56 protein-coding genes and 1 riboswitch (2 of these 57 running past the window's edge) are annotated in these 55,139 nt (G+C 74.4%); of the genes, 31 read left to right on the top strand and 25 right to left on the bottom strand.

Going from position 1 to position 55,139, the window contains the following annotated elements; translation table 11 throughout:
• Positions 1–1,075 carry the 5' portion of a septation protein SepH gene (sepH, locus tag K7640_RS07890; protein ID WP_222954048.1) on the bottom strand. The gene continues 20 nt to the left of window position 1, outside the view, so only the first 1,075 of its 1,095 coding nucleotides appear in the window; the start codon lies at positions 1,073–1,075; its stop codon lies beyond the left edge, outside the window.
• 188 nt (positions 1,076–1,263) lie between these two features.
• The gene (gene serC, locus K7640_RS07885; RefSeq protein ID WP_222954047.1) at positions 1,264–2,391 is read right to left on the bottom strand and encodes a phosphoserine transaminase; all 1,128 of its coding nucleotides are present in this window, start codon (positions 2,389–2,391) and stop codon (positions 1,264–1,266) included.
• Between the two features lie 314 nt (positions 2,392–2,705).
• On the opposite strand from serC, the gene K7640_RS07880 reads away from it, so the two are divergent.
• Positions 2,706–3,242 (top strand): DUF3592 domain-containing protein, encoded by a 537-nt coding sequence (locus tag K7640_RS07880; RefSeq protein WP_222954046.1) that lies wholly within the window; start codon positions 2,706–2,708, stop codon positions 3,240–3,242.
• A 78-nt stretch (positions 3,243–3,320) separates the two neighbouring features.
• Here the strand turns inward: K7640_RS07880 and K7640_RS07875 are convergent, their stop codons facing one another.
• Positions 3,321–4,427, bottom strand: coding sequence for a citrate synthase 2 (locus K7640_RS07875; RefSeq protein WP_222954045.1), 1,107 nt, complete (start codon positions 4,425–4,427; stop codon positions 3,321–3,323).
• A gap of 271 nt (positions 4,428–4,698) precedes the next feature.
• Between K7640_RS07875 and pdxH the strand changes: the two genes are divergently transcribed.
• The 7 genes from pdxH (at position 4,699) to K7640_RS07840 (ending at position 10,801) form a co-directional block, all read left to right on the top strand.
• Positions 4,699–5,322 carry a pyridoxamine 5'-phosphate oxidase gene (gene pdxH / locus K7640_RS07870; protein ID WP_222954340.1) on the top strand — a complete coding sequence of 208 codons (624 nt, stop codon included), beginning with the start codon at positions 4,699–4,701 and terminating at the stop codon, positions 5,320–5,322.
• The gene (locus tag K7640_RS07865; RefSeq protein WP_222954044.1) at positions 5,319–6,608 is read left to right on the top strand and encodes an MFS transporter; all 1,290 of its coding nucleotides are present in this window, start codon (positions 5,319–5,321) and stop codon (positions 6,606–6,608) included. The genes pdxH and K7640_RS07865 overlap by 4 nt, the downstream gene beginning before the upstream one ends.
• Before the next feature lie 72 nt (positions 6,609–6,680).
• The gene (locus K7640_RS07860; protein WP_222954043.1) at positions 6,681–7,610 is read left to right on the top strand and encodes an aldose 1-epimerase family protein; all 930 of its coding nucleotides are present in this window, start codon (positions 6,681–6,683) and stop codon (positions 7,608–7,610) included.
• Positions 7,611–7,613: 3 nt separating this feature from the next.
• A complete protein-coding gene (locus K7640_RS07855) occupies positions 7,614–8,216 on the top strand; it encodes a nitroreductase family protein (RefSeq protein ID WP_222954042.1) in 603 nt (200 codons plus the stop codon).
• A gap of 192 nt (positions 8,217–8,408) precedes the next feature.
• On the top strand, positions 8,409–8,714 hold the full coding sequence (locus tag K7640_RS07850) for a type II toxin-antitoxin system VapB family antitoxin (RefSeq protein WP_222954041.1): 306 nt from the start codon (positions 8,409–8,411) through the stop codon (positions 8,712–8,714).
• Positions 8,715–8,746: 32 nt separating this feature from the next.
• A complete protein-coding gene (locus K7640_RS07845) occupies positions 8,747–9,907 on the top strand; it encodes an acyl-CoA dehydrogenase family protein (protein WP_222954040.1) in 1,161 nt (386 codons plus the stop codon).
• Between the two features lie 99 nt (positions 9,908–10,006).
• A complete protein-coding gene (locus K7640_RS07840; RefSeq protein WP_222954039.1) occupies positions 10,007–10,801 on the top strand; it encodes a DUF4230 domain-containing protein in 795 nt (264 codons plus the stop codon).
• Positions 10,802–10,921: 120 nt separating this feature from the next.
• Here the strand turns inward: K7640_RS07840 and K7640_RS07835 are convergent, their stop codons facing one another.
• The gene (locus tag K7640_RS07835; RefSeq protein ID WP_222954038.1) at positions 10,922–11,125 is read right to left on the bottom strand and encodes a PspC domain-containing protein; all 204 of its coding nucleotides are present in this window, start codon (positions 11,123–11,125) and stop codon (positions 10,922–10,924) included.
• Positions 11,126–11,466: 341 nt separating this feature from the next.
• Between K7640_RS07835 and K7640_RS07830 the strand changes: the two genes are divergently transcribed.
• The 7 genes from K7640_RS07830 (at position 11,467) to K7640_RS07800 (ending at position 19,724) form a co-directional block, all read left to right on the top strand.
• On the top strand, positions 11,467–12,837 hold the full coding sequence (locus K7640_RS07830) for an L-serine ammonia-lyase (RefSeq protein ID WP_222954037.1): 1,371 nt from the start codon (positions 11,467–11,469) through the stop codon (positions 12,835–12,837).
• Positions 12,838–13,012: 175 nt separating this feature from the next.
• On the top strand, positions 13,013–14,317 hold the full coding sequence (locus tag K7640_RS07825) for an ABC transporter ATP-binding protein (protein WP_222954036.1): 1,305 nt from the start codon (positions 13,013–13,015) through the stop codon (positions 14,315–14,317).
• A gap of 218 nt (positions 14,318–14,535) precedes the next feature.
• Positions 14,536–15,318: a helix-turn-helix transcriptional regulator gene (locus K7640_RS07820; protein ID WP_255608367.1), complete on the top strand. Its 783-nt coding sequence runs from the start codon at positions 14,536–14,538 to the stop codon at positions 15,316–15,318.
• Complete coding sequence (locus tag K7640_RS07815; RefSeq protein WP_222954035.1) at positions 15,309–15,500, top strand: DUF397 domain-containing protein; 192 nt, start codon at positions 15,309–15,311, stop codon at positions 15,498–15,500. The genes K7640_RS07820 and K7640_RS07815 overlap by 10 nt, the downstream gene beginning before the upstream one ends.
• Positions 15,501–15,701: 201 nt before the next feature.
• Positions 15,702–16,169: a DUF4442 domain-containing protein gene (locus K7640_RS07810; protein WP_222954034.1), complete on the top strand. Its 468-nt coding sequence runs from the start codon at positions 15,702–15,704 to the stop codon at positions 16,167–16,169.
• A gap of 436 nt (positions 16,170–16,605) precedes the next feature.
• Positions 16,606–17,355: an HAD family phosphatase gene (locus K7640_RS07805; protein ID WP_222954033.1), complete on the top strand. Its 750-nt coding sequence runs from the start codon at positions 16,606–16,608 to the stop codon at positions 17,353–17,355.
• The gene (locus tag K7640_RS07800; protein WP_222954032.1) at positions 17,352–19,724 is read left to right on the top strand and encodes a glycoside hydrolase family 65 protein; all 2,373 of its coding nucleotides are present in this window, start codon (positions 17,352–17,354) and stop codon (positions 19,722–19,724) included. The genes K7640_RS07805 and K7640_RS07800 overlap by 4 nt, the downstream gene beginning before the upstream one ends.
• A gap of 58 nt (positions 19,725–19,782) precedes the next feature.
• On the opposite strand, the gene K7640_RS07795 is transcribed toward K7640_RS07800, so the two are convergent.
• From K7640_RS07795 to K7640_RS07785, 3 genes are all read right to left on the bottom strand, one after another.
• Positions 19,783–19,962, bottom strand: a complete 180-nt coding sequence (locus K7640_RS07795) for a hypothetical protein (protein ID WP_222954031.1) — start codon at positions 19,960–19,962, stop codon at positions 19,783–19,785.
• 85 nt (positions 19,963–20,047) lie between these two features.
• A complete protein-coding gene (gene trxA / locus K7640_RS07790) occupies positions 20,048–20,395 on the bottom strand; it encodes a thioredoxin (protein WP_305072203.1) in 348 nt (115 codons plus the stop codon).
• On the bottom strand, positions 20,365–20,757 hold the full coding sequence (locus tag K7640_RS07785) for a MerR family transcriptional regulator (RefSeq protein ID WP_222954030.1): 393 nt from the start codon (positions 20,755–20,757) through the stop codon (positions 20,365–20,367). The genes trxA and K7640_RS07785 overlap by 31 nt, the downstream gene beginning before the upstream one ends.
• A gap of 131 nt (positions 20,758–20,888) precedes the next feature.
• On the opposite strand from K7640_RS07785, the gene K7640_RS07780 reads away from it, so the two are divergent.
• Complete coding sequence (locus K7640_RS07780) at positions 20,889–21,536, top strand: dienelactone hydrolase family protein (protein WP_222954029.1); 648 nt, start codon at positions 20,889–20,891, stop codon at positions 21,534–21,536.
• Positions 21,537–21,706: 170 nt separating this feature from the next.
• Here the strand turns inward: K7640_RS07780 and K7640_RS07775 are convergent, their stop codons facing one another.
• Positions 21,707–22,822, bottom strand: coding sequence for an AI-2E family transporter (locus K7640_RS07775; protein ID WP_222954028.1), 1,116 nt, complete (start codon positions 22,820–22,822; stop codon positions 21,707–21,709).
• A 156-nt stretch (positions 22,823–22,978) separates the two neighbouring features.
• Here K7640_RS07775 and K7640_RS07770 point away from each other — a divergent pair, with 156 nt between their 5' ends.
• Positions 22,979–23,164 (top strand): antitoxin, encoded by a 186-nt coding sequence (locus K7640_RS07770; RefSeq protein ID WP_222954027.1) that lies wholly within the window; start codon positions 22,979–22,981, stop codon positions 23,162–23,164.
• A 67-nt stretch (positions 23,165–23,231) separates the two neighbouring features.
• Here the strand turns inward: K7640_RS07770 and K7640_RS07765 are convergent, their stop codons facing one another.
• Complete coding sequence (locus tag K7640_RS07765; protein WP_222954026.1) at positions 23,232–24,131, bottom strand: SMP-30/gluconolactonase/LRE family protein; 900 nt, start codon at positions 24,129–24,131, stop codon at positions 23,232–23,234.
• 99 nt (positions 24,132–24,230) lie between these two features.
• Here K7640_RS07765 and K7640_RS07760 point away from each other — a divergent pair, with 99 nt between their 5' ends.
• Complete coding sequence (locus K7640_RS07760; RefSeq protein WP_222954025.1) at positions 24,231–24,698, top strand: Lrp/AsnC family transcriptional regulator; 468 nt, start codon at positions 24,231–24,233, stop codon at positions 24,696–24,698.
• 27 nt (positions 24,699–24,725) lie between these two features.
• Here the strand turns inward: K7640_RS07760 and K7640_RS07755 are convergent, their stop codons facing one another.
• The 7 genes from K7640_RS07755 to eccB all read right to left on the bottom strand — a co-directional run bounded on the left by K7640_RS07755 (position 24,726) and on the right by eccB (position 30,762).
• Positions 24,726–25,148: a TIGR03618 family F420-dependent PPOX class oxidoreductase gene (locus K7640_RS07755; protein ID WP_222954024.1), complete on the bottom strand. Its 423-nt coding sequence runs from the start codon at positions 25,146–25,148 to the stop codon at positions 24,726–24,728.
• A gap of 43 nt (positions 25,149–25,191) precedes the next feature.
• On the bottom strand, positions 25,192–25,530 hold the full coding sequence (locus K7640_RS07750) for a YkvA family protein (RefSeq protein ID WP_222954023.1): 339 nt from the start codon (positions 25,528–25,530) through the stop codon (positions 25,192–25,194).
• A gap of 141 nt (positions 25,531–25,671) precedes the next feature.
• Positions 25,672–26,508 carry a hypothetical protein gene (locus K7640_RS07745; RefSeq protein ID WP_222954022.1) on the bottom strand — a complete coding sequence of 279 codons (837 nt, stop codon included), beginning with the start codon at positions 26,506–26,508 and terminating at the stop codon, positions 25,672–25,674.
• 145 nt (positions 26,509–26,653) lie between these two features.
• Positions 26,654–27,328, bottom strand: a complete 675-nt coding sequence (locus K7640_RS07740; RefSeq protein WP_222954021.1) for a hypothetical protein — start codon at positions 27,326–27,328, stop codon at positions 26,654–26,656.
• 139 nt (positions 27,329–27,467) lie between these two features.
• Positions 27,468–28,802 carry a WXG100 family type VII secretion target gene (locus tag K7640_RS07735; RefSeq protein WP_222954020.1) on the bottom strand — a complete coding sequence of 445 codons (1,335 nt, stop codon included), beginning with the start codon at positions 28,800–28,802 and terminating at the stop codon, positions 27,468–27,470.
• On the bottom strand, positions 28,795–29,163 hold the full coding sequence (locus tag K7640_RS07730; RefSeq protein WP_222954019.1) for a hypothetical protein: 369 nt from the start codon (positions 29,161–29,163) through the stop codon (positions 28,795–28,797). Before K7640_RS07730 ends, K7640_RS07735 begins: the two co-directional genes overlap by 8 nt.
• Before the next feature lie 117 nt (positions 29,164–29,280).
• Positions 29,281–30,762 (bottom strand): type VII secretion protein EccB, encoded by a 1,482-nt coding sequence (gene eccB / locus K7640_RS07725; protein WP_222954018.1) that lies wholly within the window; start codon positions 30,760–30,762, stop codon positions 29,281–29,283.
• 149 nt (positions 30,763–30,911) lie between these two features.
• Between eccB and K7640_RS07720 the strand changes: the two genes are divergently transcribed.
• Positions 30,912–32,090, top strand: a complete 1,179-nt coding sequence (locus K7640_RS07720; protein WP_222954017.1) for a type VII secretion protein EccE — start codon at positions 30,912–30,914, stop codon at positions 32,088–32,090.
• A 25-nt stretch (positions 32,091–32,115) separates the two neighbouring features.
• On the opposite strand, the gene eccD is transcribed toward K7640_RS07720, so the two are convergent.
• Complete coding sequence (gene eccD, locus K7640_RS07715) at positions 32,116–33,513, bottom strand: type VII secretion integral membrane protein EccD (RefSeq protein ID WP_222954016.1); 1,398 nt, start codon at positions 33,511–33,513, stop codon at positions 32,116–32,118.
• Positions 33,514–33,686: 173 nt separating this feature from the next.
• On the opposite strand from eccD, the gene eccCa reads away from it, so the two are divergent.
• The 6 genes from eccCa to K7640_RS07685 all read left to right on the top strand — a co-directional run bounded on the left by eccCa (position 33,687) and on the right by K7640_RS07685 (position 42,118).
• Positions 33,687–37,652 carry a type VII secretion protein EccCa gene (gene eccCa, locus K7640_RS07710; RefSeq protein ID WP_222954015.1) on the top strand — a complete coding sequence of 1,322 codons (3,966 nt, stop codon included), beginning with the start codon at positions 33,687–33,689 and terminating at the stop codon, positions 37,650–37,652.
• A gap of 211 nt (positions 37,653–37,863) precedes the next feature.
• Complete coding sequence (locus tag K7640_RS07705) at positions 37,864–38,172, top strand: WXG100 family type VII secretion target (protein ID WP_222954014.1); 309 nt, start codon at positions 37,864–37,866, stop codon at positions 38,170–38,172.
• A 31-nt stretch (positions 38,173–38,203) separates the two neighbouring features.
• Positions 38,204–38,479 carry a WXG100 family type VII secretion target gene (locus tag K7640_RS07700; protein WP_222954013.1) on the top strand — a complete coding sequence of 92 codons (276 nt, stop codon included), beginning with the start codon at positions 38,204–38,206 and terminating at the stop codon, positions 38,477–38,479.
• Positions 38,480–38,578: 99 nt separating this feature from the next.
• The gene (locus K7640_RS30545) at positions 38,579–40,111 is read left to right on the top strand and encodes a S8 family serine peptidase (RefSeq protein ID WP_222954012.1); all 1,533 of its coding nucleotides are present in this window, start codon (positions 38,579–38,581) and stop codon (positions 40,109–40,111) included.
• A gap of 37 nt (positions 40,112–40,148) precedes the next feature.
• On the top strand, positions 40,149–40,670 hold the full coding sequence (locus K7640_RS07690) for a hypothetical protein (RefSeq protein ID WP_222954011.1): 522 nt from the start codon (positions 40,149–40,151) through the stop codon (positions 40,668–40,670).
• 17 nt (positions 40,671–40,687) lie between these two features.
• Positions 40,688–42,118 carry a WXG100 family type VII secretion target gene (locus K7640_RS07685; RefSeq protein WP_222954010.1) on the top strand — a complete coding sequence of 477 codons (1,431 nt, stop codon included), beginning with the start codon at positions 40,688–40,690 and terminating at the stop codon, positions 42,116–42,118.
• 148 nt (positions 42,119–42,266) lie between these two features.
• Here the strand turns inward: K7640_RS07685 and mycP are convergent, their stop codons facing one another.
• Both mycP and K7640_RS07675 read right to left on the bottom strand, forming a co-directional pair.
• A complete protein-coding gene (gene mycP, locus K7640_RS07680) occupies positions 42,267–43,535 on the bottom strand; it encodes a type VII secretion-associated serine protease mycosin (RefSeq protein ID WP_308042485.1) in 1,269 nt (422 codons plus the stop codon).
• An 81-nt stretch (positions 43,536–43,616) separates the two neighbouring features.
• Positions 43,617–43,958 carry a helix-turn-helix transcriptional regulator gene (locus tag K7640_RS07675; RefSeq protein ID WP_374198065.1) on the bottom strand — a complete coding sequence of 114 codons (342 nt, stop codon included), beginning with the start codon at positions 43,956–43,958 and terminating at the stop codon, positions 43,617–43,619.
• Positions 43,959–44,140: 182 nt separating this feature from the next.
• On the opposite strand from K7640_RS07675, the gene K7640_RS07670 reads away from it, so the two are divergent.
• Entirely contained in the window at positions 44,141–44,812 is a 672-nt protein-coding gene (locus K7640_RS07670) for a carbonic anhydrase (RefSeq protein WP_222954008.1), read from the top strand.
• Between the two features lie 192 nt (positions 44,813–45,004).
• On the opposite strand, the gene K7640_RS07665 is transcribed toward K7640_RS07670, so the two are convergent.
• The 3 genes from K7640_RS07665 to K7640_RS07655 all read right to left on the bottom strand — a co-directional run bounded on the left by K7640_RS07665 (position 45,005) and on the right by K7640_RS07655 (position 48,103).
• Positions 45,005–46,024, bottom strand: coding sequence for a hypothetical protein (locus K7640_RS07665; RefSeq protein ID WP_222954007.1), 1,020 nt, complete (start codon positions 46,022–46,024; stop codon positions 45,005–45,007).
• 3 nt (positions 46,025–46,027) lie between these two features.
• Positions 46,028–46,159, bottom strand: a riboswitch (cyclic di-AMP (ydaO/yuaA leader).
• A 166-nt stretch (positions 46,160–46,325) separates the two neighbouring features.
• Positions 46,326–47,660: a YibE/F family protein gene (locus K7640_RS07660; protein ID WP_222954006.1), complete on the bottom strand. Its 1,335-nt coding sequence runs from the start codon at positions 47,658–47,660 to the stop codon at positions 46,326–46,328.
• A gap of 143 nt (positions 47,661–47,803) precedes the next feature.
• A complete protein-coding gene (locus tag K7640_RS07655) occupies positions 47,804–48,103 on the bottom strand; it encodes a metal-sensitive transcriptional regulator (RefSeq protein WP_222954005.1) in 300 nt (99 codons plus the stop codon).
• 152 nt (positions 48,104–48,255) lie between these two features.
• Between K7640_RS07655 and K7640_RS07650 the strand changes: the two genes are divergently transcribed.
• The 5 genes from K7640_RS07650 (at position 48,256) to K7640_RS07630 (ending at position 52,827) form a co-directional block, all read left to right on the top strand.
• Positions 48,256–48,465 (top strand): heavy-metal-associated domain-containing protein, encoded by a 210-nt coding sequence (locus K7640_RS07650; protein ID WP_222954004.1) that lies wholly within the window; start codon positions 48,256–48,258, stop codon positions 48,463–48,465.
• A gap of 34 nt (positions 48,466–48,499) precedes the next feature.
• Positions 48,500–49,471, top strand: coding sequence for a hypothetical protein (locus K7640_RS07645; protein ID WP_222954003.1), 972 nt, complete (start codon positions 48,500–48,502; stop codon positions 49,469–49,471).
• An 18-nt stretch (positions 49,472–49,489) separates the two neighbouring features.
• A complete protein-coding gene (locus tag K7640_RS07640) occupies positions 49,490–51,760 on the top strand; it encodes a cation-translocating P-type ATPase (RefSeq protein WP_222954002.1) in 2,271 nt (756 codons plus the stop codon).
• 84 nt (positions 51,761–51,844) lie between these two features.
• Positions 51,845–52,018 carry a CsbD family protein gene (locus tag K7640_RS07635; RefSeq protein WP_222954001.1) on the top strand — a complete coding sequence of 58 codons (174 nt, stop codon included), beginning with the start codon at positions 51,845–51,847 and terminating at the stop codon, positions 52,016–52,018.
• Positions 52,019–52,323: 305 nt separating this feature from the next.
• Positions 52,324–52,827 (top strand): hypothetical protein, encoded by a 504-nt coding sequence (locus K7640_RS07630; RefSeq protein WP_222954000.1) that lies wholly within the window; start codon positions 52,324–52,326, stop codon positions 52,825–52,827.
• A gap of 15 nt (positions 52,828–52,842) precedes the next feature.
• Here the strand turns inward: K7640_RS07630 and K7640_RS07625 are convergent, their stop codons facing one another.
• From K7640_RS07625 to K7640_RS30540, 3 genes are all read right to left on the bottom strand, one after another.
• Positions 52,843–54,090, bottom strand: a complete 1,248-nt coding sequence (locus tag K7640_RS07625; protein ID WP_222953999.1) for an RNA polymerase sigma factor — start codon at positions 54,088–54,090, stop codon at positions 52,843–52,845.
• Positions 54,087–54,446 (bottom strand): YciI family protein, encoded by a 360-nt coding sequence (locus tag K7640_RS07620; RefSeq protein WP_255608486.1) that lies wholly within the window; start codon positions 54,444–54,446, stop codon positions 54,087–54,089. The genes K7640_RS07625 and K7640_RS07620 overlap by 4 nt, the downstream gene beginning before the upstream one ends.
• Positions 54,447–54,576: 130 nt before the next feature.
• A protein-coding gene (locus K7640_RS30540) for a DUF2786 domain-containing protein (RefSeq protein WP_308042484.1) crosses the window boundary here: on the bottom strand, positions 54,577–55,139 show its end. The gene runs 643 nt beyond the window's last position; only the last 563 of its 1,206 coding nucleotides appear in the window; its start codon lies off the right edge, out of view — the gene reads right to left on this strand; its stop codon occupies positions 54,577–54,579.

Genomic DNA, 55,139 nt, shown 5'->3' with positions numbered 1-55,139 from the left:
CCGGACCGCTGCCGAAGAGCACGTCGTCCCAGCTCGGCAGCCGCTTGCGCGGCTTACCGGCGGCGTCCGTCGACTCGCTGCCGGTGCCACCGGCGGCGGCCGCCGCCCCCGGGCCCGTCCGGCGCGGCCGGAGCACGGCCAGCGACGGCACGGCCGGGACCTCCTTCGGCGCGTCCGAGTCGTCGTCGAACGCCGACCCGGGACCGCCGCCGAGCAGCGCCGCGGCGCCACCGCCGACGGCCCGCTGCCGGGGCGCGTCCGGGTTGCCGAGCGCGGCCGGGCTGCGGGTGTCGAGACCCCGACCGGACGAGCCGCCGAGCGGCCGGTCCAGCGAGGCGAGCAGGGCGTCCCGCCCGGCCCGGATCGGATCCCGGCCGGGACGCGGCTCGCCGCTCGCCGCGGGCAGGCCGTGCCCACCCCGGCTCGGCTCGCCCCGGGACGGGCCGGGCAGCGCGTGACCGCCCCGCTCCGGCGCCGGCTCCTGGCCGAGGATCGGCGTGGGCCGCTCGGCGCACAGGTATTGCGCCATGTCGTCGTGCGGGGTGACGTGCTGACGGCTCTTGTCCAGATCCCAGACCGCCTGCGCGGTGGCCTTGCCGGACGGCCAGGTGGCGATGATCCGCCAGGTCCCGTCGTCCCGCCGGTAGGCGTCCCAGGAGATCTTCTCGGTGTCGATGCCGTGCTGGGCCAGCCGGCCGTTGACCACCTCGGACAGCGGCGTCGGCTTCTCCGCGCCCTTGAGCCGGGAGCGGCGGGCGTGCTGGGCGAGCATGGCCCGCTCCTGGAGCACCGGGCCGGCGTAGCGGAGCACCCTGTCGACCGGCACGCCGGCGATCCGGGCCACGTCCTCGGCGGACTCGCCCGAGCGGATCTTGGCCTGGATGTCCCGGGGCGACAGCGACGGCGCCGGATCGGTGGCGGCGGGCACCACGGCCAGCGGCGGCGCGCCGGGCTCGGCGTGCATCGCCGAGGCGATCCGTTCGTCGATCGGGAGGGCGAGCAGGCGGCCGACCTCGTCGGCGAGCACCAGGGCCTGGCCGTCCTCGGAGAGGGCGACGAAGCGTACTGGGCGCATAACGTTGCCTCCGTCCCGCTTCGCTGGCCGTCACGCCACGAGCCGGCCACCCGGGCGTCTCGCACCACCGTACGCTCATCTTCGACAAGGTGGGGGATGTGACACCCGGCATGTCGGGACTGAGCTGCGGCGATGATCACGGTGGGTGGTCGCCGGCGCGCCGGCGACCACCCACCGTCACAAGGTGATCAGAGTCGCTCGACCACGTGGTCGATGGACGCGGTCAGCGCCTCCACGTCGGCCGGCTCGACCGCCGGGAAGAGCGCCACCCGCAGCTGGTTGCGGCCCAGCTTCCGGTACGGCTCGGTGTCGACGATGCCGTTGGCGCGCAGCACCTTGGCCACCGCCGCGGCGTCCACCCCCTCGGCGAAGTCGATGGTGGCGACCACGTTGGAGCGCAGCGCCGGGTCGGCCACGAACGGGGTGGCGAACGACGAGCGCTCCGCCCAGCCGTACACGATGCCGGCGCTCTCCGCGGTGCGCTTGGCCGCCCAGGCCAGGCCGCCCTGGGAGTTCATCCAGTCGGTCTGCTCCGCGGCCAGGAAGATGGTGGCCAGTGCCGGGGTGTTGTACGTCTGCTCCAGCCGCGAGTTGTCGATCGCGGTGACCAGGTCGAGGAAGGCCGGGATGTAGCGGCCGGACCCCTTGATCTCGGTGGCCCGCTCCAGCGCGGCCGGCGACATCAGGGCCAGCCAGAGGCCGCCGTCGGAGCCGAAGCACTTCTGCGGGGCGAAGTAGTAGACGTCGGTCTCGCCGACGTTGACGTCCAGCCCGCCGGCGCCGGAGGTGGCGTCGACCAGCAGCAGCGAGCCCTCGTCGGCGCCCGGCACCCGGCTGATCGGCACGGCCACGCCGGTGGAGGTCTCGTTGTGCGGGGTGGCGTAGACGTCCACGCCCGCCTCGGCGACCAGGGCCGGGGCGGTGCCCGGCTCGGACTTGCGGACGGTCGGCTCGCCGAGGAACGGGGCGTCCTTGACCGACTTGGCGAACTTCGCGCCGAACTCGCCGAAGCTGGCGAACTGGGCCCGGTCGCGGACCAGCCCGAAGGTGGCCACCTCCCAGAAGGCGGTGGTGCCGCCGTTGCCGATGACCACCTCGTAGCCCTCCGGGAGGGCGAAGAACTCCGCGATGCCCCGGCGCAGCCGGGCGACCTGGTCGCGGACCGTCTGCTGCCGGTGCGAGGTGCCCAGGTAGCTGGTGGCGACGTCGGCGAGCGCGGAGACCGCCGCCGGACGGACCTTGGACGGCCCGCAGCCGAAGCGCCCGTCGGCGGGCTTGATGTCGTCGGGAATCCGGATGGTCGGTGCGTCAGCCACGGTTGTCTCGATCCTCTCCGCAGGGGCGGGGACGGGCCCTGATGCGGGCACGGATCGACGGCGGGACGCGCGCACCGGGCGCACGGCGGCCGGGATCCGAGCCCGGTCCGGCGGCACTGCCGAGCCCCCATCCTCGCACCCACCACGCCCGCACCGGCCGCCAGCCCACCATCGCGCGATGAGGGATGCGCCACAGGTGGAAGGAGGGTGCCCTTGTTAACGCCTCCTGCATAGCAGGGGCCCCCTGTTAACGCTCGTCCTGCCGCCGCCCGGCATCATCGGGGGCCAGTGGGGGCGGCACCGGGGGAGGGGCCATGGCCGGTCGTGCGGGCGGGGCCGGCCGCCGGGCGCGCCGTAGCCGCCAGGCCCGCCGATCCGGCCCGGCCGCCGGCCCCACCCGCCGGGTACGCCCCCGCGACCTCCGCCGCGCGCGGGCGCGCCGGTTCCGGCTCGCCTGGGGTACGGCGGTCAGCCGCTGGCTCGCCCTGCTCCTCGGCGCCGGCTTCACCGTCGTACTCCTGGTCGTCGCCGCCGTGGAGGCGGACCGGGACCGGCATCTGCTCGCCGCCGACCGGACGGCGCGGGCGACCGTGCTGGCGCACGACGGCAAGGAGGACCGGGTGGCGTTCACCACCGACGGCGGCCGGCGGGTGGAGGCGGTGACCGGCACGTACAGCGGCACCCAGGTCGGGGACGTGATCACGGTGCGGTACCACCCGGCCGACCCGGCCAGCTACGTGATCGACACCCGGGTCCACTTCTGGCCGTTCGTGCTGCCGGTGATCGTGCTGATCGGCGCCGGTTGGCTGGCCGTGGTCAGCTGGCTCTCCTGGCGGGGCGGCTGGCCCTGACCGCGTACGCGGTCGGCGGGTGTTAACAGGGGCCCCCTGCTATGCAGAATGCGTTAACAGGGGGCCCCTCCTTACACCTCAGACGCCGTGGGGGACGGCGCCCCAGCCCTCGACCTCCTGCGGGCGGCGGGGGCCGGGGCCGACGTACCGGGCCGACGGGCGGACCAGCCGCTGGAGCTTCTTCTGCTCCAGGATGTGCGCCGACCAGCCGCCCATCCGGGCGCAGGTGAACATCGAGGTGAACATGTGCGCGGGCACCTCGGCGAAGTCCAGCACCACGGCCGACCAGAACTCGACGTTGGTGGCGAGCACCCGGTCGGGGCGGCGGGCCTGCAACTCGGCCAGGGCGGCCTTCTCCAGCGCCTCGGCGACCTCGAAGCGGGGCGCGCCCAGCTCCTTGGCGGTGCGCCGGAGCACCCGGGCGCGCGGGTCCTCGGCCCGGTAGACCCGGTGGCCGAAGCCCATCAGCCGCTCGCCCCGGTCGAGCACGCTGCGGACGTACCCCTCGGCGTCGCCGCTGCGCTCGACGGCCTCCAGCATGGTCAGCACCCGGGAGGGGGCGCCGCCGTGCAGCGGGCCGGAGAGCGCGCCGATGCCCGACGAGATGCAGGCCGCGGCGTCCGCGCCGGTGGAGGCGACGATCCGGGCGGTGAAGGTGGAGGCGTTCAGGCCGTGCTCGGCGGCCGAGATGAAGTATGCGTCGACGGCCTTGACGTGCCGCGGGTCCGGCTCGCCCCGCCAGCGCTTCATGAACCGCTCGACGATGGTGGTCGCCTTGTCGATCTCCTTCTGCGGTACGGCCGGCAGGCCGAGGCCACGGGCCGACTGGGCGACGAAGGAGAGCGCGGTGACCGATACCCGGGCCAGGTCCTCGCGGGCCTGCTCGTCGGAGATGTCGAGGAGCTGGTTGAGCCCCCAGTACGGGGCGAGCATGGCGACCGCCGACTGCACGTCGACCCGGATGTCACCGGAGTGCACGGGCACCGGGAACGGCTCGGCCGGCGGCAGGCCCGGGCCGAACCGGCCGTCGACCAGCAGCGCCCAGACGTTGCCGAAGGAGACCTGGCCGATCAGATCCTCGATGTCCACGCCCCGGTAGCGCAGCGAACCGCCCTCGCGATCCGGTTCGGCGATCTCGGTCTCGAAGGCGACCACGCCCTCCAGCCCCGGTTTGAAGTCGGCCATCTCGGTTCTCCTGGCTTCTGGCTCGGTGGGCCCGCCGTGCGCTCGTCCCCACCCGGCACCTTAAGCGACCCTCAGGGATGTGTTCGTGCCATCTTGCCTGCTGGGTAACCGAGCGCGCGACCCAGCGCGACTGTGCCGCACGCGACATCCGGTGGGACTGGACGGCGGGCGGCCCTGGGTGAGACTGGTCGGTGCGGCCTGGTCAGGACGGGGACGGCCGGTCGGCGAGAGGGAGCGAGTTGTGACAGGCGACACACCAGGGCCGGCGGGCATGCGCAACGAGTACGCCGACCAGGGTCTTTCCGAGGCCGACCTGGCCCCGGACTGGCCCACCCAGTTCGGCCGCTGGTTCAGCGACGCGGTGGCCGCCGGGCTGCCCGAGCCGAACGCGATGGTGCTCGGCACCGCCGACGCCGCCGGCCGGCCGAGCGGCCGCACCGTGCTGCTCAAGGGGTACGACGCGGCGGGCTTCGTGCTCTTCACCAACCACGGCTCGCGCAAGGGGGTCGAGGCGCTGGCCAACCCCTGGGCGAGCCTGGTCTTTCCGTGGTTCCCGATGCAGCGGCAGGTGGTGGTGGCCGGCCGGATCGCGCCGGTCGACCGGGCCGAGACCGAGGCGTACTTCGCCAGCCGGCCGCGCGGCTCGCAGCTCGGCGCGTGGGCCAGCGCCCAGTCCTCGGTGCTGCCGGACCGGGCCGCGCTGGACGAGGCGTACCGGGCGGTGGTGGAGCGGTTCGCCGGCGTCGACCCGCTGCCGGCCCCGCCGCACTGGGGCGGGTTCCGGGTGCGGCCGGAGACGGTGGAGTTCTGGCAGGGGCGGGCCAGCCGGCTGCACGACCGGCTGCGGTTCCGGCGGGACGGGGACGGCTGGGCCGTCGAGCGGCTGGCCCCGTGACGGCGGTCGAGAAGGCCCGGCCGCGTGGGGCGGGCCGCTGGGCGATCGACGTACGCCCGCTGCGGGTGCCCGCGTTCCGCCGGCTGTGGCTCGGCAACACGGTGGCCATGTTCGGCTTCCAGTTCACCACCGTGGCCGTACCGGTGGAGATGTACGAGCTGACCCGCGACTCGCTCTGGGTCGGCATGCTGGGTGTCGCCGCCTTCGTACCGTTGCTGGTCTTCGGGCTCTGGGGCGGCGCGGTGGCCGACGCCCGGGACCGGCGTCGGGTGCTGCTGGGCGGCTCGGCGCTGCTCTGGTTCTCGGTGCTGGCCCTGCTCGGCCAGGCGCTGCTCGGGGTGGGCAGCCCGGTGCTGCTGCTGGCGCTGGTCGCGGTGCACTCGGTGGCGTTCGCGGTCAGCTCGCCGGCCCGGTCGGCGATCCTGCCCCGGCTGCTCCCGGCCGAGTTGGTGCCGGCCGCCACCACGCTGAACTACACCACCTTCACCGCCGCATCGGTCTTCGGTCCGCTCGCCGCCGGCCTGGTCTTCGCCGTCGCCGGCACCGGGACCGGCCTGCCGCTGGCGTACGCGATGGACGCCGTGCTCTTCACCGGCCTGGTGGTGGCGACCGTCCGGCTGCCGGCGATGCCGCCGGCGCCGCCCGCCGAGGGCGAGCTGAGCCGGGGCGGGCTGGCCGGCATCGTGGACGGGTTCCGCTATCTGGTCACCACGCCGATCCTGATGCTCTCCTTCGTGATCGACCTGATCGCGATGATCCTGGCCATGCCCCGCGCGCTCTTCCCGGAGATCGCCGACGAGCGATTCGGCGGTGGGGCGGCGGTCGGCTGGCTGTTCAGCGCGATCGCCATCGGGGCGATGCTCGGCGGGCTGACCAGCGGCTGGATCGGCCGGCTGCGCCGGCAGGGGCTGGCCCTGGTGGTGGCCGTGCTGGGCTGGAGCGCGGCGATCGCGGTGGCCGGGCTGGCGCACCGGCTCTGGCTGATGGTGGTGCTGCTCGCGGTGGCGGGCGCCGCCGACCTGGTCAGCGCGGTGCTGCGGCAGTCGATCCTGCTGGTGCACGCGCCGGACCGGATGCGCGGCCGGCTCCAGGGGGTGAACACGGTGGTGGTGGCGGGCGGGCCACGCCTGGGCGATCTGCGCGCCGGCACCGCGGCGGCGTTCGGCGGGGCCGGGTTCGCCTGGGTCAGCGGCGGGCTGATCGCCGGGGCGTTGACGCTGCTGCTCGCGGCGGCCTTCCCGACCCTGCGCCGCTACCGGTCCGTCCGGGCCGCCGACCGCGACTGAGCCGCCGACGTTAGGAGGGGGCCCTTGTTAACGTGCCCGCGTTAACAAGGGCCCCCTCCTTACACTGAGCGCATGGACAATTCGCCGCGCCCGCCGTCCGGGACACAGTGGACCATCTCCGCCGCCGGGCACGAGGCGGTCATCGTCGAGGTGGGCGGCGGGGTCCGCACGTACCAGTACGACGGCGTCGACCGCCTCGACGGGTACGACATCGACGAGATCTCCCCCGGCTTCGCCGGTCACCCGCTGGCCCCCTGGCCGAACCGGATCCGGGACGGGGCGTACACCTTCGGCGGGCGGTCGTTGCAGCTCGACCTGACCGAGCCGCCCCGGCACAACGCCATCCACGGGCTGGTCGCCTGGGTGCCCTGGCGGGCCGTCGAGGAGGCCGCCGACGCGGTGACCGTGGAGTACGAGCTGCCGCCGACCCCGGGCTACCCGTGGGCGCTGCGGCTGCGTACCCGGTGGAGCGTGGGCGCGGACGGGCTGCGGGCCGACCACGAGGCGACGAACCTCTCCGCCGAGCCGGCGCCGTTCGGCTTCTCCGTGCACCCGTACCTGCGGGTGCCCGAGGTGCCGGTGGAGGAGATCTCGATGCGGGTGCCGGGGCGGACCCGGCTGCTGCTGGACTCCCGGCTGCTGCCGATCGGCGCCACCGAGGTGGCCGGCACCGAGTACGACTACACCGAGCCCCGCCGGATCGGCGACGCGGTGCTGGACATGGCCTTCGGCCAGGTGGAGCGGGACGACGACGGCGGCTCGGCGGTGCAGTTGGCCGGGCCGGGCGGCGCCGGCGCGGTGGAGATCTGGGCGGACCGGGAGTTCGGCTGGTGGCAGGTCTTCACCGGGGACACGCTGACCGGCCCGCGCTACCGCCGGTCGATCGCGGTGGAGCCGATGACCTGCCCGGCGGACGCGTTCCGCTCCGGCAAGGACCTGATCGTGCTGGCCCCCGAGCAGACCTGGCGGGGCAGCTGGGGCGTGCGGCCGATGGCGGCCTGAGGCGTGGAGTTCGCCGAGGTGGTCCGGCGGCGCCGGATGGTGCGCAACTACGACCCGGACCGCCCGGTCCCGCCGGAGGTGGTGGACCGGTTGCTGGCGCACGCGGTCCGGGCGCCGTCGGCCGGCTTCGCGCAGGGCTGGGGCTTCCTGGTGCTGGAGGAGCCGGCGGACCGGGACCGGTTCTGGGCCGCCGCGACGCCGGAGGGCGGGGGCCGGGAGCGCTGGCTGGCCGGGATGCGCCGGGCCCCGCTGATCGTGGTGCCGCACGCCAACCGCGCCGCCTACCTGGAGCGGTACGCCGAGCCGGACAAGGGCTGGGCGGACCGCTCGACCGAGCGCTGGCCGGTGCCCTACTGGTTTGTCGACACCGGCTTCGCCGCCCTGCTGATGCTGCTCACCGCCGTGGACGAGGGGCTGGGGGCGTGCTTCTTCGGCGTTCCGCCGCAGCGGATCGAGGCGTACCGGGAGGCGTTCGGCGTGCCGGCGGAATATCAGCCGATCGGCGCGGTCACCGTCGGCTACCGTGCACCGGACCACCGGTCACCGTCGCTGCGGCGGGGGCGCCGCCCGGTGGACGAGGTGGTCCACCGGGGGCGGTGGAGCTGACCCGTCCCGCTCGGCGGATTCGAACGGCGTCCGGTGGGGTACCGACGGTGACGAAAGCGACATGAGGGAGCAAAAAACGGTGTGGCGAGGGCGGTTACGCTGGCACGGTCATCGGTGCCGCGCCGTGCGGCACCACGGCGCGACCCGGCTCCGCGCCGTGGGTCGGTCCGTACGCGGGGAGGGGAGCGTGCCGTGATTTTCCGAGCGGTCCGGGACGGGCGTCCCTACCCGGAGCACAACTACACCCTCAAGCAGTGGGCGGAGATCCCGCCGCGCCCGCTGCGGCTGGATCAGCTGATCACCACCAAGCGGGAGTTGGCGCTGGACAAGCTGCTCGCCGAGGACTCGACCTTCTACGGCGACCTCTTCCCGCACGTGGTGCAGTGGAACGGCGGCCTCTACCTGGAGGACGGCCTGCACCGGGCGCTGCGGGCGGCGTTGCAGCAGCGCAACCAGATCCACGCCCGGGTGCTGGTGCTCGGCGCGGCGGCGGAGTGACCCCGCGCTGAGGCTTCGTTAAGGTGAGCCGCATGAGCCCTCTGGACCTGCTGGACATCGACGCGTCGCTGGGCGAGGAGGAGCGCCAGATCCGGTCCGTCGTGCGCCGGCTGGTCGACGACCGGGTACGCCCGCACGTCGCCGGCTGGTACGAGAGCGGCCAGGTCCCGGCGCGCGAACTGGCCGTGGAGTTCGGCAAGCTCGGCCTGCTCGGCATGCACCTGACCGGATACGGCTGCGCCGGCGCGTCCGCCGTCGCCTACGGGCTGGCCTGCCTGGAGCTGGAGGCCGGCGACTCCGGCGTCCGCTCGCTGGTCTCGGTGCAGGGCTCGCTGGCCATGTACGCGATCTGGCGGTACGGCAGCGAGGAGCAGAAGCAGCGCTGGCTGCCCGCCATGGCGGCCGGCGAGGCGATCGGCTGCTTCGGGCTGACCGAGCCGGACCACGGCTCCGACCCGGCCTCGATGGCCACCCGGGCCCGCCGGGACGGCGACGACTGGATCCTCACCGGCGGCAAGATGTGGATCACCAACGCGCCGATCGCCGACGTCGCGGTGATCTGGGCCCGCACCGACGAGGGGGTACGCGGCTTCGCCGTACCCATGGACACGCCGGGGGTGGCGGCGCGCGAGATCCGGCACAAGATGTCCCTGCGCGCGTCGGTGACCGGCGAGATCACCCTGGACGACGTGCGGCTGCCGGCCGACGCCCGGCTGCCCGAGGCGGTCGGCCTGAAGGCGCCGCTGGGCTGCCTCACCGAGGCCCGGCACGGCATCGTCTGGGGCGCGCTCGGCGCGGCCCGCGACTGCCTGGAGACCGCTTTGTCGTACGCGGGCACCCGCACCCAGTTCGGCCGGCCGATCGCCGGCTTCCAGCTCACCCAGGCGAAGTTCGCCGACATGGCGGTGGAGTGGAACAAGGGCCTGCTGCTGGCGCTGCACCTGGGCCGGCTGGCCGACGCCGGCACGCTGCGCCCGGCGCAGGTCAGCGTGGGCAAGCTGAACAACGTCCGGGAGGCCCTGGAGATCGCCCGGCAGTGCCGGACGATCCTCGGCGCGAACGGCGTCTCCGCCGAATACCCGGTCATGCGGCACGCCAACAACCTGGAGAGCGTGCTCACCTACGAGGGCACCTCCGAGATCCACCAGCTGGTCATCGGGCAGACCCTCACCGGCCTGTCCGCGTTCGCCTGACCTGCGGATTCACCCGTTCGGGTCGCTCGCCGCGCGGGTGTCGCACGGTGGCCTTACCGTCATCTTCAGTCGATGTGTCTGACGAGGACGGTGAGGGCGATGGCCCGCGACGGTGAGATCAACGAGCCGACCAGGGAGTTTCCGGAATATCCGACCGGCACCGCCCTGACCGGCCGGCTGGACGGTCCGGGTGAGCCCCCGGCCGGTGGGCCCGGCGGTCCGGACGCGCCGCCGCCGGGCCCGCGCGGCCCGGGGGCGCCCACCCGGGGGCTGCTCTGGGTGCTCGGCGCGGCGGCGCTGGTGATGGTGGCGCTGATCGCCACCCAGGCGACCGGCCTCTTCCCGAGCTTCCGTAACCCGTTCGCCGAGCAGCAGACCGACCGCAGCCAACCGCCGCTGCTGAAGTCGATCCAGGACCTGAGCCGCTACGTCGCGGCGGAGGGCAACTTCCAGGTGGTGGTGGACACCCAGAAGGACCGGGCCAACGTGCCCGACTTCCTGCTCAACGAGCGCACCCTCTTCGTCGGGGCCGGCAGCGTCGAGGCGTACGTCGACTTCGCCAAGATCTCCGAGGGGGCGATCACCGAGTCGGCCGACAAGAAGTCGGTGGAGATCAAGCTGCCCGCGCCGCAGCTCGGCGAGACCAACCTCGACCTGGACAAGAGCTACGTCTTCGCCGAGCAGCGCGGCCTGCTCAACCGCCTCGGCGACCTGGTCGGCAACGACCCCAACCGGCAGCAGCAGGTCTACAAGCTCGCCGAGGACCGGATCTCCAAGGCGGCGCGGGACAGCGGGCTGGCCCAACGCGCCGAGGAGAACACCCGCAAGATGCTCGAGGGGCTGCTGCGCTCCCTCGGCTACGAGAAGGTCACCGTCACCTACACCGCCCCCTGACGGCCGGCCGGAACGGCACCGCCCGCCCCCGAAAGCTGCGGGGCGGGCGGCGCGGGCGGGACGACGCCGCCCGTCCGATGGCCCGTGGGGGCCTGCGGGGCGGGCGGCGCGGCACGCAGGTCAGTAGCGGGCGGCGTAGCGCTCCTCGTTGGGCATCAGCACCCAGAGCACCAGGTAGACGATGACCTGCGTGCCGGGCAGCAGCAGGGACAGCACGAACAGCAGCCGGATCAGGTTGGCCGACATGCCGAAGCGGAGGGCCAGGCCGGCGCAGACACCGGCAAGCACGCGCCCCTGGCGGGGCCGGAACAGTTTGCGACTCATCGTCGTACTCCCACTCTGCGGCGATCCGCCGCGCTGAGCTCAACGGTAGGCAGCGGCGGCCACCTCGCCCTCCGTCTCCGGGCGGATCCGGTGGCCCCGTACCCGTAGGGAAGTACCCGGGCGGGCCCGATCCGACGCCTGCCGCCCGCTCGCCCGTCGCGGCCGGGCCGTCGGCCGCGGCGGGGCGTGCCGGGCGGCCCGGGCGGGTACCGGGACCGGGGAGGTAGGCTCGCCGGTCGGGCCGGCCACACCCCGGACGGCTCCGACACCGCCCCGACCAGGGCGGTCGTGACCCGGGCCGGTTTCCGCACGACGGGGACGGCGGCGAGGAAAGTGCACCCATGATCAGTGTTTTCGACCTCTTCAGCGTCGGCATCGGGCCGTCGAGCTCACACACCGTGGGCCCGATGCGCGCCGCCCGGACCTTCGTGGCCGGCCTCAAGGCCGACGGGCTGCTCAGCGGCACCGCGCGGGTCCGCGCCGAGCTGTTCGGCTCGCTGGGCGCCACCGGGCACGGCCACGGCAGCGACCGGGCGGTGCTGCTCGGGCTGGAGGGCGAGGCGCCGGAGACCGTCGACACCGACTCCGTCGGCCCGCGGGTGGCCCGGATCCGCGCCGAGCGGCGGTTGGTTCTGCTCGGCGCGGAGGAGATCGACTTCGACCCGGACCGGGACCTGGTGCTGCACCGCCGCCGCTCGCTGCCGTACCACCCGAACGGGATGACCTTCGCGGCGTACGACGGGACCGGCGCCGAGCTGCGCGTCCGGACGTACTACTCGGTGGGTGGCGGTTTCGTGGTCGACGAGGCGGCGGCCGGCGCGGACCGGATCAAGCCGGACACCACTGCGGTCCGGCACCCGTTCTACACCGGCGCCGAGCTGCTCGACGTGACCTCCGCGACCGGGCTGTCGATCAGCGAGGTGATGCTGGCCAACGAGCGGTCCTGGCGGACCGAGGGCGAGATCCGGGCCGGCCTGCTGGAGATCTGGCGGGTGATGCGGGAGTGCGTCGCGCAGGGCTGCGCGCGCGACGGGGTGCTCCCCGGCGGGCTGAAGGTCCGCCGGCGCGCCGCCGAGCTGCACCGGAGCCTGACGGCGGAGGTCGACTCGACCGACCCGCTGCGGGCGATGGACTGGGTGACGCTGTTCGCCCTGGCGGTCAACGAGGAGAACGCGGCCGGCGGGCGGGTGGTCACCGCGCCGACCAACGGCGCGGCCGGGATCATTCCGGCGGTCCTGCACTACTACACCCGGTTCGTCCCGGGCGCCTCCGACGACGGGGTGGTGCGCTTCCTGCTGGCCGCCGGCGCGATCGGCGTGCTGTTCAAGGAGAACGCCTCGATCTCCGGCGCCGAGGTCGGCTGCCAGGGCGAGGTCGGCTCGGCCTGCTCGATGGCCGCCGCAGGGCTGGCCGAGGCGCTGGGCGGCACGCCGGAGCAGGTGGAGAACGCCGCCGAGATCGGCATGGAGCACAACCTCGGGCTGACCTGCGACCCGGTCGGCGGGCTGGTGCAGATCCCGTGCATCGAGCGCAACGCGGTGGCGAGCATCAAGGCGATCACCGCCGCCCGGCTGGCGCTGCGCGGCGACGGGGTGCACCACGTGTCGCTGGACAAGGTCATCAAGACCATGCGGGAGACCGGCGCCGACATGAAGATCAAATACAAGGAGACCGCGCGGGGCGGCCTCGCGGTTAACGTGATCGAGTGCTGACCCTCCGTAGATAGAACGCCCTGATCAGCCCGCTTGTCGTACGCTCACGCCGCGCGTTCAGGTAACAACTCCGTCACCTGTGGAACATGGCACGTTTACCCGATGTGCGGATCCAATGATCCTGGTCACAGTCAATCGCGGGTTCGGTCGACAAGGTGCGGGGAGGGGCAGCGGCGTGACCACCGTGGCGCTCAAGGATGTCACCAAGGTGTTCCAGGACGGAACGCTGGCGGTTGACACCGTCAATCTCGACGTCAACGACGGCGAGTTCATGGTGCTGCTCGGCCCTTCGGGCTGCGGCAAGTCGACAGTGCTGCGGATGGTCGCCGGGCTGGAGGATCCGACGGCCGGGGCGGTCATGCTCAACGGCGAGGTCGCCAACGACCTGCCGCCGCGGGACCGCGGCATCGCCATGGTCTTCCAGGACTTCGCCCTCTATCCACACATGACGGTGGGGGACAACATCGGCTTCCCGTTGCGGCTGGCCGGAGTCGAGCCCAACCCGCGCGGCGAGCGGATCCAGGACGTGGCCGCCGCGCTCGGCATCGGGGACGTGCTCGGCCGCAAGCCCAGCCAGCTCTCCGGCGGGCAGCGCCAGCGGGTCGCGATGGGCCGGGCGATCGTGCGGCGCCCCGGCCTGTTCCTGATGGACGAGCCGCTGTCCAACCTGGACAGCGGGCTCCGCGCCGAGCTGCGGGCGGAGATCTCCGGCCTGACCCGCGAGCTGGGGGTGACCACCATCTACGTCACCCACGACCAGGCCGAGGCGCTGACCATGGCCGACCGGGTCGCCATCATGCGCAAGGGCGTGCTCCAGGACGTCGGCACCCCCACCCAGGTCTACGGCCGGCCGGCCACCCTCTACGTCGCCGCCTTCCTCGGCAGCCCCCGGATGAACCTGCTGGAGGCGTCCGTCTACGTGCACCTGGACCGGTACGTCACGCTCACCCTCGGCGAGCAGGCGCTCTACCTGCCCTGGGACGACATCCGCAGCCGCGCCGTGGCGCATTACCACGGCGAGCGGATCGTGGTCGGGATGCGGGCCGAGGCGCTCACCCCGGTCGCCCCGGACGCCCCGGGCGACGTGCTCCAGGGCCGGATCCGCTACCTGGAGCACCACGGTCACGAGTCGCTGGCCTTCCTCGACATCGGCGCCACCGCGGTGATGGTCGACGAGATGGCCGGCACGGCGGAGGAGGGCGCGCCCGGCCAGCGTGGCCTGCGCCGCTTCGGGCAGGTGATGCAGCGGCTCGCCGGCCGGCCGGTGGAACCCGGGACGGAGGCGGCGCCGGTGACCGGCGGCCGGACCAGCGTGCTGCCCGACCCGGGGCGGCACCACCGCCGCCCGGCCGAACTGGCGGTCCGGCTGGCCCCGTACCCGGCGGTGTCGGCGGGGCACTCGCTGGCCATCCAGGTCCGGATGGACGCGCTGCACTTCTTCGACGAGCGCGGCGACCGCATCGACGTCGGCTGGCGCTGAGGTGCAAGGAGGGTGCCCTTATTAACGCCTCCGGTATAGGAAGGGCCCCCTGTTAACACCCGTCGGTTGGCGCGGGTGGCGGGCGGCGGTGCGCGCCCCAGGCGACGAAGCGCGCGAACATGTCGGTGGGCGACGGCGCGTCGGCGGCGTTGAGCCGGTAGAGGTCGCGCGTGGCCTCGTAGAGCAGCCCGCACAGATAGATCGACAGGCCGATCCGGTTGTCCGCGTACTCCGGTGAGCTGCGCCGGCTGCGTGCCGAGGCCGGGCTGACCCAGGAGGCGCTGGGCGAGCGGGTGAGCTATTCGGCCTCGCTGGTGGCGGCCGTCGAGCAGTGCCGCCGCCCGCCGCGCGCCGAGTTCACCGAGCGCTGCGACGAGGTGCTGAACGGCGGCGGCCTGCTGGTCCGCATCCGGGACGCGCTGGTGCAGGAGGCGCTGATGCCGTGGTTCCGCGAGTGGGTGTCCATCGAGCAGGAGGCAACCGCGCTGCGTAGTTTCGAGCCGCTGGTCGTCCCGGGCCTGTTGCAGACCGAGGCGTACGCCCGCGCGCTGTATGAGGGCGCCGCGCAGCTCGTCGGCGAGGCGATCGAGCAGCCGCTGGCGGCCCGGCTGGCCCGGCAGGCGGTGCTGGACCGGCCCGCGCCGCCGCAGTTCGTGGTGGTGCTCGACCACTCGGTGCTGGCCCGCCCGGTCGGCGGCCCGAAGGTGATGCGCGAGCAGTTGGAACACCTCATCGAGATCGGCCGCCGGCCCCGGGTGCACCTGCACCTGGTGCCGGAGACGGTCGGCGCCTATCCGGGGCTCAACGGCGCATTCGTGCTCGCCACCCCGCCCGACGGCGACGACCTGGGCTACCTGGATAACCAGTTGCACGGCTCCATCGTGGAGCGGACGGTGGACATAAACTCGCTGCGGCAGACCTGGGAGTCCGTCCGCGCGGAGGCGATGCCGCACGGGGCGACCCTGGCGGCGATCTCGGAGGCGGCGAAACGATGGAGCTGACCGGCGCGACCTGGCGCACGAGCACCCGCAGCAGCGGCAATCAGGGCAACTGTGTCGAGGTGGCGGACAACCTGCCCGACGTGGTGGGGGTCCGCGACAGCAAGGACCGGCAGGGGCCGGTGCTGACCTTCACGCCGGCGAGCTGGGCGGCGTTCGTCGCGCACACCAAGCGCGCCGGGTAGGACATGGGGCGCTGCGTCCCGAACGGTAAGTGCGGATCACCGGCATGTCCCAATGTCTCTTACTTGGGGTCACGCCTGCCGAATTTCGGGCTCAATGTCTCTTATCAAGAGACATTGAGACACCGGATCGCCGCCGACGTGGCCCGTGACCGCAGACTGCTTCGCCTTGCCCACTAGGTTACCGCCGAGTAGCGTTCGGTCATGACCATCGACTCTCGCCAGGTGGCGGCCGGTCTCCTCGAAGCGGTGCCGTTCGCCCGTACGCTCGGAATCGAATTCGTCGAGGTCGCGCCCGAAGCCGACGGCGGCGTCCGGGCCGTGGTCCGGCTCCCCGACGACTCGGCGCACCACAACCACGTGGGCGGCCCGCACGCCGGGGCCATGTTCACGCTGGGGGAGACCGCCTCCGGCGCGGTGGTGCTGGCCGCCTTCGGGCAGGTGCTCGACCGGGCCGTACCGCTGGCCGTGACCGCGACCATCAGCTACCGCAAGGTGGCGATGGGGCCGGTGCTGGCCACCGCCCGGCTCGGCCGCGCCCCCGCCGAGGTGCTGGCCGAGCTGGACGCCGGGCAGCGGCCCGAGTTCCCGGTCGAGGTGGAGATCGGCACCGAGGACGGCACCGTCACCTCGGCGCTCACCGTCACCTGGACGCTACGCCCGAACCGCTGACCGGCCTCGCCGGCCCATCCGGCTCGCGCGATCGGCCCACTTGCGGCACATGGGGCCATCCCAGCCGCCCGATGGGCCAACTTGCGGCACGTGGGGCCGTCCTGGCCGCCTGCCGGGCCGGCCTGCGGTACGTGGGGCCGTCGCGGCGCCCGAGGGGCCTCTTGCGGCACGTGGGGCCGTCCTGGCCGCCTGACGGGCCGGCTTGCGGCACGTGGGGCCGTCGCGGCACCCGACGGGCCCTCTTGCGGCACGTGGGGCCGTCCCGGCCGCCCGAGGGGCCGGCTTGCGGCATGTGGGGCGGTCCAGGCCGCCGGTGGGGCCGTCCCGGCCGCCCGAGGGGCCGGCTTGCGGTACGTCGGCCTGTCCCGGGCACGCGGCTGCCTGACACGCCGGCGATTCGCGTTTGCCTGGTGATCCGCCTGGATAGATTCAGGCAATGCTGGGCCTACCCGCGCACGTGACCGCCTGTCTCTTCGACCTGGACGGTGTGCTGACGCAGACCGCCAAGGTGCACAACGCCGCCTGGGCCGAGACGTTCGACGCGTTCCTGCGGCAACGGTCGGCGGAAACCGGCGAGCCGTTCCGCCCGTTCGACCCCGGGCCCGACTACAACCATTACGTGGACGGCAGACCGCGCGCCGACGGGGTGCGCTCATTCCTGGCCTCACGTGGCATCACGCTGCCCGAGGGCTCGCCGGACGACCCGCCGGAGGCGGACACCGTCAACGGCCTCGGCAACCGCAAGAACGTCGTCCTGCTCCAGCGGATCGAGCACGACGGGGTCGAGGCGTACGCCGGCTCGGTGCGCTACCTGGAGGCGGCGACCCGGGCCGGGTTGCGCCGGGCGGTCGTTTCGGCCAGCGCCAACTGCGCCGCCGTGGTGCACGCCGCGGGGCTGGACCACTGGCTGGAGGCGCGGGTCGACGGGGTGGTCGCCCGCGAGCGCGGGCTGCGCGGCAAGCCGCACCCGGACACCTTCCTTGCCGGCGCGCAGCTGCTCGGCGTCGACCCGGCGCACGCCGCCGTCTTCGAGGACGCCCTGGCCGGGGTGGCGGCCGGCCGCGCCGGCGACTTCGGGTACGTGGTCGGGGTGGACCGGGTCGGCCAGGCGGAGGCGCTGCGCGAGCACGGCGCGGACGTGGTGGTCACCGACCTCGCCGAGCTGCTAAACGGGGCGGCGCGGTGATCCGGGAACGGGCCTATCCCGTCGAGCCGTGGCACGTCCGGGAGACCCGGCTCGACATGGACGTGCTGGCCCAGTCCGAGTCGGTCTTCGCGCTCTCCAACGGGCACGTCGGGCTGCGCGGCAACCTCGACGAGGGCGAGCCGCACGGCCTGCCCGGCACCTACCTGAACTCCTTCTACGAGCTGCGCCCGCTGCCGTACGCCGAGGCGGGCTTCGGCTTCCCCGAGTCCGGCCAGACCATCGTCAACGTCACCAACGGCAAGCTGATCCGGCTGCTGGTCGACGACGAGCCGCTCGACGTCCGGTACGGCGAACTCGTCTCCCACGAGCGGATCCTCGACCTGCGCGCCGGCACCCTGCACCGGGAGCTGCACTGGCGCTCCCCGGCGGGCCGGGACGTCAAGGTACGCAGCACCCGGCTGGTGTCGTTCACCCAGCGCTCGGTGGCCGCCATCCACTACGAGGTGGAGGCGGTCGACGGCCCGCTGCGGCTGATCCTCCAGTCCGAACTGGTGGCCAACGAGACCCTGCCGGCGCAGAGCCGGGACCCGCGGGTCGCGGCGGTGCTGGAGTCGCCGTTGCAGGCCGAGGAGGAGCTGACCACCGACGACGGTGGGCTGCTGATCCACCACACCAAGGTCAGCGGCCTGCGGGTGGCCGCCGCGATGGCGCACGACGTGCACGGCCCGGAGCGCACCACCATCGAGTCCGAGGGGTACGAGGACTGGGTGCGGACCACCGTCGGCTGCGTGCTCAAGCCCGGCGAGAAGCTGCGGGTGGTCAAATACCTCACGTACGGCTGGTCCAGCCGGCGGTCGCTGCCGGCGCTGCGCGACCAGGTCGGCGCGGCGCTGGCCGCGGCCCGGCTGGACGGCTGGGACGGGCTGCGCCGGGCCCAGCGGGAATACCTGGACACCTTCTGGGACGCCGCCGACGTGCGGGTGGAGGGCGACCCGGAGGTGCAGCAGGCCGTCCGGTTCGGGCTGTTCCACGTGCTCCAGGCCGGCGCCCGGGCGGAGCGCCGGCCGATCTCCGCCAAGGGCCTGACCGGGCCCGGGTACGACGGTCACGCGTTCTGGGACACCGAGATGTTCGTGCTGCCGGTGCTCACCTACACCCAGCCCACGGCGGCCCGGGACGCGCTGTACTGGCGATATTCGATCCTCGACCAGGCGCAGGAACGGGCCCGGACGTTGAACCTGCACGGCGCGGCGTTCCCCTGGCGGACCATCGAGGGGCCGGAGTCCTCGGCATACTGGCCGGCCGGCACCGCCGCGTTCCACGTGGCCGCCGACGTCGCCGACGCCCTGCGGCGATACCTGCTGGTCACCGCCGACGAGGGGCTGGAACGGGAGATCGGCCTGGAGCTGCTGGTGGAGACCGCCCGGCTGTGGCGGTCGCTGGGCCACCACGACCGGTGGGGCCGGTTCCACATCGACGGGGTGACCGGGCCGGACGAATACACCGCCGTGAAGAACGACAACATCTACACCAACCTGATGGCCCAGCGGAACCTGCTCACCGCCGCCGACCTGGCCATGCGTCACCGGGACCAGGCGCTCGACCTGGGGGTGAGCGAGGAGGAGGCCGCCGCGTGGCGGGACGCGGCGCACTCCATGCACATCCCGTACGACGAGGGCCTCGACGTGCACCAGCAGGTGGAGGGCTTCACCCGGTTGCAGGAGTGGGACTTCGAGGGCACGCCGGCCGAGAAATACCCACTGCTGCTGCACTACCCGTACTTCGACCTCTACCGCAAGCAGGTGGTCAAGCAGGCCGACCTGGTGCTGGCCATGCACTGGCGGGGGGACGCCTTCACCCCCGAGCAGAAGGTCCGCAACTTCAACTACTACGAGCGCCGGACGGTCCGTGACTCGTCGCTGTCCGCCTGCACTCAGGCGGTGATGGCGGCCGAGGTGGGCCACCCGGAGCTGGCCCACCGCTATCTGCGCGAGGCCGCGCTGATGGACCTGCACGACCTCAACGAAAACACCCGCGACGGGGTGCACATGGCGTCTCTGGCCGGGGCGTGGATCGCCCTGGTGGCGGGCTTCGGCGGGCTGCGCGACCACGACGGCACCCTGTCGTTCTCACCCCGGCTCTCCAGCCGGCTGAGCCGGTTGGAGTTCTCGTTGCAGTGGCGGTCCATGCGGCTGCGGGTCGACGTGCGGCCGCACCAGACGACGTACGCGCTGCGCAACGGCGGGCCGGACACGGTCATCGAACTGCGCCACCACGGCGAGACCATCCGGGTCACCAGCGCCCAGCCGGTCACCGTGCCCGTGCCGCCGGCCGCGCCGTCCGGCCCGTCGCCGGAACAGCCACCCGGCCGGGAACCGCTGCTGCGGCTCCCGGAGAACCGGGTCTGACGGCGGGCCACCGTCCGGCCCACCCCGACGTGCAGTTCGGGCCGGCGGCGCCGGCCGGTCAGAACTGGCGGCCGTTGGACGGGCGGCCCGCGGCGTCGCGCGGGGCCGTCGTCCGCGGATCGTCGGCGGTACGCGCCTGCGCCGCCTCGTCCGCCCAGTCGCGGCTGCGTTCGGCGTCCTGTTCGCGGCGTTCCGGCTCGGCGGTCTGGCGTCGGGACCTGTCGTGCTGCTGAGCCATGGCGATCCTCGCGATCGTCTCGGGGCGCGGCTGCGCCGTTCGGTACCGTCGCCTTCCCGATCGGCCCCCCGACAAACGACCGGCGTCAGCCGGCGAGGTGCCGGCGCAGCACCTCCCGGAACTGGTTCTTCGGGCGGGCGCCGACGACCCGGTCGACCACCTCACCGGCCCGGAACACCAGCAGCGTCGGTATCGAAAGCACGGCGTACGCCCGGGTGGTGCCCGGGTTCTCGTCGGTGTTGAGGGCGGTGAAGCGCATCGCCCCGTCGAACTCCACCGCCAGTTCGGTGAGCGTCCGGGAGATCGCGCGGCAGGGTGGGCACCACTCCGCCCAGAAGTCGACAAGCACCGGCCGGTCGGCGGCCAGCACGGTGGCCGCGAAGGTGTCGTCGGTGACCGTGGTCAGTCCGGTCGTCGCCGAGTTCTGAGGCATCGTTCCTCCCGATAGGTGATGGCGCGGGCGAGCTGTTCCCGCAACTGCTGGCGGACGCCGCCGAGGCGGTCGAGGTAGGCGTCCACCTCGGCGAGCTTGCGCCGCAGCACGGCCACCGAGTCCGGGCAGACGTCCCCGGAGCTGTGCCCGGCCCGCAGGCAGGCCACGAACGGGCGGATGTCGGCCAGGTCGAAGCCGACCGCGAGCAGGGCCCGGATCTCGTGCACCACCCGCAGCTCGGCCTCGTCGTACACCCGGTAGCCGTTGGCGGAGCGACGCGGCCGGACCAGCCCGTGCGTCTCGTAGTAGCGCAGCGTCCGGGTGCTGGTGCCGGCCCGCGCCGCCAGTTCGCCGATCAGCATCGGACCTCCTCGTGGCGTTCCGGAGCCGACGGTAGACCTTGCCGCCGGTGTCAAGGCAACAGGTGAGCCGGGCGGTCCCCGGGGTATGCGGTGCGGGTCGGGCGTACGCCCGAAAGTTGCGGAGGTCGGAGATGGAGACGCGGGAGGCGCTGATCCCGGTGGCCGGGGACGGGCTCCCCGCGGACCTGGTGATCCCGGACGACCCGGTGGGCGTGGTGCTCTTCGCGCACGGCAGCGGCAGCTCCCGGCACAGCCCGCGCAACACGGCGGTGGCCCGGACGCTGCACGAGCGGGCCCTGGCCACCGTGCTGGTGGACCTGTTGACCGAGGAGGAGGACCGGGTGGACGCCCGGACCGCCGAGCTGCGGTTCGACATCCCGATGCTCGGCGACCGGCTCTCCGCGATCATCGACTGGATGTGCGGCGCGTCGGAGGTCGCGCCACTGCCGGTGGGTCTCTTCGGCGCCAGCACCGGAGCCGCCGCCGCGCTGGTGGCCGCGGCCGCCCGTCCGGACCGGGTGGGCGCGGTGGTGTCCCGGGGCGGCCGGCCGGATCTCGCCGGCGCCGCCCTGCCCCGGGTGAAGGCGCCGACGCTGCTGCTGGTCGGCGGGTTGGACGAGCAGGTGATCACGCTCAACGAGCAGGCGATGACCCAGCTGAGCGACGCCGCGGAGCTGCGGATCATCGCTGGCGCGACGCACCTCTTCGAAGAGCCGGGCACCCTGGAGCGGGTGGCCGCCGACGCGGCCGCCTGGTTCGCCCTGCACCTGCCGCGCTGACGCCCGCCGCCCGGCCGGCGCCCCCGCCGCGGCAGCGCCCGCCGCAGCCGTCCCCGTCCCCGCCGCCCCCGCTGCAGCCGCGCTCGCCGCAGGTCCGTCGCCGCAGGTGCGCCCGCCGCAGCCGCGCCCGCCGCAGGTGTTAAGCGGGGGCCCCTGCTATGCAGATTGCGTTAATAGGGTGCCCCTGCTTCGCGGTGGCGCTGGACGGTGTCGACGATGCGGTAGGCGACGGCGGCGATCGGCACCGAGACGAAGGCACCGGCGATGCCGGCGATCAGCGTGCCGGCGGTGACCACCACGAGGACGACCGCCGGGTGCAACTGCACCTGCCGCTTCATGATCAGCGGCTCCAGCAGGTTGCCCTCGATCTGCTGTACGGCGATGACCGCGGCCAGCACCAGCAGCGCGGTGGTGGGGCCCTTGGCAGCGAGGGCGACCAGCACCGCCACCGCGCCGGCCACCGTCGCACCGATGATCGGCACGAAACCGCCGAGGAAGGTGATCAGCGCCAGCGGCAGGGCCAGCGGCACACCGAGCAGCACCAGGGCCAGGCCGATCCCGATCGCGTCGATCGCCGCGATGATCATCGTGCCCCGGCTGTACGAGCCGAGCGTCCGCCAGCCCACCCGGCCCGCCTCAGCCGCCGTCGACCGGTTCGGGCCGGTCATCCGGCGCAGCACCCAGTGCCACATCGACCGGCCGTCCTTGAGCATGAAGAAGAGCAGCACCAGAGCGAGCAGCACGGAACCGACCACCTCGGCGGCGGTCCGCGCCCCGCCCACCGGGTCCGGCGCGCTGCCGCTCAACCCGTCGCGGACCTGCCGCACCAGCTTGTCCAGCTGGGCGTCGGTGACCGGCAGCGTCGAGGTGACGAACTCCCGGCTGCGCTGCAATCCCTCGTCGAGCTGCTGGGTCAGCTCGCCGAACTGGCTGGCGGTCAGGTTCCACACCAGCACGCCCACCCCGACCAGGATGCCCAGCAGCAGCAGGACGGTGAGCAGCGCGGCGAGGGCCGCCGGCACGCGCCACCGGCGCAGCCGGACCAGCACCGGGTCGAGCAGGGCGGCGAGGAAGAGCGTCACCGCCACCGCCACCGCCAGCGGGGCCAGCAGCACGGCGACCCGGCCCAGCACCCAGAGGGCGAACACCACCACCAGGACGCAGGCGCCCCACGTCACCGCCGTCCGGACCAGCCAGGGCAGTCCCGCCCAGGCCTGCCGGGGGCCCGCCGGACGCTCAGCGCCCGCCGTCGTCGCGGGCGATCGCCCGTCACCGTCATCGACCACGTCGACCCTCCTAGGTGTCGGCGGGCTCCGTACCCCATGCCGACGCCCGCGACACCCGCCCGGCGCACGGTCCGTCGTGGCGGCGGCCCGGCGAGGGCGTTTGCCGGGTGGGGGCGGGGGAACGCAGCAACCAGGACCGAATGAGGGAGATGCGACATGAGTGACTTCATGGACCGGGCCAAGGACTTCGCCGACCAGCACGACAAGCAGGTCGACCAGGGCATCGAGAAGGCCGGCGAGCAGGCCGACCGGCGCACCGGCGGCAAGTACGACCAGCAGATCGACAAGGGCGTGGACATGGCCCAGCGACGCACCGGCGAGGGCGACACCGGTAACCGGTGACGCGTACGTGAGGGGTCCCGGGCCGTTCCCATGGCCCGGGACCGTCCGTCCGCGCCCCCGTTGCCGCTCAGCCGGGGTAGCGCGCCCCGTTGACGTTGACGCGCAGCGAGTAGAGCGAACTGGAAGCGCAGATGTAGAGGTGGTTGCGCTTCGGGCCGCCGAAGGTGAAGTTGGCGACCACCTCCGGCAGGTGCAGCTTGCCGAGCAGTGTCCCGTCCGGGTCGAAGCAGTGCAGGCCGTCGTGCGCGGCGACCCAGACCCGCCCGGCGTCGTCGAGGCGTACGCCGTCGAATGAGCCGGCGTCGCAGGTGGCGAAGACCTCCCCGTCGCGCAGTGTGCCGCCCTCGGTCACGGCGAAGCGGCGTAGGTGCTTGGCCCGGGTGTCCACCACGTACAACCGCGACTCGTCCGGGCTGAAGGCGAGCCCGTTGGGCTGCCCGAAGTCGTCGGCGACCAGCCGTACCTCCCCGTCGTGCGGGTCGACCCGGTAGACGTGGTTGCCGCCGATCTCGCTCTCGGCGCGGTGCCCCTCGTAGTCGCTGTCGATGCCGTAGCTGGGGTCGGTGAACCAGATCGACCCGTCGGAGTGCTCGACCACGTCGTTCGGGCTGTTCAGCCGGCGACCCCGACAGCGCTCGGCCAGCACCGTGTCGCGGCCGTCGGGCTCGGTGCGGGTGACCCGCCGGTTGCCCTGCTCGCAACTGACCAGCCGGCCGCGCCGGTCCACGGTGTGCCCGTTGGCGTAGCCGGCGGGCTGGCGGAACACGCCGACCGCCCCGGTCGTCTCGTCCCAGCGCAGCAGGCGGTCGTTGGGGATGTCGCTGAAGACGAGGTGCCGCCCGGCCGGGAACCAGGCCGGCCCCTCCAGCCAGCGTCCGCCGGTCCACAGGCGCTCCACCCACTCGTCGCCGTTCACCCGCCGGAACCGCTCGTCCGCCACTTCGAACCTGGTCCTGAACCGATCCATGCTGACCGCCCTCACCGCTGATTGTGGTTCGGAGATAAGCTAACATTGCCAAACAAGAATCAGTCGTTGGGGTTGTTGGCCGAATCGGAGGGGGCGACCATGGATGACCTGGACCGGGGGTTGCTGGCCGCGCTGCAACGGGACGCGACCCAGTCGTACGCGGCCCTCGCCGCCGCCGTGGGGCTCTCGACCGCGGCCGCCCACGACCGCGTACGCAAGCTGCGCGAACAGGGGATCATCCGGCGGACCACGGTCGACGTGGACCCGGCCGCCGTCGGTCGCGGCGTGCTCGCGTTCGTGCTGGTGGAGGCGAACGCCTGGATGGGGGACCGGCCCACTCGGGAAGCCCTCGTCGCGCTGGACGAGGTCGAGGAGGCGCACGTGATCGCCGGCCCCGCCTCGCTCCTGGTGAAGATCCGGGTGGGCACCACCGAGCAGCTACAAGCCAGCCTGCGCCGGCTGTTCGAGGTGGACGGCGTCACCGGCACGCAGACCGTGGTGGTGCTGGAGTCGTTCTTCGAACGGCCCCCGCATCCGTACCCGGCAGGTGAGCCGGCCACCCGGTGAGCGACGACGCCCGCCCCGGGCCAATCGTCACCCGTCGGCGGCGGGGAGGCTGCCCAGCAGGCGGGTCACCGCGATCTCGATGACCACCCGGTGCGGGTTGGGCCGTGGCTGCCGGTACCGCTCGGCGTACCGGCGTTCGGCCTCGGCCACCGCCGCCGGATCCGTGCCCAGCGCCGCCCGCCCCTCCACGGTCAGCCACCACCGCCCGTCGACCTGGCAGACCGCGACCGGTGCCCCGTCGCCGCCGGCCGCCGCCACGTGCCGCGCCTTGGCCGAGCCGGCCGACGTGATCACCCGGGCCAGCCCGGCGGCGGCGTCGAAGGTGACCCCGACCGGCACCACGTGCGGGGTGCCGTCCGCCCGTAGCGTGGTCAGCGTGCCGAGGTGCCGCGCCCGGAAGAACGCGGTGACCCGGGGGTCGTCTGCCGCCAGCCGGTGATCGCCCGCCATGTCCCGTCCCCCGTCCGTCCGCCGGATCTCCGAATCGGACCGATCATGGCACGGGCCGCCGGAGCCGGCCCGGTTCCGGCGGGGACCCGGGGCGCTCGGGCAGGCCACGATCGGCGCGGCGTTGACGGGCCAGCCGGGTCAGATAGATCAGGGCGGCGGCGAGCACGCCCAGGTCGTCCAGGTAGATCGGGTCCGGCAGCACGTCCACCGGGAAGATGGCGTAGATCAGCGCGCCGTAGAAGGCGACCTTGCCGCCGACCCCCAGTGTGCCGAGCATCCGCCGGGTGCGGACCACCCGGATCGCCAGCAGCACCGCGCCCACCAGGGCCGCGACCAGCACGATCCCGGCGAGTACGAGCAGCGGCCAGGTCGGGCGGTCCATGTCCGCCACGGTAACCGAGCCACGACCCGCCCGCCGGGTCCACCCGCATCGCGCGGTCCGGTGGCCGGCTTCGGCCATCCGCAGGCGAGGGGAACCCGACCAGGGCCGCCGGCCGGGCCGCACGCGCCGAGGCCCGGCGGTTCAGAAGGCCGGGACGGCCGCCCGACCGGTGGCCACCGGGGGCAGCTCCCGGGTGTTGTCCACGCCGGCCCGCCGGGCCGCCGGCGCGGCGTCACCGCTGGTCTCGGCCGTCGGCCGGAGGTCGGCGAGGAGCGACACCGACTCGACCTCCGGGGTACGCCCGGCCGCTCGCCGTGCCTCCTCGCGGAGGCTGCGCGCTGCGGTCGCGGCCAGCTCGGCCGCCCGCCAGGCCCGCTGCTCCCGCTCGTGCGCCGCCCGGTGCCGGTCGAGCAGGTTGTCCCGGACGGCCCGCCGCAGCACCAGTTCCTGCTCCACCGGGTGCAGCCGCGGGTCCCAGCCGTTGCGGTGCGCCAGGGCGTCGTCGAGCTGCGCCGCCGAGAGCTCCCCGCGCTCGAACGTCGCCCGGGCGGTGCGGTGCAGGAAGCGCTCACGGTCGGCGTACTCCGCGGGAGTGCGGACGGTACGCGGCAGCGGCATGCCCGCCGCAGCGTCGAGCCGGCGCACGACCGCCTCCGCCTCCTGGTAGGCCTGCCAGGCCGACTCGACCTCGTCCTGGGCGGTCACCCACTCGGCCCGCCGGCGCTCGGCGGTGCCGGTCGCCCCCTCCGCCGCCACCGCGATCTCCTCGGCGTAGCGGTTCTGTTCCCGCTGCTCCTCGGCGAACTCCAGGTCGGTCGGCAGCACGGCCTGCCGGATCCGGCCACCGACGGCCGAGCGGAAGCGGGACGGTCGGACGACCAGCCCGGCCACGGCGACCGCGGGGATCACGAGCAGGGCCAACCAGATGACGGCGGCCTGGGGGACGTCGAGCAGGACGGAGGAGAGCACGTTCTGCATCAGCAGCACCTCACGGTGAAGAAGTTCTGACGGACGGTCGGATACCCGCCGGGCGGGCGCGGAACACGCGGCGGCGCGGCGGGTTCCGGCCCGGGTGGGTCCGCCCGATGCGGTTCGGGGCGTGTCCCGGCTGGCTGGCCGCCGCTCAGCGGCGGGGCGGGCCTCGCCGGCCGACAGCGCCGCGGGCGGGGTCGACCGGCGACACCACCGTCGCCGACGCGGGCGCCATCCCGGCCGGCGCGGGCACGCCAGCCGCCGGGGCAGCGGTCGGCGCCACGACGAGGTGCCACGACCCCGCGGTCGGGTCGCCGGTGGCCGGTCCCCGGTGCGCGCCGGCCCGGCCGGGTGCGGTCGGCCCGAGGAGTGCGCCGGCCGGGTCGCCGGTGACGCGGTCTGCGCCGGCCCGGTGGGGCACGGCGGTCGGCATGAGGTGCCCGCCCACCGGGTCGCCGGTGGCCGCCGCGACGGCTGCGGACGGGGCGAACGCCGGCCCGGGAACCGCCGGGATCGCGAACCCGTCGCCGACCCGGCCGCCCGGCGCGGCGGCGGGACCGTGGCTGGCGACCGGGGCGCCCACCGGCGTGGCGAGGGCAGCGGGCCGGGCGGGGGCGACGATCGGGGCGGCCATCGACGTGGCGAGGGCATCGGCCCGGACGGGGGCGACGATCGGCGTGGCCGGGGCATCGGTCGGGGCGGCGGCGTGCGCCGGGGCGCCGAGGCCGGCGGCGAGGACCAGCGCGGCGACCGCGAGCCGGGTGAGGCTGCGCAACGAGCGGAGCGTCGCCGGCCAGCTGGGGCGGGCGATCGCTACGGGCAGCACCGTTCCAAACTAGCCTCCACCCCGGTGGTCCGCAGCTCCACGCGGCCGGCGGATAGCGTGACCGCCCTCACCACGTGCGATGTGGACGGCCCGCCCCCGACGTCGGGGACGGGCCGTCGATCGCCGTTCTCGCGGCGGGTCAGCGCTCCGTGCCGAGCACCGGCGGCGTGCCGCCGTCGCCGTCCTGCCAGACCATCTCGTCCTCGGTCAGCCAGGTGAGCCGCTCGTCGGACTCGTGCTCGTCGTGCTGGCCGCGGCCGCCGAGCACGCCCGGCCGGGTCGAACCGGAGCGGCTGCCGCCGGCCATGCCGGAGCGGTTGCCGCCGGCCGCGCCCGAGCGGTTGGCCTCACCGGGGGCGCCGCCCGCCGTCCGGCCGGACGCCAGGCGACCGGTGCCGGCGGCGGAACGGTTGTCGGCGCCGACCCCGCCGGCGCCGGACCGGATGGCCCCCGTCGCCGCGGCGCGGCCCGAGCTGGCCAGCGCGCCGGTGCCGACCGCGCCCCCGACCGCCGTGGCCCCCGCCCCGAGCAGCAGGCCGCTGCTGCTGCCGCCACCGCCCCCGGTCGAGCCGGCTCCGGCGGGCGGGCCGCCGGCCAGCAGACCGGAACCGTCGGTGGGCTGGGCGCCGGCGAGCGAGGTGCCGGTCGGCACGCCGCCGACCGCGCCGACCGCGCCGGCCGGGTCGAGCGGGTCGACGCGCGAGCCGATCACGCCGGGCGTGGCCGTGCCGCCGGAGCCGGCCCCGGCACCGTCACCGGCGCCGCCGGTGGCGGAGAGCTTGCTGACCGAGCCGCTCGGGGAGGTGCCGGCGGAGCGCTTCGCGCCGGAGCCGCTGCCGAGGCGAGGCCCACCGGAGACCGAGCCGACGCCACCGACGCTCGCCGACCCGGCGTCGGACCGGACGAGGTTGCCCGGCATCTCCGGGTGCGGCGGCGGGGGCGGAAGCATCCGGCCGAAGGCGGAGGTGTCGTAGCTGGCGGCCAGGTTGGCCACCACCTGCACCATCCGCTGCCGGGCCCGCTCCTGCTCCTCCTTGTCCTGCTGGTGGCCCATCAGGCCGCCGATCGCGGCGCCCGCGACGCCGAAGACCAGGCCGCCCTTGACCGCGCCGGAGATCGTCTTGTCGTGGTCGTCGGTCGCCTCCGGGCTCTCCGCGACCTGCTGCGCCTTGGTCAGGCTGTCCGCCATCAGGGACAGGGCGCGCTGCACGTCGGCCATGCCGTCGGAGAGGGCCCGCGAGTAGTCGGCCACCAGCCCGACCCGGGCCTGGAACTCGGCGGACGCCGTGCCGGTCCAGCTGTTGGCCAGCTTGTTGAGGTCGGCGCCCAACTCCTGGGCGAGCCCGTCGACGATGTCCTTGGTGGCGGTCCACTGGGCGGCCAGGCCGTCGATCTGGGCGGGCTGGCCGGCGTGCACGCCGTCGTAGAGCGCCTCGTGGCTGGCGTGCTGGTAGCGGCTGGTGTACTCAGACACGCGGATCCTCCCCGGCCCGGCCCAGTGCCTCGTCGATGCCGCTGAGCGCGTTGGCGATCTGCGCGGCGTTGGCCGCGTTGCGCTCCTCGGTCGTCCGATAGTTGTCCATGATGGTGGCGGTCGCCGAGCGCACGGCGGAAACCGCCAGCCGGAGCCGGTCGAGCTGCGCCCGGTAGTCGGCCAGGACGGCCGCGTACCGCTGGGCGTTGTCGGTGGCGTCGGCGAACCGGCCGAGGGCCGGCGACCGGCCCGCCCCGGCGCCGAGCTTCCGGACGGCGGCCTCGGCTTCGGCCAGCCGGCCCGCCAACCGTTGGTGAAAGTCCTCAAGGGACAGTACGTCGACTGTCGTCCGCCCGCTCATGACTACATCCCCGTAGTGATCGTCGATACCGTTGGCCACGCTCAGGTTAGTCGACGGCGGCCAGCCCGTGCGACCCGCAAACGGTCGCACGACGACGGTCGACCGGCGCGGATCCGGCTACTGGCCGGCGCCCGACGGGCTGGTCGACGGCGCGGGGGTGGGCGAGGCGCCGCCGTCGCCCGCGTCGCGGCGGCCGGCCGGCTCGAAGTAGGTCTGCGCGCCCTCCCGGCTCAGCGCCGGCCCGGTCGGCACCAGGGCGAGCAGTGACGCGGGCACGGCCAGCGGCTCGACCCCCGCATACCCCAACGCCTCCACCGCCCCGGCGCCCAGCGGATAGCGCACCCCCTGGGAGCTGATCAGATAGACCGTCGCGCCGGCCTGGTCGCCGCCCTCCCCGGAGCCGGCCGCGCCCCGCACCAGCACGCCCTTGCCGCCCGGCAGGGTCACCTGGTCCGCGGTGCGCACCGCGTCCCGCCAGCTCTGCCGAACCGCCCGGGAGTCCGCGGTGACCGTCGCCGTCAGCTCGGCGGGCGGGCGGTCGAACGCGGTGACCGTCGTGGTGGGCGGACCACCCGCCGGACCCGGCCCGTAGCTCGCGCAGATCACCGTCTCGCCCGTCCGGGCCGGTTGGGTGGTGGGCATCCGCTGCGGCATGCCGTCCGCCTCCAGCGGCTTGCGGACCAGCATCTGCCCGACCCGGTCCGGCGGGATGTCGGTGATCCGACCGCCGCCGCCGAGCAGGAGCAGCGCGGTGACGTCGCCGATCGAGACCAGGCCCTCCCGGGTCAGTACGTAGTGCCGGCCGGCGGCGCGGAACACCTGGCCGATCTCGGCCGGCCCGTCGCCGACCACGAGCCCGCTGCGCTCGCCGTCCCCCTCGATCCGGGGCGCCCGCAGCGCCGGCCCGGCCGGCACCGCGTTGAGCAGTTGCTCCCCCACCTCCAGGGTGGTCGAGCCGGTCATCCCGAGGGCGGCGATCGAGGCGTCGCCGTCGGTCACCCGCAGCCGGGCGTTCCCGGTCAGCAGGTACCGCTCACCGCGGGCGGTGACCAGCATCGCCCGGTCGGTCAGCGGGGTCCCGCCGGGCAGCGGCCGGTCGATCACCAGCTGGGTGGTGGTCCGGCGCTGGTCGTTCGGATCCGGCACGTCGCACACCGACCAGGGCAGGCCGACCAGCGCCTTCCGGTCGGGCAGGTCGTCCGGGGCACCCACGATGCCGACCGCCCGACCGCGCGGCCGGTCCTCGATGGAGGCCCGGGACATGGTGCGCACCTCGGGGTCGGGCTCGTTGAGGATCAGCCGCGCCGAGGCGTAGTTGAGGGTGGGGTGCAGCCTGCCCTCGACGAAGACGTACGTCGCGCCGGTCTCCCGTTCGATCACCAGGGTGTCCGGCTCCAGCGGGGCGGCGTTGCTGGTCAACTGCCCGTACGCGCCGACGCCGCCGAGCACGACGGCGGCGGCGATCACGCTGCCGAACACCGCCATGCCGAGCCGGCGCATCGGCAGGTTGTTGGTCTCCGGATCGCCGGAGAGCAGCGCCGAGACGATCCGGCGGGTGACGAACCGGTACGCCTGCACCTGATCGCGGCGGGTCCGCATGAGTAACCTCCGGCGGGGACGGGTCCGCGACGCTCAGGTCTCATCCTCGCCGCGGGCTTCCCTACGATAAGGGGCCGTCGGTGGGTCATCGGGACCCCCGCCCGTCCCGCCCCGGCGGATTGTCCGCCCGTCCAGAAAGGACGCCACCGATGACGCAGGTCCAGGCGCCGCCCGGTCGTACGGCCACGGCCACCGCCACCGCCGGATCCGGTGACCTTCCGGCACCGGCCGCGGACCGGCGGCCCCGCGGCCGGCTCGGCGCGGTCGCGGTCGGTCAGCTGGTGGTGGTCGAGCTGTGCGCCCTCGCCACCTGGCTGGCGTACGGCGGCCCGACCTGGCTGGTGGCGGTGGTCGGCGCGGTGGCCGCGCTGGTCGTGATCGCCACCTTCGCCCGCCGCGGCGGCCGCTGGTGGTACGAGGATCTCCTGCTACGCCGGGCGTTGCGGCGGCGGCGGGGCAGCGCCCGCGCCGCGGTGGCCGGCGGCACCGACGATCCCCGGGTGGCCGCGCTGGCTCCCGAGCTGAGCGTCGTCGAGCTGACCGACCGGGGCACCCGGCTGGGCATCGGCCAGGACGGGCAGGGCTTCTTCGCCGCGGTGGCGCTCACCGGCCGGCCGGACACGGACTCCGGATCGGTCGAGGCGTCGGCGGTGGACCGGGTGCTGGCGGTGCTCGCCGAGTTCAGCGGACCGGTCTCGCTGGCCCAGGTCGTCTCGCACACCCTGGTCTGGTACCCGGCGCCCGGCGCCCCGCCGGCCGCGCACCGGACCGTCTGGGTGGCGCTGCGGCTCTCCGTCGCCGACGCCCGGGCCGAGACGGTCAGCCGTGGCGGGGGGATGCGCGGCGTGCACCGTACCGTCGCGGCGGGCATCGGGCGGCTGGGCAAGGCGCTCAACGCCGCCGGCCTCCCGCACCGGGTGCTCGGCCGGGACGAGCTGCGGGCGGCGGTGATCTCCGCGGCCGGCCTGGATCTTGCCCCGCAGCCGCCGGCCGAGACCTGGGAGGGCCTGCGCGGCGGTGGGTGGACGCAGCGGTGCCTGGCCCTGCGGACCCGGCCCGCCGCCCCGCTCGGCGCGGTGGTCGACGCGGTCACCGCCACCTCCGCGCCGTCGCACACCGTGGCCGCCACGGTGCGCCCGGGGGCCCGCCGGATCCACCCGCTGCTGCGGGTGGCGGCCACCGACAACCACGTGGAAGCGCTGGTCAAGGCGGTACGGGACGTGGTGCGCCGGGCCGGCGCGCCGACCCGGCCGCTGGACGGGCAGCACGCGCCGGGCGTCTACGCCACCGCGCCGGTGGCCGCCCCCTCGCCGGCGGCGCGCTCGTGACGCCGCCCCGGCGCGGGCGGGCCGGTCACGGGCGCAGGTTGACGATCCAGCCGTAGAGGCCGCACACCCAGACGGTGAGCGGCACCAGCGAGATGATCACGAGGATCTCGATGATGTCGAGCGCCCGGCCCCAGAGCGGGGAGATCCGCTTGCCGGCCACGGTGAGGCCGTAGATCAGGCTGATCACCGCGACGAGCAGCAACCCGCCGAGCACCACGCCGAGCCGCACCGCCAGCCCGCCGGCGAAGAAGGTGGCCGCCCCGGCCAGTACCAGCCCGGCGGTGCCGGCGAGCAGCACCGGGGTGCGCTGGGCGCGGCCGAGGAAGGGCCGGGCGCGCAGCAGCGACAGCACCCCCAGCACCAGGCAGAGCAGCACCGCGGGCAGCCGGCCGTCCACCGCGAGGAACACCTCGCCGCCGAGCACCAGCAGGAAGACCGTCCACAGCAGACCGGTCAGGAAACCGTCGGCGCGGTCGCTGAGCCGCAGCACCCGCCGTCCGTCGACGCTCTCCGCGTCGGACTTCAGGTCGTCCGGGCCGGTGGGGATGGACGGCACGGGCAGCCGGGCCAGCCGGTAGGCGGCCATCGGCAGCATCGGCAGGGTGCCGAAGGCCACGGTGGCCACGATCGCCCCCGCGGCCGCCGGCGTCGCGCCGAACGCCAGGCAGATCACCGCGCCGAACGCCACCGCCGCGCCGACCGAGGTGGCGCCGACGAAGAGCGGCAGCCGGTCACCGACCGCCAGCGCGGCGAGCGCGCCGAAGACCGCCACCGCGGTCCCGGCGAGCAGGACGTGCGGGCTCGCCAGCTCGCCCAACCCTCGGTCGCCGGCCAGCACCAGCAGGCCGCCGATGGCGGCGTACCCGGTGCCGGCCAGGCCGAGCACCGCGCCGGTGCGGCTGTCCCCGCTGGCCCGGGACAGCACCGCGGCGCTGACCAGCAGGGCGACCGCGACGAGCAGGGCGGCCAGCGCGCCGGGCAGTTGGGGCGGCCCGGCCAGCAGCGTCGCCGCGGCGCCGGCGGCCAGCGTCACCCCGGCGAGCAGCACCGAGAACGTCCGGGTGGTGCCGACCTGCCAGGCGCCGGGACGCTGGTTGGTGCCGGTGGCCACCGCGTCCACCACGTCGTCGAAGACGATCTCGGGTGCGGCCGAGGAGCGCGGGTTGAAATAGAGCACCTCGCCGTCGCGGACGCCGAGCTGGGTGGCCGTACGGCCGCCGTCGAGCGGCGGGCCGCCCAGCCGGGACAGCCGCCACCCGCCGTGCCGGACGCCCTCGTCGGCCAGGTCCTCGCCCGCGTAGCGGAGCAGGGTCGGCAGCAGATCGGCCAGCGGCACGTCCGACGGCAGGGCCAGGTCCATCCTGGTCCGCGGGGCCACGATGGTGATCCGGCTCAGCCCGCCGGTCGCGGTCTTGGTCGCCACAGTGGCCTCCTCGTGCTCGCCTACGATCCACCCCGGCCGGCGGCGTCCCCCTACACGGGTCCACGACGCCCACGGGAGATTACCTACGATGACGGGCGCACAGGTTGCCCACCCGACGACTCGGGCGAGTTTGGCAGACCACGAGCAGGGCCGCTTCTGGGGAGGAGACAGCCGTGAGCACGGTGGTGTTCCGTCGGCTTCCGCGTCAACCGGGACCCGCGCTGCCCCGCGGCGAGCTGCTGCTGGAGTCGCCGCCCGAGCTGCCCGAGCCGCAGCCGCGCAGCATGGCCCAGGTGCTGATGATCCTGCCCATGCTCTGCGGGGTGGGCGCGATGGCGTTCCTCTACGCCGGCCGGGGCGGCGGCATGATGACGTACGTCGCCGGTGGTCTGTTCGGCGTCTCGATGCTCGGCATGGCGCTCGGCACCATGGTCGGCAGCGGCGGCAACGACAAGGCCGAGCTGAACGCCGAGCGGCGCGACTACATGCGATACCTGGCCCAGATGCGCAAGCGCACCCGGCGCGCGGCCGAGCAGCAGCGCGCCGCGATGGCGTGGCGGCACCCCGAGCCGGACGCGCTCTGGTCGATCGCCGCGTCCCGCCGGCTCTGGGAGCGGCGGATCACCGAGGACGACTTCGGTGAGGCCCGGATCGCGCTCGGCCCGCAGCGCCTCGCGGTGGAGATCGTCACGCCGGAGACCAAGCCGGTGGAGGACCTGGAGCCGATGAGCGCGATCGCGCTGCGGCGCTTCGTCCGGGCCCACTCCACCGTGCCGGAGCTGCCCACCGCCCTGTCGCTGCGGGCGTTCAGCCGGATCGTGCTGCGCGGCGACCGGGAGCCGGTGCTCGACCTCACCCGGGCGGCCCTCGGCCAGTTGGCCACCTTCCACGCCCCCGACGACCTGGTCGTGGTGGTCGTCGCCGCGCCGGACCGGCAGGCGGCCTGGGACTGGGTGAAGTGGCTGCCGCACGCCCAGCACCCCGCCCGCACCGACGCCGCCGGCGCGCGGCGGCTGGTCTTCGCCAGCCTCGCCGAGGCCGAGGGGGCGCTCGCCGACGAGCTGGCCGGTCGCCCCCGGTTCGCCCCGGAGGCGAAGCCGCTCACCACCGCGCCGCACCTGGTCGTGGTGGTGGACGGGGGCGAGATCGCGCCGACCTGCCAGCTGATGGGGCAGGGGCTGCTGGGCGCCACGGTCATCGACCTCTCCGGCACCGTGCCGCGCGACGCCGGTCGCTGGCTGCTCTGCCTCGACACCGGCGACGGCAGCTCGCTGGAACTGGTGCGGGGCAGCTCCACCAGCCGGCTGGGCCGGCCGGACCGGCTGGACGCGGCGGCCGCCGAGGGGCTGGCCCGGCAGATCGCGCCGTACCGGCTGTCGCAGCAGCAGACCATCAGCGAGGAGCCGCTCGCGCGCAGCATGGAGCTGCCCGACCTGCTCGGCGCCGGGGACGCCGCCGCGGTCGACGTACGCCAGACCTGGCAGCCGCGCAGCCAGCGGGACCGGCTGCGCATCCCGCTCGGCGTCGGGCCGGACGGCAACGTGGTCGAGCTGGACTTCAAGGAGTCCGCGCACGAGGGCATGGGCCCGCACGGCCTGGTCATCGGCGCGACCGGTTCCGGCAAGAGCGAGCTGCTGCGTACGGTGGTCGCCGCGCTGGCGGTGACCCACTCGTCCGAGGAGCTGAACTTCGTCCTGGTCGACTTCAAGGGCGGCGCCACCTTCGCCTCGCTGGACGCGCTGCCGCACACCAGCGCGGTGATCACCAACCTCTCCGACGAGCTGCCGCTGGTCGACCGGATGCGCGACGCCCTGGCCGGCGAGATGAACCGCCGCCAGGAGGTGCTGCGGGCGGCCGGCAACTACGTCTCCCGGTACGACTACGAGAAGGCCCGGGCGGCCGGCGAGCCGCTCGAACCGATGCCCAGCCTGCTCATCATCTGTGACGAGTTCAGCGAGCTGCTGGCGGCGAAGCCCGACTTCATCGACCTGTTCGTCATGATCGGCCGGCTGGGCCGGTCGCTCGGCGTGCACCTGCTGCTCGCCTCGCAGCGGCTGGAGGAGGGCAAGCTGCGTGGCCTGGACACCCACCTGTCGTACCGGATCGGTCTGCGGACCTTCTCGGCGGTGGAGAGCCGGATCGTGCTCGGCGTGCCGGACGCGTACGAGCTGCCCAGCGCCCCCGGGCACGGTTACCTGAAGTCGGACACCAGCACCATGCTCCGGTTCCGGGCGGCGTACGTGTCCGGCCCGTACCGGCCGCCGGGGCAGACCGCCGCGGTGACCCGGGCCGCCGTGCAGCGCCGGATCGTGCCGTACGGCCTGGACTTCGTGCCGGTGCAGGCGACCGAGACGCCGGTGGAGGCGGCGCCGGAGCCCGAGCAGGCGGCCGACGGCAAGGCGGTCGCGATGCTCGACGTGCTGATCGACCGGATCAAGGGGCAGGGGCGGCCGGCACACCAGGTCTGGCTGCCGCCGCTGGCCGAGCCGCCGGGCCTGGCGGAGCTGCTGCCGCCGCTGGCCGTGCACCCGCAGTTCGGGCTCTGCACCGCGAGCTGGCCGGGGCGGGGCCGGCTCACCGTGCCGGTCGGCGTGGTGGACCGCCCGTACGAGCAGCGCCGCGACCCGATGATGGTGGAGCTGGCCGGGGCGGGCGGCAACGTGGTCATCGTCGGCGCGGCGCTCAGCGGCAAGAGCACCATGCTCCGGTCGTTGATCGCGTCGTTGGCGCTCACCCACACCCCGCGCGAGGCGCAGTTCTTCTGCCTCGACTTCGGCGGTGGTGCGCTGCGCAGCCTGGAGGGGCTGCCGCACGTGTCCGGAGTGGCCGGCCGGCGCGACTCGGAGGCGGTGCGCCGGACGGTGGCCGAGGTGGTGGCGATCCTGGACGACCGGGAGGCCCGCTTCGCCCAGCACGGCATCGACTCGGTGGCCAGCTACCGCCGGCGCCGGGCCGCCGGTGAGTTCGCGGACGACCCGTTCGGCGACGTCTTCCTGGTGGTGGACGGCTGGAACACCCTGCGCCAGGAGTACGAGGAGCTGGAGCAGACCATCACCACGGTCGCCAACCGGGGGCTCGGTTTCGGTCTGCACGTGGTGGTGACGGCCTCCCGCTGGGCGGAGATCCGGATCAACATGCGCGACCTGCTCGGCACCAAGCTGGAGCTGCGGCTCGGCGACCCGGCCGAGTCGGAGATCGACCGCCGGGCGGCGACGAACGTGCCGGAGAAGTCCCCCGGCCGGGGCCTGACCCGCGACAAGCTGCACTTCCTGACCGCGGTGTCGCGGATCGACGGCAAGCGGGACATCGACGACCTCACCGAGGCGTCGGTGGCGCTGGCCCGGCACGTGGCGGAGAACTGGCCGGGCCGGCCGGCGCCGAAGGTCCGGCTGCTGCCGCGCCGGCTGCCGGTCACCGAACTGGCCCGGCTCGTGGACCGGTCCGTGCCGGGGCTGCCGATCGGGGTCAACGAGGCGGCGCTGGCGCCGGTCTACCTCGACCTGGCCAACGAGCCGCACCTCACGGTCTTCGGCGACGCCGAGTGCGGCAAGACCAACGTGCTGCGGTTGATCGCCCGGCAGATCGTGGACCGGTACACCCCGGCGCAGGCCCGGCTGGTCATCGCCGACTACCGGCGCGGCCTGCTCGGCGCGGTGGAGGGCGATCACCTGCTCGACTACGCGCCCTCCAACCAGGTGTTCAGCAAGGGCCTCGCCTCCATCCGCAGCGCCCTGCAGAACCGGCTGCCGGGACCGGACGTCACCACCGCCCAGCTGCGCGACCGCAGCTGGTGGAAGGGCCCCGAGCTGTACATCCTGGTCGACGACTACGACCTGGTCGCCTCCGGCGGCAACAACCCGCTCAGTGTCCTGCACGAGCTGCTGCCGCAGGCCCGGGACATCGGCCTGCATCTGATCATCACGCGCCGGGTCGGTGGCGTCGCCCGGGCCCTGTACGAGCCGGTCCTGCAACGCCTGCGGGAGCTGGACTCGCCGGGCCTGCTGATGTCCGGCAACCGGGAGGAGGGAGCGATCTTCGGCACCCTGCGGCCCAGCCCGCAGCCGCCCGGCCGGGGCGTCCTGGTCCGCCGGCGCGACGGTCAGCAGCTGATCCAGACGGCCTGGGTCGAGCCGGTCTGAGGCCGGGGTGGCGCCGTCCCTTGACGGCTGCGTGTCCACTGTGTCGACTGGTGGAAAACGTGGTGCCGGACAGTGCCTGATACGGGGCTGCGGGCGCTGGACGCGGTGGGCTACCGTCTCCTACGGAGTGTCCGTCGGTGGGGTGTTGGCCTTGCCGCGGGGGAGGGCGCGGCAGTTCCGCCGCCACAACGATGACGGAAGGGTGTGAAGCATGGCGTTCGAGGTCGAAGCAGGGACTCTGCATCAAGCCGCGAGTGACGTGCGCTCCACGCGCAGCGAGGTCGACGGCGAGCTGAAGAAGCTGTGGAACGTGGTCGACGACCTGGCGATGGCTTGGAAGGGCCAGGCGAGCACTGGGTTCCAGTCGCTCATGACCCGCTGGAGCGAGGACACGACCAAGCTGCTGACGGCGATGGACAGCATCGCCGATCTGCTCGACAAGTCGGGTACGACGCACCAGGTCAACGACGAAGAGCAGCAGCAGATGCTGGACAAGTTCCACTCTGCTCTCAACCCGTGATCGGCAACCAGGAGCAGAGGAGGGAATCGGCATGATCAAGGTTGACTACGCGGTCCTCGAGGCCAGCAACCAGCAGATGCAGACCATCTCGCGGACCATCGACGAGAAGCTGGACACGCTGCGGTCGATGCTCAGCAAGCTCCAGTGGGACGGCCAGGACCGGGCCGCCTACGAGCAGCACCAGGCCCAGTGGGACGCCGCCGTTCGGGACATCAACCGGATCCTGAACGAGATCGGTGGCGCCGTCGGCGTGGCACGCGAGAACTACGTCAGCACCGAGATGAGCAACGCCAAGGTGTGGGGCTGAGATAATCGCCCGCGCGGCTCCGGTCCGGTTCGACCGGGCCGGAGCCGCGTCGCGTTGTCAGCCAGCCGAGGTGGGGGTGTCATGGTCACGGGGAAGCGTGTGCGGAGGGTGCTGCGGTCGGCCGCCGCGCTGGTGACGGTGGCCGTGGCGGCCGCGCTGCTGGTGGCGCCCGCACCCGCCCAGGCCTATCCCGTACGCGAGCAGCAGTGGTATCTGGAAAGCCTGCGGATTCCCGAGGCGCACAAGCTGACCCGCGGTCGCGGCGTGACGGTGGCGGTGGTCGACAGCGGTGTGCACGCCGCGCACCCCGACCTGAAGGGGCAACTGCTGCCCGGCCGCAGCTTCTATCCCGGCGGTCAGGCGAACGGGTGGTCCGACGCCGATCGGGAGAAGGGCCACGGCACCGCGGTGGCCGGGATCATCGCCGGGCGGGGCGGCGGCGGTGGGACCCGCGAGGTCGGCATCGCCCCGGAGGCGCGGATCCTGCCGGTGTCGTTGGGCCCGAACACCGCTCAATGGGACGTGCTCGCCGGCATCCGCTGGGCGGTGGACCAGGGCGCGGATGTGATCAACCTGTCGCTCGCCGGCTCCGGCAAACGTGCCGACGACGCCAAGGCGATCGAATACGCGCTGAGCAAGAACGTCGTCGTGGTGGCCGGCGCCGGCAACCGGAGCCAGGGCTTCGACGAGGTGGGCACTCCGGCCAACGTGCCCGGGGTGATCGCGGTGAGCGGTACGGATCGGTCCGGTAAGGCCTGGTCCGGGTCGGCGACCGGGCCCGAGGTGGTCGTGGCGGCGCCCGCGGTCAGCCTCATCGCCCCGCTGCCACCCGGCGTGAACGGAAGCGCCTACGGCATGACCCAGGGCACCAGCTTCGCCACCGCGATCGTCTCGGGCGCCGTCGCGCTGATCCGGGCCCGCTACCCGAAGCTGGACGCGGCCAACGTGGTCAACCGGCTGATCAGCACCGCCCGGGACGAGGGCGCCTCGGGCCGCGACCCTGAATTCGGCTTCGGCTCGCTCGACGTGCTCCGGGCGCTGACCGCGTCGGTGCCCACGGTGGAGGCGAATCCGCTGCTCGGCCCGGCGGCCGGTGGCGCGGAGCCGCCGGGCGAGGGGGCGACCCGCGGCACCGACCCGAAGGATGACGAGCCGGCGGTGTCGTTCGGGGTGGTCGACGGTTGGGGCGCCGCCGTCCAGGTGGGACTCTGCCTGCTGGCGGTGCTGCTGGCGGTCGCCGTGGTGGTGGCGCTGGTGGTGGTGAACCGCCGTGCGAAGCGCCGGAAGGCGGCGGCCGGACCACCCCCGTCCGGCCCGCCCGGCTACCCCGGCGGCTACGGTCCGCCCGGCACACCGGGCCATCCCGGCGGCTACGGGCCATCCGGCGCTCCGGGTCAGCCCGGCGGTTACGGTCCGCCCGGCGCATCGGGCCATCCCGGCGGCTACGGGTCGCCCGGTCAACCCACGGGTTACGGGTCGCCCGGTCAGCCCGGTGGTTACGGGCCGCCCGGTGGGCAGCACCCGTACCAGCCCCGGCCGGTCGGCCAGCCGGTGCCGCCGTACCCGCCGGGTGTGGGGCCGGGTGGGCCGGTGCCACCCGGGCCGCCGCCGACGGACCAGCAGCAGCGTTGAGATGGACTTCTGAGCACCGGGTCCGGGGAGGACACCAATGAGCGACGAGAACAGCGGCGGCCCCGACCGGGTCGACGTGCGGATGCCGATCCCGATGCCGATCCACCCGATGATGCCCGGGGCGCAGATCCGCGGCGTCAGCTTCGACCGGATCGGCACCGACCAGGCGCACGTGTCGGACGAGCTGTCCGGCGGCGGCGTCCGGACGGAGTGGGACGCGGCCAGCTTCGACTCCGCGGCGGAGTGGCTGGAGGAGCACGGCCGGTACGTGCGGGGTCTCTGCACCAAGATGCACGTGATCGTGGAGCGGCTGGGCCAGGGCGGCGGCAAGGGGCCGCTCGGCGGGTATCCGGCCGCCGGGGAGCTGCTCGGCCAGCACCGGGCCGTCTATGACAACACGAAGCGGAGCCTGAGCAAGCTGGCGGACGACCTCTACGCGGCGGCTGAGGCGCTGCGCGCGGTCAAGCGCAACTACGAGACCGCCGAGGAAGCCAACGCCATGTCGGCCCAGCGGATGAACGAGATCCTCTCCAACAGCGCGCGCGGCGCGGAGAGCTAGGGCGGGGGAGCGGGGAGATGAGTGGCAAGAGCTGGGAGGACATGGCCCGGGAGGTCCTGGTCGAGGGCAACCCGGCCGAGGTCCGCGGTGCCGCGCTGGACTGGCAGGAGGTGCTCCGCAACGTCGGGGAGGTCCAGACCAGCCTGAAGACGAACATCGGCGACCTCGGCAAGACCTGGAAGGGCCCGGCGTACGACGCCTTCAAGGGGCACATCGACCGGCTGGGCAAGGACATCGACGGCATCGTCGACGCGGTCAGCGACCCGGGCTCGGGACGGGTCGGGATCGTGCCCACCCTGGAGACCGCCGCCGCCCAGATCGAGAAGGCGCAGGCCGAGATGCCCATCCCGGCGTCCTGCGTCGGCGACGTGCTGGCCGCCCGCAACGGCGAGATCACCCTCGGGGTCGGGCTCTTCGAGACCAGGGTCAAGGCGGACGTGCTGGGTAGCGCGCCCGTCGAGCAGCTGGGCCGGCTGACCGACTGGGTAACCGGCTGGTTCTCCGACCAGGAGGGCGACGCCCGCAAGGTCTACAACACCCTGGACGACGGCATCCGGGAGACGGGGGAGAACGGCCCCAACGGCGGATGGGTCAAGGTCGGCGACCCGCCGCCGCCCCCGCCGCCGCCGAACCTCGACCGGGGCGGTGGTGGCGGAGGCGGCATCGGGTCGGTGCCGGGCCTCGGCGACACGCCCGGCACGGGCGGCATCTCCGGCAGCAAGGTCCCGGGCATCGGCAGCGGGCCGGGCATCGGCTCGGGCGGCGGCTACGGGTCCGGCTCCGGGGTGCCCGGCATCGGCTCGGGCGCGCACCCCGACCTGAGCACCGGCGGTGGCTACTCCCCGGGTACGGGCACCGGCTACGCCCCTGGCGGGCCCGGCACCGGTGGTGTCGGCACGGGCGGGGTCGGCGCGGGCGGTGGCGGCTACAGCACCGGCCTGGCGGGCGCCGCACCGACGACCGCGGGCCCGGGTGGCGGGCTCGGTGGTGGCGGCCTGAGCGCGGGGCTGGGCGGCGGTGGTGGTGGCGGGCTCTCCGGCGGCGGTGCCGGTGGTGGCGCGCTCGCCGGTGGTCTCGGCAAGCCGGTCAACCCGGGTCTCCCGCCGATGATGGGCGGCGCCGCCGCCGGCGCGGGCGGCCGGAACGCCGGTGGCCGGGGCGCCGGTGGCCGGCTCGGCGCCGGCAAGGCGGGCGGGGGCATGGGGCCCGCGATGGGCGGCATGGCCGGCGGCGGCGGTGGCCGGGGTGCGGCCGGCGCCGGACGCGGTGCGGCCGGCGCGGCCGGTGCGGGTGCCCGGGGCGCCGGTGCCCGGGGCGGGATGGCCGGCGTGGGCGGCGGCAGCGGCGCCGGCTACGGCGAGGAGGAGTTGCCGCGCAACTCCTGGCTGGAGGAGGACGACGACGTGTGGGGCGGGGACGGCGGGGCAGCCCCCGGCGTGCTGCGCTGAGCCGCGACGGCGACGAGGGCCACCGGTCGATCCCGGCCGGTGGCCCTCGGCCGTGTCGCACCAGGACCGGCCGACCGCTCGCGGGGACAACCGCCGGCAACGCCCGGCGGCCAGCCGCCCGTGTCGCCGGTCCCCGGCGGGACGCCGGTCAGCCGGCCGAGCCGGTCTCCGGGGAGTTCGGGCGCCGCCCGGGCCGCCACCCGCGTCGGCGCCCGTGCGCCAGGACCGGCCGGGAGACGAGCAGGAGCACCGCGAACAGCAGGCCGGCCAGCCCGATCCAGAGGGCCAGCGTGCGCTGCCGGTCCAGTGGGTCGTCCCCGCCGGGCGGGGCCGGCATCGCCCCGAGCGGCGGGTCGTTGCGGCTGCCGAGCAGGTTCGTCACCGCCCGGTACGGGTTCACTACGCCGTACCCCAGCTCGGGGCTCTTGCCCTCCGGCGGGCTGTCGGCCGTCCGGACCAGCCGGGTGGCGACCTGCTCGGGGGTGAGGTCGGGGCGGGCGGCCAGGAGCAGCGCGACGACGCCGGAGACGTACGCGGCGGCGAAGCTGGTGCCACCGGCGGCCTGGGGCAGGTAGCCGTCGCCCTGCGGGGCCGGGCCGATGAGGTTCAGCCCGGGGGCGGCCACGTCCACGTGTTCTCCGCTGACGGAGGTTTCCACGTGGGCGCCCTCCTCGTCGACCCCGGCGACCGCGATGACCCCCGGGTAGCTCGCCGGGAACACCGGCCCGTTCTGCTGTTGCTGCTCGTTGGTGTTGCCCGCGGCGGCGACCACGACGACGTTCTTCTTCAGCGCGTACCCGATGGCCTGCTCCAGCTCCGGGGCGGGCTCGGTGACCAGCGACAGGTTGATCACGTCGGCGTCGTGGTCCGCGGCCCAGCGGATCGCCTCGGCGATCTGGCCGGGCAGCGCCGGGTCCCGGGTCTCCTGCTTGTTGGGCAGCACCCGCAGCGGCAGGATCCGGGCCTCGGGGGCGATCCCGCTGAACGGCGACCCGGTGTCCGACCGGCCGGCGATGATGCCGGCCACGGTGGTGCCATGCCCCTCCTCGTCGCAGCGCCCCTGCCGTGCCGGGAGGCCGCTGAAGTCGCGGCCCTCCTTGACGCGCCCCTGGAGCACGGGGTGGCTGGCCGAGACACCGGAGTCGATCACCGCGACGGTGACCTGCTCGCCCCGGGTGATCGGCCACACCGACTCCGGCTTCAGCCGGCGCAACGGCCACGGACGCTCGGTGGGGCCGGGGCCGCCGGTCGGACCGCACGCCGGCGCTGCGGCGGCGACCGGCACGGGCGCGACCACGATCGTGCCGAGCAGGGCCAGCGCCAGTCCACAACGGACGGCCCGGCCCCGGAGGCTACGGGATCCGTCCCCGGCACCCCGGGCCGCCGGTCGCCCACCCGATCGGAAGCTCTCGCGCACGGGGTGAGATTACCGCCGGTGGACCGGCGGCGTGGGCACGGGAGCGGCGGTGCGGTCCGGTCCGATGTGGCCGGAGCCCGGTCAGTGCCGCGCGGTGCCCTCGTCGGCGGGCCCGGGAGTGAAGAGGGCGAGCAGGTCGCCGACCTGGCGGTCGGCCTCGGCCGGGTGGCGGAAGTGGCCGGTCGGGTCGACGGTGTACTCGTTGCGCCGGCCGACCCGGGTGCGCTGGAGGTAGCCCCCGGCCTCCAGGTCCGCGACGATCGCCTGGGCGGCGCGTTCGGTCACCCCGACCTGGTCGGCGACGTCGCGCAGCCGGGCGGTGGGGTTACGCGCGATGGCGAGCAGGACGTGCGCGTGGTTTGTCAGGAAAGTCCAGTTCCGGGTGCTCCCGTGCCCGTCAGCCGTGGTCGCCATACCGGCCATGGTATGACCTTGGGCCCAGGTCGGCGCAGTGACGGCCCCGTGGCTGACCCGGCGCCCGCCACGCCGTGACACCTGAAATCCATATCACGAAATCTTGACGGGCTTTCCCGCCGCGTGTGACGGTGGTGCCGGCCGTACCGCCGGCCGACCCACCCGCGTACGTGAGGGACGAGGTGAGGCGAATGCCGTGGAGCAGTCCGCAGCGCGCGCTCGACGAGCTGCGCGCCGGCAACCGGCGGTTCGTCGCCGGGGCGCCGCGCCACCCCAACCAGGACGCCGACCGCCGTGCCGCGGTCGCCGCCGGCCAGGATCCGTTCGCGGTGATCGTGGGCTGCTCCGACTCCCGCCTGGCCGCTGAGATCATCTTCGACCGGGGCCTGGGCGACCTCTTCGTGGTCCGGACCGCCGGGCACACCGCCGGCCCCGAGGTGCTGGGCAGCGTCGAGTACGCCGTGACCGTCCTCAACACGCCGCTGGTGGTGGTGCTCGGCCACGACTCCTGCGGCGCGGTCCAGGCCGCCCGCGAGGCGGTCCGCACCGGCACGCCACCCCCCGGGCACCTGGGCGCGGTGGTCGACGCCGTGCTGCCCAGCCTGCGGCAGGCGGCCGACCGGGGCGTCGAGGACATCGACGCGATCGTGGACATCCACATCGCCCAGACCGTCGAGGCCCTGGTGTCGAAGTCCGCCGCGCTGGCCGCGGCGGTGGCGGCGGGCCGGTGCGCGGTGGTCGGCATGTCGTACCGGCTGGGCGCCGGCGAGGTGCGGACGGTGGCCGAGGCGCCGGCCGGCGCGGCGGCCCGGGCGCCCGCCCAGGCCCGGCCGGTCGACCCGGTCGCGCCCCCGGCCGGCTGAGGCTGGACCCAGGGCCCTGGCGCGTCGCCGGGACGGGCCCCTGTCGCGCCGACCGCGCGTCGCCGGGGCGGGCCCTGTCGCCCGAACGCGCGTCGCCGGGCCGGCTTCGACCGCGCCCGACCGCACACCGAAGCCCGGAGACGGCGCGGGCCGCCCCGCACGAGGCGGGACGGCCCGGGGGCGCGGGGGGCACTACAGCAGGGACACGTGCACGTGGTCGGTGTGGTTGGACGGGCCGCTGTACGAACGCCAGCCCGTCGCCGGGAACCAGATCTGCCGGTTCCAGATCACGTAGTAGATGCCGAGCCGGTCCGCGTTGCGCAGCAGGAAGGCGGCGAGGTTGTTGCCGTACGTCCGGGTGTCCTTGTTGTGCCACGGGCTGAAGCCGCTGTTCTGCAACGACCAGTCGCACGCCCGGCCCTTCGGGTGCTCCCACGGCCCGCCGGAGCGGTAGCAGCCCACGAACCGGTCGAAGCCGGCCCGCTTGACCTCCTTGTACATGTGCAGCGTGCGCGGCGTGACGCAGCCCGAGGTGGTGGGATCGGACTCGCTGCACGACTCGCGACGCCAGTCCCCGTCGGACGTCCGGCCGGGGGCGACCCGGGCGACCGGCGAGGTCTCCGAGACGAGGCCGCCGGTGAAGCCCTTGCCGCCGACCAGGTCCAGCGACTTCTCCGCCTCGGCTTTGCGCTTGGCGATGATGGCCGTCTGCCGCTGCTGCTCGCGTACCTCGACGTCGAGGGCCTGCTTGGCCGCCTCGGCCTGCCGCTTGGCCGCGGTGACCTCGGCCAGCTTCTGCTCGTTCACCATGTTGATCTCGTCGAGCACCGCGGCGCGCTTCACGAAGGAGGTCGGGCTGTTGCTGTCCAGCAGGACGGCCATCGCGCCCACCCGCCCGGTCCGGTACGACTGCGCGGCGATCTTGCCCACCTGCGGGGTGAGCCGGTCCAGTTCGCTCTGCGCGCGGCGGACCTCGAGGGCGAGCGCGAGCTGGCGCTGCTTGGACTTCGCCAGCTTGGCCTTGGCCTGGAAGTAGCCCCGGTTGGTCTGCTCCAGCACGTCGTTGAGCAGCGGAGGGTCGTTGTCCTCCTCGTGCCCGGACGGCTTGGGGGTGTTCGGGGCGGCCGTCGCCGGGAGGGGCCCGGTGACGATGGCGAGTGCGGTGAGCACGGCCACCACCGGTGTCAACCAGCGGCGCAGGGGTGCCGTCACAGTGTTCCCTTCCTTCGACCGCCGACCGGGTTAGCTGACGGATTCGGGACGGAAGTTGCCCCGGCCGCTGGCGCGGCTTCACCCCAGGTACCTGGTTCCCCGGCTCGCCGAGCGGCGATTGGGCGGTGGCACCGCAGGCGCCGCTGCGCGCCTTCGGCGGTGACCGGCAGCGAGGTTACCCGAGAGCCGGGTCGGTGAGCTACGTCCGGAACCCGACCAAAGCCGTATTTTCGGAGACCTGTGCGGTAACCAGTGACACGTTTGACATGGGTGGCGGCGTGGTCGGTCACGCTCTGCAGTGTCACCATGCGTCGTCCGTGCTCCTTTCCGGATCGGACCACCGGCCGGGGGCCGTGGTGGTGGTCGATGTGCGTGGCGCGCTGAGCGCCTCCAGCGCGTCGTCGTGGTCGGCCGGCGGGCGGGCCGGGGGCGCGACCGGTGCCGGCCCGCCGGTGCGCCGGCCGGCGGTGGTGACGAGCGCGGCCAGACCGGTGGTGAGCGGCACGGCGGCGACCAGCCCCAGCGTGGCCACCGCGCTGCGGACGATCTCCTGGGCCAGGAACTCGCTGGTGAGGAGCTGGCCCACCGGCCGGGAATCGGCCACCAGCAGGAGCAGCAACGGCAACGAGGCGCCCGCGTACGCCAGCACGATGGTGTTGACCACGGAGGCGATGTGCGCCCGGCCGACCCGGGTGGCCGCCCGGTAGAGCTGCCGGCGGGACAGCTCCGGGTTGGCGTGCGCCAGCTCGGTGACGGTGGCCGCCTGGGTGATGGTCACGTCGTCGAGCACGCCGAGTGAGCCGATGACGATCCCGGCGAGCAGCAGGCCGTGCAGGTCCACGTCCTGTTGGAACATGGACAGCGTGGTGGCGTCCTCGCTGCCGTACCCGGTCAGGTGGGTGGCCGCGGTGGCCACCGCGCCGAGGACGCCGGTCAGCACCAGGCTGCCCAGGGTGCCGAGCACGGCGACCGACGTCTGCGCGGTGACCCCGTGGGTGAGGTACAGCACCACGAACATGATCAACGCCGAGCCGATGACCGCGACCAGCAGCGGCGACCGGCCGGCGCCGATCCCGGGCAGCACGAAGGTCAGCAGGATGGCGAAGCTCGCGGCGAGACCGCCCAGCGCGGCCAGCCCACGCCACCGCCCGAACGCGACGATGGCGGCGGCGAAGACCACCACCAGCCAGACCAGCGGCGTACCGCGCTGGTGTTCGGCGATGTCGTAGCGGCTCGCCTGTGGATCGGTCGGGTCGGTGAGCTGGACCAGGATGATCTCGTCGCCCGCGCGCACCGCCGGCGCGCCGGGGCCGTCCGGCACCGGGGTCTGCACCTCCCGACCGGCGTCCGGCCCCTGCGCCACCCGCACGGTGACCGTGCCGCAGCGGCGCTGCCCGCCGTCCGGGCCGCCCTCGGGCGAATCCGGGGTCGGCGGGCAGGCTTCGCTGACCACCCGGGTGACCGTGCCGTGGTAGCGGGGCAGCTCGGCGGCGGGCTCACCGCCCGGCGTGTCGCGGGGCCAGAGCACCACCGCGGCGATCACGGTGAGCAGGAACAGCGGGACCACGGTCGCCACGAGGATCCGCCGCACGCCCGGTGGGGCGGGCGGGGCGGTACGCGGGTGGTCGGCGCCCATGCTGAGTCTCCTGACGATCCGGTGCTGGGTACGGGCCGACGGTCCGGGCGGTTCAACCGCCACGGAGGAACGCCCGGATGGTAACCAGGCGCGTGGTCCGACCGCAGGTCGCGGGGTCGCCGTAGCTCGGGTCGGGCGGCGGGTCAGCCCCGCTTCATCAGCCGGCCGACCGCCGCCATCATCTCGGTGGCCATCTCGTCGGCCCGCCCCTCGACCGCGCCCTCGTGCATGCAGTGCCGGGCGTGCCCGTCGAGCAGCCCCAGGCCGACCTTGTCCAGCGCGGCCTGGATGGCGGAGATCTGGGTGAGCACGTCGATGCAGTAGCGGTCGTCCTCGACCATCTTCTCGATGCCGCGGACCTGGCCCTCGATGCGGCGCAGCCGCGCGAGCAGTTGGTCCTTGCTGGCGGTGTAGCCCCGGGTCGGGGTGGTCGGTGCGGTCATGCCGACCAGGATAGCGTACCCCTCGGGGGTATGGTACGGTCCGGCTGTCCGGTAGATACCCCAAGGGGGTAGGCGTACCGGAGGGCGTGCCGGGCATCTCCCGGGCCGCTACCCCTGGGGGGTATATGGTGGGAGCGACGGAAGGAACGACGATGATCACCAACACGTATCAGGTGCAGGGCATGACCTGCGGGCACTGCGTCAACGCGGTGAACACCGAGCTGCGCGCGATCCCGGGCGTCGACGACGTCCAGGTGGACCTGGCCTCCGGCCAGGTCACCGTCACCAGCGAGCACCCGTTGGACCCGGACACCGTCCGTGCCGCCGTCGACGAGGCCGGGTACGACCTCGTCGGGGCGTGACGGTTCCGGCGACCCGAAGGAACCGAGGGCCACGATGAACACGGCGACCAAGCTGAGCGGCTTCGCCCTCGGCCTCGCGGCGGTGTTCGGCGCGGCGTACGGGGCCGGTCAGCTGACCGACCCCGTCACCCCCGCCGCCGAGACCCGCCACGACCCGACCGACTCCGGCGGCGGCCACGACTCCGGCGGCCACGACTCCGGTGGTGCCACCACCGACAACCACCTCCCCGGCGGGCTGCTCGTCTCCGACCGGGGCTACACGATGCAACCGGTGAGCGCCCCGGCCGGGGAGTTCGCCTTCCGGATCGCCGGCCCCGACGGCCGGCCGGTCACCCGCTACGACGTGGCGCACGACAAGCGGATGCACCTGATCGTCGCCCGCCGCGACCTCTCCGGCTTCCGGCATGTGCACCCGGAGCTGGCCGGCGACGGCACCTGGCGGGTCGCCTCGCCGCTGGCCGGGCCCGGCGTCTGGCGGGCCTTCGCCGACTTCACGCCCACCGGCGCCGAGCCGCTGACGCTCGGCGTCGACGTCACCGTCGCCGGCGCCCTGGCGCCCCGGCCGTTGCCGGCCCCGGCCACCACGGCCACCGTCGACGGCTACACGGTCACCCTGAGCGGCACACCGCAGCCGGGCCGCACCAGCGAGTTGACCGTGCGGGTCAGCCGGGACGGGCAGCCGGTCACCGACCTCCAGCCCTACCTGGGCGCGTACGGTCACCTCGTCGCGTTGCGCCAGGGCGACCTGGCGTACCTGCACGTGCACCCGCACGGCGAGCCCGGCGACGGCCGGACCCCGGCCGGACCGGAGGTGACCTTCTCCGCCGAGGTGCCCTCGGCCGGCACCTACCGGCTCTACCTGGACTTCCGGCACGGCGACGCGGTGCACACCGCGGAGTTCACCGTGGTGGCCGGCGACCCGGGCACCCCGGCGACCGACGCGCCGCCCGCCCCCGCGCCGACCCCCGAAGCCGGACACGGCAGCCCGGGCCACGGGCACAACTGACGCCGAGGAGGTGCCGCGATGAACACGACCGCGAAGTCCCTGCCGGTCGCCCCGAACGTGATCGAGCTGGCGATCGGCGGGATGACCTGCGCGTCCTGCGCCGCCCGGATCGAGAAGAAGCTCAACCGGATGGACGGCGTGCAGGCGTCGGTCAACTACGCCACCGAGAAGGCCACCGTCCGGTACTCCGACGAGGTCACCCCGGACGCGCTGATCGCCACGGTGGAGCAGACCGGCTACACCGCCGTGCTACCGCCGCCGCCCACCCCGGCCGGGGCGGCCGGGTCGACCGCCGCACCGGTGGACGAGCTGCGCGGCCTGCGTACCCGGCTGTGGGTGTCGGTGGCGCTGACCGTGCCGGTGGTCCTGCTGGCGATGGTGCCGGCCTGGCAGTTCGACTACTGGCAGTGGCTGTCGCTGACGCTGGCCGCCCCGGTGGTGGTCTACGGCGGCCTGCCGTTCCACCGCGCCGCGTGGGTCAACCTCCGGCACGGCGCGGCCACCATGGACACCCTGGTCTCGCTCGGCACCGTGGCGGCGTTCGGCTGGTCGGTGTGGGCGCTCTTCCTCGGCGACGCGGGGATGCCGGGGATGACCCACCCGTTCAGCTTCGCCATCGTCTCCGACGGCGGCGCCGGCAACATCTATCTGGAGGCCGCCGCCGGGGTGACCACGTTCATCCTGGCCGGCCGCTACTTCGAGGCCCGGTCCAAGCGGACCGCCGGTGCCGCGCTGCGGGCCCTGCTGGAGCTGGGCGCCAAGGACGTCGCGGTGCTGCGCGGCGGCGTGGAGACCCGGATCCCGGTCGACCAGCTCGCGGTGGGGGACCGGTTCGTGGTGCGCCCCGGCGAGAAGGTCGCCACCGACGGCGTGGTCGACGAGGGCACCTCGGCGATCGACGCCAGCATGCTGACCGGCGAGTCGGTGCCGGTCGAGGTCGGGCCGGGCGACACCGTGGTCGGCGCCACCGTCAACGCCGGCGGCCGGCTGGTGGTCACCGCCACCCGGGTCGGCGCGGACACCCAGCTCGCCCAGATGGCGAAGCTGGTGGAGGAGGCGCAGACCGGCAAGGCCGCCGTGCAGCGCCTCGCCGACCGGATCTCCGGCGTCTTCGTGCCGATCGTCATCGCGCTGGCCGCCGGCACGCTCGGGTGGTGGCTGGGCACCGGGTCCGGCCCGACCGCCGCGTTCACCGCGGCCGTCGCCGTGCTGATCATCGCCTGCCCGTGCGCCCTGGGGCTGGCCACGCCGACCGCGCTGCTGGTCGGCACCGGCCGGGGCGCCCAGCTCGGCATCCTGATCAAGGGCCCGGAGGTGCTGGAGTCGACCCGCCGGGCCGACACCGTGGTGCTGGACAAGACCGGCACCGTCACCACCGGGAAGATGACCCTGGTCGACGTGCTCCCCGCCACCGGCGAGGACCGGGTCGAGCTGCTCCGGCTGGCCGGCGCGGTGGAGGCCGGCTCCGAGCACCCGATCGCCCGGGCCGTCGCGGCGGGCGCCGCCGACGCGGGCGAGCTGCCGCCGGTCACCGGCTTCGCCAACGCCGAGGGGCTCGGCGTCACCGGTCGGGTGGCCGGCCGGGAGGTGGCCGTCGGCCGGCTCCGGCTGCTGCGGGAGCGGGGTCTGGACGTACCCGACGAGGTCGCGCGGGCGGTGACCGACGCGCAGGGCGCCGGGCGGACGGCCGTGGTGGCCGGCTGGGACGGCCGGGCCCGGGGCGTCCTCGCGGTGGCCGACGTGGTCAAGCCGACCAGCCGGGCGGCGGTCGACGGGCTGCGCCGGCTGGGCCTGACCCCGGTCCTGCTCACCGGCGACAACGCCACCGTGGCCGAGGCGGTCGGCGCCGAGCTGCGCATCGACCGGGTGATCGCCGAGGTGCTGCCGGCGGAGAAGGTGGACGTGGTCAAGCGGCTCCAGGCCGAGGGGCGGACGGTCGCCATGGTCGGTGACGGGGTCAACGACGCCGCCGCGCTGGCCCAGGCCGACCTGGGCCTGGCGATGGGCACCGGCACCGACGTGGCGATCGAGGCGTCCGACCTGACCCTGGTCCGGGGCGACCTGACCGCGGCGGTGGACGCCATCCGGCTCTCCCGGCGCACCCTGACGGTCATCAAGGGCAACCTGTTCTGGGCGTTCGCCTACAACGTGGCCGCCCTGCCGCTGGCCGCCGCCGGTCTGCTCAACCCGATGATCGCCGGCGCGGCGATGGCGTTCTCGTCGGTCTTCGTGGTGGCCAACAGCCTCCGGCTGCGCCGCTTCCGGCCGGTGGCCGATGACACTGTGTGAGGAATTGGGCGAGGTTGGGGTTTTCCGGCTCGGGCCCCGGGGTACCTCAGGCATGTAGCGAAAGCGCCGAAGAGGAGGCTCGACATGGGGTTCGACGACAAGATCGACAACACCGCCGAGAACACCGCGGGCAAGGTCAAGGAGGGCGTCGGCCGGGCGACCGACGACGAGCGCCTCGAGGCCGAGGGCCGCAACGACCAGGCCAGCGCCAAGCTCAAGCAGGCCGGCGAGAAGATCAAGGACGCCTTCAAGAGCTGACCGTACGCCTCGTCGACACCGGACCGGCCGCTGGCCGGTCCGGTGTCGCGCGTCCGGCGTCCCGGCGCACCCGACCTGGCCGGTAGCGCATCGGAGTTGATCGAATGATGACGCGGGCCGGTGCGGGTGCGGAGCGTGATCGGGTTACCGTCGCCAGGGACGTGTCCCACCCGGCGGCCGGCTCGTTGCCAGGACGACACCCCGCCACGGACCGCTGAGGTGTGGCGCGGGTGCGGGAGAGCCGGGCCGCACTCCACGCCGACCCGTGCCGTCCCCGGACGGCCGACGACCGAACGGGGAAGTCGATGACCCGCACCTCGACCAGCGCCCTCGCCCTGGCGGCGGTCGCCGCCCTCACCGCCGGCTGCCAGGGCACCGCCGACACACCGGCGAGCGCGCCGACCGGCGCCACGGCCAGCGCGGCGGAGGCCACCGGCACCCCGACCGTCGCGCCGAGCCCCAGCGCCTCGCCGCGCCCGGTCACCGCCGTCAACACCGCCGAGGTCTGCCGCAAGGTCGACCAGCTGATCATCGAGGGCAGTAGGCGGATCGCCGCCGACTCGGCCGCCGCGACCAAGAACGAGCTGACCCCGGAGCAGGTCGAGGCGCAGCTCAAGGAGAACCTCGCCGGGCTGGCCGACGACGTACGCGGCCAGGCCGGGAAGGCACGGAACCCGGAGATCAGGGCGCTGCTCACCGACACCGCGAAGCGGATCGACGCCGGCGCTCAGTCCACCGACCCGGTCAAGTGGATGAGCGCCACCTTCGTGGCGATCCCCCCACGGCTGATGAAGGAGTGCCGGGCCTGACCCGCCGGGTGATCCTCATCGGCCGGTGGTCAGCCGGGCGGCCCGCAGCTCCAGGTAGCGCCGCTCCGGCAGGCTGGTGGTCCCCCGCGCCGCCGCCAGGTACGCCGCCCGCGCCGGACCGCGCTCCCCGGCCAGCTCCAGCAGGTGCCCCCGGACGGCGGCCAGCCGGTGATGGCCGGCGGTGCGCTCGTCGGCGTCCAGCGGCGCCAGCAGGGCCAGTCCGGCGCGCGGACCGTCCACCATGGCCACCGCCACCGCCCGGTTCAGGGTGACCATCGGGTTGGGCGCCAGCACGCCCAGCAGGCGGTAGAGCGCGACGATCTGCCGCCAGTCGGTCTCCGCCGCCGACCCGGCCTCGGCGTGCACCGCGGCGATCGCCGCCTGGATCTGGTACGGCCCGGGCGGCGACCAGGTCAGCGCCTCGGCCACCAGGGCCGCCCCCTCGGCGATCGCCGCCCGGTCCCAGCGAGCGCGGTCCTGCTCGGCCAGCGGCACCAGCTCACCCGCCGGCCCGGTACGCGCCGCCCGGTGCGCGTCGGTGAGCAGCATCAACGCCAGCAGCCCGGTCACCTCGCCGTCGTCCGGCAGCAGCCGGCGCAGCTCCCGGGCCAGCCGGATCGCCTCCCCGGTCAGCTCCGAGCGGCGCAGGTGCGGGCCGCTGGACGCGGTGTAGCCCTCGTTGAAGATCAGATAGAGCACCTGCCGCACCGCGCGCAGCCGCTCGTCCCGCTCGGCCGGCCCGGGCAGGGTGAACCGGGCACCGGCCGCCTCGATCCGCTGCTTGGCCCGGCGGATCCGCTGGCTCATCGTCGCCTCCGGCACCAGGAACGCCCGGGCGATCTCGGCGGTGCTCAACCCGCCCACCGCCCGCAGCGTCAGGGCGATCTGCGCGGGTGGGTTCAGGGCCGGATGGCAGCAGAGGAAGAGCAGCCGCAGGGTGTCGTCGCCGGCCGGGGCCTCCTCGTCCGGCGGCGGGGCGACCGCCGCGTACGCCGGCTCCCGAACGGCCACCGCGACCTCGCGCTCCCGGCGGGCGCGCTCGCTGCGCCACTCGTCGGTGAGCCGCCGGCCGGCGACGGTGACCAGCCAGGACCGGGGGTGCTCCGGCACCCCCTCGGCCGGCCACCGGGTCGCGGCGGCCAGCAGCGCCTCCTGCACCGCGTCCTCGGCGGCGTGGAACTGGCCGTGCCGGCGGACGAGGATGCCGAGAACCTGCGGCGCGAGCCCACGCAGCAGGTCCTCGACGGCCCCGGGTGAGCTCACATCTCCGCCCCGGCCTCGTCCATCACCGGTCGGACCTCCAGCACCCCGATGCCGCGCCGGACGTCCGGCCAGCCGGCGGCGATCTCGGCGGCCCGCTCCGGCGTATCGCAGTCGACCATCAGGTAGCCGGCGAACTGCTCCTTGCTCTCCAGGAACGGGCCGTCGGTGACCTCCGGCCGGCCGCCGACGAGCCGGGCGGTCCGGGTCTGCGACGGGTCGGCCAGCGCCTGCCCGCCGACCAGCTCACCCGAGGCGGTCAGCTCCTTCATGACCTCGTCGACCTCGCCCCAGATCTCGTTGCGCTCCTGCTCGGACAGGCTCTCCACGAAACCCGGACGGTTCCAGATCAGCAGCATGTACTTCACGACGGCACTCCTCGCGTACGGGGCCACCCGGTCGTGGCGCCTCTCGGTGAGTGGTCGGAACCGGGGCGGCGTTCCCGACATCATCGCGGAGGAAATCGCCGCCGCTCGTCGCGCGCGCCGGTCAGCGGCGGCCGCGTACCGGACGGCGGGCGGCGTCCGGGCGCAGCGAGGCCCGGTCGGCGGCGGCGGTGCCGGACGACCAGCCCTCCGCGTCCCGCACCGTGAGCCGGCCCCGGGTGGTGCCGGGAAAGAGGGTGTCCAGCCGCTGCCGGACCGCGTCCGACCGGGCGGCCAGCACCGGCAGCAGCCGGTCGGCGCCGGCCTCGGTGGCGGCCCGGTTCGCCGCCTCGGCGGCCTCCCGCAGCCGCTCGCCGATGCGCAGCGCGAACGCGTTGAGGAACGACTCGTCGTACGCCTTCGTGCGGCGGCTGCCGCCGGTCGAACGCCGCTCGCCGCGCCCGCGCAGCATCGCCGCGGTCGCCTGCACCAGCAGCGAGGTGTAGAGCAACTCGACGGCGGCCAGGTCGGCCGGATAGCCGAGCACGGTGGCGAAGCCCAGGTCGTCGGACCAGACCGACTCGCACCGGTTCGCCGCCGCCACCTCCTGCACCAGCAGGGCCTTCGCCCCCGGATAGGGCGCCTCGGTGGCCAGCCGGAGCCCGCCGGGCTGGCCGGGCCGCTCGG

Origin of the sequence: Micromonospora sp. PLK6-60, from assembly GCF_019890675.1 — a bacterium.
Classification (GTDB): Bacteria; Actinomycetota; Actinomycetes; order Mycobacteriales; family Micromonosporaceae; genus Micromonospora.
The sequence above is the reverse complement of the archived record's forward strand: the minus strand, read 5'-3'. Positions and strand labels throughout refer to the sequence as shown.

What these genes read in the sequence shown, in the direction of transcription:
- K7640_RS07880 (WP_222954046.1), top strand. Translation starts at nt 2,706, where the DNA reads ATGGCCGGTCGTGCGGGCGGGGCCGGCCGCCGGGCGCGCCGTAGCCGC.
- K7640_RS07875 (WP_222954045.1), bottom strand. Translation starts at nt 4,427, where the DNA reads ATGGCCGACTTCAAACCGGGGCTGGAGGGCGTGGTCGCCTTCGAGACC.
- pdxH (WP_222954340.1), top strand. Translation starts at nt 4,699, where the DNA reads ATGCGCAACGAGTACGCCGACCAGGGTCTTTCCGAGGCCGACCTGGCC.
- K7640_RS07860 (WP_222954043.1), top strand. Translation starts at nt 6,681, where the DNA reads ATGGACAATTCGCCGCGCCCGCCGTCCGGGACACAGTGGACCATCTCC.
- K7640_RS07845 (WP_222954040.1), top strand. Translation starts at nt 8,747, where the DNA reads ATGAGCCCTCTGGACCTGCTGGACATCGACGCGTCGCTGGGCGAGGAG.
- K7640_RS07840 (WP_222954039.1), top strand. Translation starts at nt 10,007, where the DNA reads ATGGCCCGCGACGGTGAGATCAACGAGCCGACCAGGGAGTTTCCGGAA.
- K7640_RS07835 (WP_222954038.1), bottom strand. Translation starts at nt 11,125, where the DNA reads ATGAGTCGCAAACTGTTCCGGCCCCGCCAGGGGCGCGTGCTTGCCGGT.
- K7640_RS07830 (WP_222954037.1), top strand. Translation starts at nt 11,467, where the DNA reads ATGATCAGTGTTTTCGACCTCTTCAGCGTCGGCATCGGGCCGTCGAGC.
- K7640_RS07815 (WP_222954035.1), top strand. Translation starts at nt 15,309, where the DNA reads ATGGAGCTGACCGGCGCGACCTGGCGCACGAGCACCCGCAGCAGCGGC.
- K7640_RS07810 (WP_222954034.1), top strand. Translation starts at nt 15,702, where the DNA reads ATGACCATCGACTCTCGCCAGGTGGCGGCCGGTCTCCTCGAAGCGGTG.
- K7640_RS07805 (WP_222954033.1), top strand. Translation starts at nt 16,606, where the DNA reads ATGCTGGGCCTACCCGCGCACGTGACCGCCTGTCTCTTCGACCTGGAC.
- K7640_RS07795 (WP_222954031.1), bottom strand. Translation starts at nt 19,962, where the DNA reads ATGGCTCAGCAGCACGACAGGTCCCGACGCCAGACCGCCGAGCCGGAA.
- trxA (WP_305072203.1), bottom strand. Translation starts at nt 20,395, where the DNA reads ATGCCTCAGAACTCGGCGACGACCGGACTGACCACGGTCACCGACGAC.
- K7640_RS07785 (WP_222954030.1), bottom strand. Translation starts at nt 20,757, where the DNA reads ATGCTGATCGGCGAACTGGCGGCGCGGGCCGGCACCAGCACCCGGACG.
- K7640_RS07780 (WP_222954029.1), top strand. Translation starts at nt 20,889, where the DNA reads ATGGAGACGCGGGAGGCGCTGATCCCGGTGGCCGGGGACGGGCTCCCC.
- K7640_RS07770 (WP_222954027.1), top strand. Translation starts at nt 22,979, where the DNA reads ATGAGTGACTTCATGGACCGGGCCAAGGACTTCGCCGACCAGCACGAC.
- K7640_RS07765 (WP_222954026.1), bottom strand. Translation starts at nt 24,131, where the DNA reads ATGGATCGGTTCAGGACCAGGTTCGAAGTGGCGGACGAGCGGTTCCGG.
- K7640_RS07760 (WP_222954025.1), top strand. Translation starts at nt 24,231, where the DNA reads ATGGATGACCTGGACCGGGGGTTGCTGGCCGCGCTGCAACGGGACGCG.
- K7640_RS07755 (WP_222954024.1), bottom strand. Translation starts at nt 25,148, where the DNA reads ATGGCGGGCGATCACCGGCTGGCGGCAGACGACCCCCGGGTCACCGCG.
- K7640_RS07750 (WP_222954023.1), bottom strand. Translation starts at nt 25,530, where the DNA reads ATGGACCGCCCGACCTGGCCGCTGCTCGTACTCGCCGGGATCGTGCTG.
- K7640_RS07745 (WP_222954022.1), bottom strand. Translation starts at nt 26,508, where the DNA reads ATGCAGAACGTGCTCTCCTCCGTCCTGCTCGACGTCCCCCAGGCCGCC.
- K7640_RS07730 (WP_222954019.1), bottom strand. Translation starts at nt 29,163, where the DNA reads ATGAGCGGGCGGACGACAGTCGACGTACTGTCCCTTGAGGACTTTCAC.
- eccB (WP_222954018.1), bottom strand. Translation starts at nt 30,762, where the DNA reads ATGCGGACCCGCCGCGATCAGGTGCAGGCGTACCGGTTCGTCACCCGC.
- K7640_RS07720 (WP_222954017.1), top strand. Translation starts at nt 30,912, where the DNA reads ATGACGCAGGTCCAGGCGCCGCCCGGTCGTACGGCCACGGCCACCGCC.
- K7640_RS07705 (WP_222954014.1), top strand. Translation starts at nt 37,864, where the DNA reads ATGGCGTTCGAGGTCGAAGCAGGGACTCTGCATCAAGCCGCGAGTGAC.
- K7640_RS07700 (WP_222954013.1), top strand. Translation starts at nt 38,204, where the DNA reads ATGATCAAGGTTGACTACGCGGTCCTCGAGGCCAGCAACCAGCAGATG.
- K7640_RS07690 (WP_222954011.1), top strand. Translation starts at nt 40,149, where the DNA reads ATGAGCGACGAGAACAGCGGCGGCCCCGACCGGGTCGACGTGCGGATG.
- K7640_RS07685 (WP_222954010.1), top strand. Translation starts at nt 40,688, where the DNA reads ATGAGTGGCAAGAGCTGGGAGGACATGGCCCGGGAGGTCCTGGTCGAG.
- K7640_RS07675 (WP_374198065.1), bottom strand. Translation starts at nt 43,958, where the DNA reads ATGGCCGGTATGGCGACCACGGCTGACGGGCACGGGAGCACCCGGAAC.
- K7640_RS07670 (WP_222954008.1), top strand. Translation starts at nt 44,141, where the DNA reads ATGCCGTGGAGCAGTCCGCAGCGCGCGCTCGACGAGCTGCGCGCCGGC.
- K7640_RS07660 (WP_222954006.1), bottom strand. Translation starts at nt 47,660, where the DNA reads ATGGGCGCCGACCACCCGCGTACCGCCCCGCCCGCCCCACCGGGCGTG.
- K7640_RS07655 (WP_222954005.1), bottom strand. Translation starts at nt 48,103, where the DNA reads ATGACCGCACCGACCACCCCGACCCGGGGCTACACCGCCAGCAAGGAC.
- K7640_RS07650 (WP_222954004.1), top strand. Translation starts at nt 48,256, where the DNA reads ATGATCACCAACACGTATCAGGTGCAGGGCATGACCTGCGGGCACTGC.
- K7640_RS07645 (WP_222954003.1), top strand. Translation starts at nt 48,500, where the DNA reads ATGAACACGGCGACCAAGCTGAGCGGCTTCGCCCTCGGCCTCGCGGCG.
- K7640_RS07640 (WP_222954002.1), top strand. Translation starts at nt 49,490, where the DNA reads ATGAACACGACCGCGAAGTCCCTGCCGGTCGCCCCGAACGTGATCGAG.
- K7640_RS07635 (WP_222954001.1), top strand. Translation starts at nt 51,845, where the DNA reads ATGGGGTTCGACGACAAGATCGACAACACCGCCGAGAACACCGCGGGC.
- K7640_RS07630 (WP_222954000.1), top strand. Translation starts at nt 52,324, where the DNA reads ATGACCCGCACCTCGACCAGCGCCCTCGCCCTGGCGGCGGTCGCCGCC.
- K7640_RS07620 (WP_255608486.1), bottom strand. Translation starts at nt 54,446, where the DNA reads ATGCTGCTGATCTGGAACCGTCCGGGTTTCGTGGAGAGCCTGTCCGAG.